Origin of the sequence: Streptomyces prunicolor NBRC 13075 (assembly GCF_000367365.1) — a bacterium.
Taxonomy (GTDB): domain Bacteria; phylum Actinomycetota; class Actinomycetes; order Streptomycetales; family Streptomycetaceae; genus Streptomyces; species Streptomyces prunicolor.
Genome location: NZ_BARF01000094.1, coordinates 1 through 56,224, shown reverse-complemented (window position 1 = coordinate 56,224; position 56,224 = coordinate 1). Strand labels below are relative to the sequence as shown.

At 70.5% G+C, this 56,224-nt stretch carries 53 protein-coding genes (1 of these 53 cut by a window edge); 24 read left to right on the top strand and 29 right to left on the bottom strand.

The annotated features are described in order from the left end of the window. Positions 1-412: the end of a LacI family DNA-binding transcriptional regulator gene (locus SPR02S_RS39895; protein ID WP_245607695.1), read on the top strand. Its footprint begins 620 nt before the window's first position; only the last 412 of its 1,032 coding nucleotides appear in the window; its start codon lies beyond the left edge, outside the window; the stop codon is at positions 410-412. 2 nt (positions 413-414) lie between these two features. Here SPR02S_RS39895 and SPR02S_RS39890 read toward each other — a convergent pair whose 3' ends face one another. Continuing rightward, entirely contained in the window at positions 415-1,584 is a 1,170-nt protein-coding gene (locus tag SPR02S_RS39890) for a glycoside hydrolase family 76 protein (RefSeq protein WP_019062628.1), read from the bottom strand. Positions 1,585-1,833: 249 nt separating this feature from the next. Here SPR02S_RS39890 and SPR02S_RS39885 point away from each other — a divergent pair, with 249 nt between their 5' ends. Continuing rightward, positions 1,834-3,447 carry a glycoside hydrolase family 27 protein gene (locus SPR02S_RS39885; protein ID WP_019062627.1) on the top strand — a complete coding sequence of 538 codons (1,614 nt, stop codon included), beginning with the start codon at positions 1,834-1,836 and terminating at the stop codon, positions 3,445-3,447. Positions 3,448-3,480: 33 nt separating this feature from the next. Beyond that, positions 3,481-4,941 carry a glycoside hydrolase family 76 protein gene (locus SPR02S_RS39880; RefSeq protein WP_019062626.1) on the top strand — a complete coding sequence of 487 codons (1,461 nt, stop codon included), beginning with the start codon at positions 3,481-3,483 and terminating at the stop codon, positions 4,939-4,941. Positions 4,942-4,952: 11 nt separating this feature from the next. On the opposite strand, the gene SPR02S_RS39875 is transcribed toward SPR02S_RS39880, so the two are convergent. Continuing rightward, positions 4,953-5,852 carry an amidohydrolase family protein gene (locus SPR02S_RS39875; protein WP_019062625.1) on the bottom strand — a complete coding sequence of 300 codons (900 nt, stop codon included), beginning with the start codon at positions 5,850-5,852 and terminating at the stop codon, positions 4,953-4,955. Between the two features lie 342 nt (positions 5,853-6,194). On the opposite strand from SPR02S_RS39875, the gene SPR02S_RS39870 reads away from it, so the two are divergent. Beyond that, the gene (locus SPR02S_RS39870) at positions 6,195-7,676 is read left to right on the top strand and encodes an MFS transporter (protein ID WP_019062624.1); all 1,482 of its coding nucleotides are present in this window, start codon (positions 6,195-6,197) and stop codon (positions 7,674-7,676) included. Between the two features lie 70 nt (positions 7,677-7,746). Here SPR02S_RS39870 and SPR02S_RS39865 read toward each other — a convergent pair whose 3' ends face one another. The 5 genes from SPR02S_RS39865 to SPR02S_RS39845 form a co-directional block, all read right to left on the bottom strand. Then, entirely contained in the window at positions 7,747-9,372 is a 1,626-nt protein-coding gene (locus tag SPR02S_RS39865; protein WP_373283398.1) for a SpoIIE family protein phosphatase, read from the bottom strand. Positions 9,373-9,589: 217 nt separating this feature from the next. Next, a complete protein-coding gene (locus SPR02S_RS39860; RefSeq protein ID WP_052347120.1) occupies positions 9,590-10,294 on the bottom strand; it encodes a class I SAM-dependent methyltransferase in 705 nt (234 codons plus the stop codon). Positions 10,295-10,472: 178 nt separating this feature from the next. After that, a complete protein-coding gene (locus SPR02S_RS39855) occupies positions 10,473-12,647 on the bottom strand; it encodes a TerD family protein (protein WP_019062621.1) in 2,175 nt (724 codons plus the stop codon). A 42-nt stretch (positions 12,648-12,689) separates the two neighbouring features. Next, positions 12,690-13,382 (bottom strand): HAD family hydrolase, encoded by a 693-nt coding sequence (locus tag SPR02S_RS39850; RefSeq protein WP_019062620.1) that lies wholly within the window; start codon positions 13,380-13,382, stop codon positions 12,690-12,692. Between the two features lie 19 nt (positions 13,383-13,401). Then, positions 13,402-13,878: an Lrp/AsnC family transcriptional regulator gene (locus tag SPR02S_RS39845; RefSeq protein WP_019062619.1), complete on the bottom strand. Its 477-nt coding sequence runs from the start codon at positions 13,876-13,878 to the stop codon at positions 13,402-13,404. Positions 13,879-14,068: 190 nt separating this feature from the next. On the opposite strand from SPR02S_RS39845, the gene SPR02S_RS39840 reads away from it, so the two are divergent. After that, positions 14,069-15,562: an FUSC family protein gene (locus tag SPR02S_RS39840; protein ID WP_026151279.1), complete on the top strand. Its 1,494-nt coding sequence runs from the start codon at positions 14,069-14,071 to the stop codon at positions 15,560-15,562. A gap of 139 nt (positions 15,563-15,701) precedes the next feature. Beyond that, on the top strand, positions 15,702-16,739 hold the full coding sequence (locus SPR02S_RS39835) for a lactonase family protein (RefSeq protein WP_019062617.1): 1,038 nt from the start codon (positions 15,702-15,704) through the stop codon (positions 16,737-16,739). A gap of 91 nt (positions 16,740-16,830) precedes the next feature. Here the strand turns inward: SPR02S_RS39835 and SPR02S_RS39830 are convergent, their stop codons facing one another. The 4 genes from SPR02S_RS39830 to SPR02S_RS39815 all read right to left on the bottom strand — a co-directional run bounded on the left by SPR02S_RS39830 (position 16,831) and on the right by SPR02S_RS39815 (position 20,832). Continuing rightward, positions 16,831-17,754, bottom strand: coding sequence for a sirohydrochlorin chelatase (locus tag SPR02S_RS39830; protein WP_078623143.1), 924 nt, complete (start codon positions 17,752-17,754; stop codon positions 16,831-16,833). A 105-nt stretch (positions 17,755-17,859) separates the two neighbouring features. Then, the gene (locus SPR02S_RS39825; RefSeq protein ID WP_019062615.1) at positions 17,860-18,888 is read right to left on the bottom strand and encodes an N-acetylglucosamine kinase; all 1,029 of its coding nucleotides are present in this window, start codon (positions 18,886-18,888) and stop codon (positions 17,860-17,862) included. Beyond that, positions 18,885-19,562, bottom strand: coding sequence for a uracil-DNA glycosylase (locus tag SPR02S_RS39820; RefSeq protein ID WP_026151277.1), 678 nt, complete (start codon positions 19,560-19,562; stop codon positions 18,885-18,887). The genes SPR02S_RS39825 and SPR02S_RS39820 overlap by 4 nt, the downstream gene beginning before the upstream one ends. A gap of 118 nt (positions 19,563-19,680) precedes the next feature. Next, positions 19,681-20,832, bottom strand: coding sequence for a WD40/YVTN/BNR-like repeat-containing protein (locus SPR02S_RS39815; RefSeq protein ID WP_078623142.1), 1,152 nt, complete (start codon positions 20,830-20,832; stop codon positions 19,681-19,683). Positions 20,833-21,046: 214 nt separating this feature from the next. Here SPR02S_RS39815 and SPR02S_RS39810 point away from each other — a divergent pair, with 214 nt between their 5' ends. Beyond that, positions 21,047-21,631: an Rv1733c family protein gene (locus SPR02S_RS39810; protein ID WP_019062612.1), complete on the top strand. Its 585-nt coding sequence runs from the start codon at positions 21,047-21,049 to the stop codon at positions 21,629-21,631. 92 nt (positions 21,632-21,723) lie between these two features. On the opposite strand, the gene SPR02S_RS39805 is transcribed toward SPR02S_RS39810, so the two are convergent. Both SPR02S_RS39805 and SPR02S_RS39800 read right to left on the bottom strand, forming a co-directional pair. Next, complete coding sequence (locus SPR02S_RS39805) at positions 21,724-23,775, bottom strand: hypothetical protein (protein WP_019062611.1); 2,052 nt, start codon at positions 23,773-23,775, stop codon at positions 21,724-21,726. An 86-nt stretch (positions 23,776-23,861) separates the two neighbouring features. Further along, positions 23,862-25,529 carry an acyl-CoA dehydrogenase family protein gene (locus SPR02S_RS39800; RefSeq protein WP_019062610.1) on the bottom strand — a complete coding sequence of 556 codons (1,668 nt, stop codon included), beginning with the start codon at positions 25,527-25,529 and terminating at the stop codon, positions 23,862-23,864. Between the two features lie 74 nt (positions 25,530-25,603). Here SPR02S_RS39800 and SPR02S_RS39795 point away from each other — a divergent pair, with 74 nt between their 5' ends. After that, on the top strand, positions 25,604-26,359 hold the full coding sequence (locus SPR02S_RS39795) for a PaaX family transcriptional regulator C-terminal domain-containing protein (protein WP_019062609.1): 756 nt from the start codon (positions 25,604-25,606) through the stop codon (positions 26,357-26,359). Between the two features lie 211 nt (positions 26,360-26,570). Here the strand turns inward: SPR02S_RS39795 and SPR02S_RS39790 are convergent, their stop codons facing one another. Continuing rightward, the gene (locus SPR02S_RS39790) at positions 26,571-27,365 is read right to left on the bottom strand and encodes a pectate lyase (protein ID WP_019062608.1); all 795 of its coding nucleotides are present in this window, start codon (positions 27,363-27,365) and stop codon (positions 26,571-26,573) included. A 32-nt stretch (positions 27,366-27,397) separates the two neighbouring features. Continuing rightward, positions 27,398-28,348, bottom strand: a complete 951-nt coding sequence (locus tag SPR02S_RS39785) for a pectate lyase family protein (RefSeq protein WP_026151276.1) — start codon at positions 28,346-28,348, stop codon at positions 27,398-27,400. A gap of 237 nt (positions 28,349-28,585) precedes the next feature. On the opposite strand from SPR02S_RS39785, the gene SPR02S_RS39780 reads away from it, so the two are divergent. Then, positions 28,586-29,911 carry an extracellular catalytic domain type 1 short-chain-length polyhydroxyalkanoate depolymerase gene (locus tag SPR02S_RS39780; RefSeq protein ID WP_019062606.1) on the top strand — a complete coding sequence of 442 codons (1,326 nt, stop codon included), beginning with the start codon at positions 28,586-28,588 and terminating at the stop codon, positions 29,909-29,911. Between the two features lie 76 nt (positions 29,912-29,987). Further along, positions 29,988-31,274, top strand: a complete 1,287-nt coding sequence (locus tag SPR02S_RS39775; protein WP_019062605.1) for an SGNH/GDSL hydrolase family protein — start codon at positions 29,988-29,990, stop codon at positions 31,272-31,274. Here the strand turns inward: SPR02S_RS39775 and SPR02S_RS39770 are convergent. After that, on the bottom strand, positions 31,271-32,626 hold the full coding sequence (locus SPR02S_RS39770; RefSeq protein WP_019062604.1) for a nucleobase:cation symporter-2 family protein: 1,356 nt from the start codon (positions 32,624-32,626) through the stop codon (positions 31,271-31,273). The genes SPR02S_RS39775 and SPR02S_RS39770 overlap by 4 nt on opposite strands. A 146-nt stretch (positions 32,627-32,772) precedes the next feature. Further along, positions 32,773-34,119 (bottom strand): FAD-dependent oxidoreductase, encoded by a 1,347-nt coding sequence (locus tag SPR02S_RS39765; RefSeq protein WP_019062603.1) that lies wholly within the window; start codon positions 34,117-34,119, stop codon positions 32,773-32,775. 227 nt (positions 34,120-34,346) lie between these two features. Here SPR02S_RS39765 and SPR02S_RS39760 point away from each other — a divergent pair, with 227 nt between their 5' ends. Further along, positions 34,347-34,814 carry a DUF6214 family protein gene (locus SPR02S_RS39760; RefSeq protein WP_019062602.1) on the top strand — a complete coding sequence of 156 codons (468 nt, stop codon included), beginning with the start codon at positions 34,347-34,349 and terminating at the stop codon, positions 34,812-34,814. A 9-nt stretch (positions 34,815-34,823) separates the two neighbouring features. Here the strand turns inward: SPR02S_RS39760 and SPR02S_RS39755 are convergent, their stop codons facing one another. Beyond that, a complete protein-coding gene (locus tag SPR02S_RS39755; RefSeq protein WP_019062601.1) occupies positions 34,824-35,549 on the bottom strand; it encodes a TetR/AcrR family transcriptional regulator in 726 nt (241 codons plus the stop codon). 262 nt (positions 35,550-35,811) lie between these two features. Between SPR02S_RS39755 and SPR02S_RS39750 the strand changes: the two genes are divergently transcribed. Then, positions 35,812-36,060 carry a DUF2630 family protein gene (locus SPR02S_RS39750; protein ID WP_019062600.1) on the top strand — a complete coding sequence of 83 codons (249 nt, stop codon included), beginning with the start codon at positions 35,812-35,814 and terminating at the stop codon, positions 36,058-36,060. Positions 36,061-36,192: 132 nt separating this feature from the next. On the opposite strand, the gene SPR02S_RS57365 is transcribed toward SPR02S_RS39750, so the two are convergent. The 6 genes from SPR02S_RS57365 to SPR02S_RS39720 all read right to left on the bottom strand — a co-directional run bounded on the left by SPR02S_RS57365 (position 36,193) and on the right by SPR02S_RS39720 (position 40,577). Next, the gene (locus SPR02S_RS57365; RefSeq protein ID WP_019062599.1) at positions 36,193-36,894 is read right to left on the bottom strand and encodes a Clp protease N-terminal domain-containing protein; all 702 of its coding nucleotides are present in this window, start codon (positions 36,892-36,894) and stop codon (positions 36,193-36,195) included. Positions 36,895-37,003: 109 nt separating this feature from the next. Next, positions 37,004-37,726: an HAD family hydrolase gene (locus SPR02S_RS39740; protein ID WP_019062598.1), complete on the bottom strand. Its 723-nt coding sequence runs from the start codon at positions 37,724-37,726 to the stop codon at positions 37,004-37,006. Between the two features lie 9 nt (positions 37,727-37,735). Continuing rightward, positions 37,736-38,260 carry a hypothetical protein gene (locus SPR02S_RS39735; RefSeq protein ID WP_019062597.1) on the bottom strand — a complete coding sequence of 175 codons (525 nt, stop codon included), beginning with the start codon at positions 38,258-38,260 and terminating at the stop codon, positions 37,736-37,738. After that, complete coding sequence (locus SPR02S_RS39730) at positions 38,248-38,901, bottom strand: phosphatase PAP2 family protein (RefSeq protein ID WP_019062596.1); 654 nt, start codon at positions 38,899-38,901, stop codon at positions 38,248-38,250. Before SPR02S_RS39730 ends, SPR02S_RS39735 begins: the two co-directional genes overlap by 13 nt. Before the next feature lie 94 nt (positions 38,902-38,995). After that, complete coding sequence (locus SPR02S_RS39725) at positions 38,996-39,931, bottom strand: M56 family metallopeptidase (RefSeq protein ID WP_019062595.1); 936 nt, start codon at positions 39,929-39,931, stop codon at positions 38,996-38,998. Between the two features lie 94 nt (positions 39,932-40,025). Further along, positions 40,026-40,577 carry a DUF5134 domain-containing protein gene (locus tag SPR02S_RS39720; RefSeq protein ID WP_019062594.1) on the bottom strand — a complete coding sequence of 184 codons (552 nt, stop codon included), beginning with the start codon at positions 40,575-40,577 and terminating at the stop codon, positions 40,026-40,028. 197 nt (positions 40,578-40,774) lie between these two features. Here SPR02S_RS39720 and SPR02S_RS39715 point away from each other — a divergent pair, with 197 nt between their 5' ends. The 3 genes from SPR02S_RS39715 (at position 40,775) to SPR02S_RS39705 (ending at position 45,805) form a co-directional block, all read left to right on the top strand. Next, a complete protein-coding gene (locus tag SPR02S_RS39715; protein WP_019062593.1) occupies positions 40,775-42,493 on the top strand; it encodes an FUSC family protein in 1,719 nt (572 codons plus the stop codon). Next, positions 42,490-43,056 (top strand): MarR family winged helix-turn-helix transcriptional regulator, encoded by a 567-nt coding sequence (locus tag SPR02S_RS39710; protein WP_026151274.1) that lies wholly within the window; start codon positions 42,490-42,492, stop codon positions 43,054-43,056. Before SPR02S_RS39715 ends, SPR02S_RS39710 begins: the two co-directional genes overlap by 4 nt. Before the next feature lie 118 nt (positions 43,057-43,174). After that, positions 43,175-45,805: a carbohydrate-binding protein gene (locus tag SPR02S_RS39705; RefSeq protein WP_019062591.1), complete on the top strand. Its 2,631-nt coding sequence runs from the start codon at positions 43,175-43,177 to the stop codon at positions 45,803-45,805. Positions 45,806-45,827: 22 nt separating this feature from the next. Here the strand turns inward: SPR02S_RS39705 and SPR02S_RS39700 are convergent, their stop codons facing one another. Together SPR02S_RS39700 and SPR02S_RS39695 are read right to left on the bottom strand one after the other, a co-directional pair. After that, entirely contained in the window at positions 45,828-46,595 is a 768-nt protein-coding gene (locus SPR02S_RS39700) for a VOC family protein (protein ID WP_019062590.1), read from the bottom strand. Positions 46,596-46,693: 98 nt separating this feature from the next. Beyond that, positions 46,694-47,086: a VOC family protein gene (locus tag SPR02S_RS39695; protein ID WP_019062589.1), complete on the bottom strand. Its 393-nt coding sequence runs from the start codon at positions 47,084-47,086 to the stop codon at positions 46,694-46,696. A 76-nt stretch (positions 47,087-47,162) separates the two neighbouring features. On the opposite strand from SPR02S_RS39695, the gene SPR02S_RS39690 reads away from it, so the two are divergent. After that, on the top strand, positions 47,163-47,702 hold the full coding sequence (locus SPR02S_RS39690; RefSeq protein ID WP_019062588.1) for a GNAT family N-acetyltransferase: 540 nt from the start codon (positions 47,163-47,165) through the stop codon (positions 47,700-47,702). Between the two features lie 21 nt (positions 47,703-47,723). Here the strand turns inward: SPR02S_RS39690 and SPR02S_RS39685 are convergent, their stop codons facing one another. After that, entirely contained in the window at positions 47,724-48,407 is a 684-nt protein-coding gene (locus tag SPR02S_RS39685) for a glycerophosphodiester phosphodiesterase (protein ID WP_026151273.1), read from the bottom strand. A 405-nt stretch (positions 48,408-48,812) separates the two neighbouring features. On the opposite strand from SPR02S_RS39685, the gene SPR02S_RS39680 reads away from it, so the two are divergent. The 5 genes from SPR02S_RS39680 to SPR02S_RS39660 all read left to right on the top strand — a co-directional run bounded on the left by SPR02S_RS39680 (position 48,813) and on the right by SPR02S_RS39660 (position 53,433). Further along, on the top strand, positions 48,813-50,210 hold the full coding sequence (locus tag SPR02S_RS39680; RefSeq protein ID WP_026151272.1) for a DUF6421 family protein: 1,398 nt from the start codon (positions 48,813-48,815) through the stop codon (positions 50,208-50,210). Between the two features lie 38 nt (positions 50,211-50,248). Further along, positions 50,249-50,995 carry an SDR family NAD(P)-dependent oxidoreductase gene (locus SPR02S_RS39675; protein ID WP_019062585.1) on the top strand — a complete coding sequence of 249 codons (747 nt, stop codon included), beginning with the start codon at positions 50,249-50,251 and terminating at the stop codon, positions 50,993-50,995. Beyond that, the gene (locus SPR02S_RS39670; RefSeq protein WP_019062584.1) at positions 50,992-52,062 is read left to right on the top strand and encodes a threonine aldolase family protein; all 1,071 of its coding nucleotides are present in this window, start codon (positions 50,992-50,994) and stop codon (positions 52,060-52,062) included. Before SPR02S_RS39675 ends, SPR02S_RS39670 begins: the two co-directional genes overlap by 4 nt. A 97-nt stretch (positions 52,063-52,159) precedes the next feature. Further along, on the top strand, positions 52,160-52,732 hold the full coding sequence (locus tag SPR02S_RS39665) for a transglutaminase domain-containing protein (protein WP_019062583.1): 573 nt from the start codon (positions 52,160-52,162) through the stop codon (positions 52,730-52,732). Positions 52,733-52,740: 8 nt separating this feature from the next. Then, complete coding sequence (locus tag SPR02S_RS39660; RefSeq protein ID WP_019062582.1) at positions 52,741-53,433, top strand: B3/B4 domain-containing protein; 693 nt, start codon at positions 52,741-52,743, stop codon at positions 53,431-53,433. 4 nt (positions 53,434-53,437) lie between these two features. On the opposite strand, the gene SPR02S_RS39655 is transcribed toward SPR02S_RS39660, so the two are convergent. After that, positions 53,438-54,166 carry a lysophospholipid acyltransferase family protein gene (locus SPR02S_RS39655; RefSeq protein ID WP_019062581.1) on the bottom strand — a complete coding sequence of 243 codons (729 nt, stop codon included), beginning with the start codon at positions 54,164-54,166 and terminating at the stop codon, positions 53,438-53,440. Between the two features lie 186 nt (positions 54,167-54,352). Then, positions 54,353-54,769 carry a DUF4395 domain-containing protein gene (locus SPR02S_RS39650; protein WP_019062580.1) on the bottom strand — a complete coding sequence of 139 codons (417 nt, stop codon included), beginning with the start codon at positions 54,767-54,769 and terminating at the stop codon, positions 54,353-54,355. A 75-nt stretch (positions 54,770-54,844) separates the two neighbouring features. Between SPR02S_RS39650 and SPR02S_RS57360 the strand changes: the two genes are divergently transcribed. The 3 genes from SPR02S_RS57360 (at position 54,845) to SPR02S_RS39640 (ending at position 55,982) form a co-directional block, all read left to right on the top strand. Next, entirely contained in the window at positions 54,845-55,258 is a 414-nt protein-coding gene (locus tag SPR02S_RS57360) for a TlpA family protein disulfide reductase (RefSeq protein ID WP_019062579.1), read from the top strand. Positions 55,259-55,341: 83 nt separating this feature from the next. After that, positions 55,342-55,422, top strand: a complete 81-nt coding sequence (locus SPR02S_RS66300) for a putative leader peptide (protein ID WP_317774577.1) — start codon at positions 55,342-55,344, stop codon at positions 55,420-55,422. 44 nt (positions 55,423-55,466) lie between these two features. Continuing rightward, positions 55,467-55,982: a flavin reductase family protein gene (locus SPR02S_RS39640; protein ID WP_019062578.1), complete on the top strand. Its 516-nt coding sequence runs from the start codon at positions 55,467-55,469 to the stop codon at positions 55,980-55,982. Positions 55,983-56,224: the final 242 nt, after the last annotated feature.

The window sequence follows — 56,224 nt, the reverse complement described above, 5'->3', positions numbered from 1 at the left end:
GCGCGGCTACCGCAAGGCGCTGCGCCGCAGCGGCATCGAGCCCGACAACAAGCTGGTCGTCACCCTGCGCCGCGGCACCACCGAGGAAGCCGAGGCCGCCACCCGCACCCTGCTCACCTCCGCGAACCCGCCCACCGCGGTCTTCTCCACCACCGGCTTCCTCACCGAGGGCGTCCTGCGCGCCTGCCGTGACCTCCAAGTCTCCATCGCCGTAGTGGGGTTCGACGACTTCAAGCTCGCCGACATGCTCCCCACCCCGGTCACCGTCGTCACCTCCGACACCGAGGAACTCGGCCGCCGGGCCGCCCACATCCTGCTGGACCGCATCGACGGCGACGACAGCCCCTCCCACCGCACCGTCCTCCCGGTGCAGCTGATCGCACGCGGCACCGGGGAGATCGGACACCCGTAACGTCAGTACAGCGTCCGCCACTTGGCGCGCGGCCAGGCGAGCGCGGCGTAGAGCTGCACGAGGGCCGCCTGCTGGATCGCCTGGGTGCCACCGGCCGAGTCGAAGTGCACGAGCCCGGTGGCGGGATCGCGCATCGTGTCCCACACCCGGTCGGCGTACTCGGCCATCGCCCGGTGGTAGGTGTCCTTCCCGGTCACCGACTCCAGGAGCAGCAGGTTCTTGAAGAAGATCGAGTTGAAGAACACCGGCTGTGTGAACAGCCGCCCCTGCGTGACGTAGTAGGCGTACGAGGCGGCGGCAACTCGCTCCGCCTGGCGCAGATAGGCGCGGTCCCGGGTGACCTCGTACAGCAGCACGGCGACGCCGACCGGTACGCCCTGGTTGTAGGACCAGACGGTCTTCTCGATCGTCCCTTGCAGGTCAAGGTGGTCCCAGTACAGGCCACTTGGGCTCTGGAGATGCGCGTTCGTCCAGTCGTAGAAGCGCTTCGCCCAGTCCAGGTGGTCGGCCTCGCCGGTGATCTGGTGCAGACGCAGGGCGAGTTGGGCGCCCGGCATGTTCGACACGGTGTTGCGGTCGTGGCTCCAGTCGGCCTGCGTCCAGAAGACCCCGCCCGGCGCGGCATGACTGCTGTCGGTGTCCCAACCGGACTTGACCAGGGCGAAGATCTCCTTCGCACGGGCCAGCGCGGCGGCGTCCCCGGTCTGCAGATACCGCTGGACCTTCGCCAGCCCCACCCACTCGTTGTCGTCGTAGAACATGTCCCCGCCCGCCCCGTACGGCGCGACCGGGTAGGAGGCGTAACCGGGCAGCTTGGTCGTCCCGCCGGCGGCGTTCCAATGGTGCTCCTGCGCCGCCGCGCGCCGGGCCAGCTCCGGCTCGAACTGCGCGTCCACGACGGTGAGATCGAGCGCGGCGATGTGCACCTGCGAGAAGGGCCATTCGTACGAGTACGGGTTGTCACCGGCCACCGCCGGAATCTGCTCGCGGACCAGCCCGGAGCCGTCGGTCGCGTCGAAGTGTCTCCTCAGTGCGGTGTACGTGGTCTTGGCGCGGGACAACGCCCGTGCGGAGCTCGGTCGTTCGGCCGCGAAAGCGGGTGTGGCGACCGTCGCCGTCAACGCGGCCAGGCCGGAACCGATCATCACGCGCCGGGAGGGACGCAGCGACATGGAGGCCTCCAAGTCATGAGTCGATGGGTGCGGGTGGGTGCGGGTGGGTTCGGGATGGGTGCCGATGATGGAAACGTTGTCATCGACTCATGAGGTCGTCAACGCATCTGACGGCACGGGTAGTTCACGCCCGGGGCATTTTGGTCCGGACCATTGACGATGCAGCTCCGCTGATGGAACCTTCACGATGGTTACGTTTCCACAGGTGAGTTCGACCGGGCCCCACACGGCGAATCAGGAGACCTCGACATGACCGTTCCGTCACCCTTCAAGAGACGTCTGAGCGCCGCCCTCACGATGGTGCTGCTGCTGGCCCTCGTCCCGGCCCTGCTGGTGCTGCGCGCCGCGCCGCCCGCGCAGGCCCTCGACAACGGGCTCGCCAGGACGCCCCCGATGGGCTGGAACGACTGGAACGCCTTCGGCTGCAACGTGACCGAGCAACTGGTCGAGCAGACCACCGACTACCTCGTCTCCTCCGGGCTGAAGGACGCCGGGTACCAGTACGTCAACATCGACGACTGCTGGATGACCTCGGCCCGCAACTCCGCCGGCCAACTCGTCCCCGATCCGGTCAAGTTCCCGAACGGCATCAGCGGCACCGCCGCCTACGTGCACGGCAAGGGCCTCAAGCTCGGCATCTACGAGAGCGCCGGCACCGCCACCTGCGCGGGCTACCCCGGCAGCCTCGGCCATGAGCAGACCGACGCCAACAGTTTCGCCGCGTGGGGCGTCGACTACCTCAAGTACGACAACTGCAACCACCAGAACGTGCCCGACCAGCAGCGCTACACCGCGATGCGCGACGCGCTCGCCAACACCGGCCGCCCGATCGTCTACAGCCTCTGCAACTGGGGCCTCGCCGACGTGTGGACCTGGGGCGCGGGCGTCGGCAACAGCTGGCGCACCACCGACGACATCAACGTCAACTTCTCGACGGTGGTGTCGATTTACAAGGCCAACGTCAAGCTCGCCGCGTACGCCAAGCCGGGCGCCTGGAACGACCCCGACATGCTGGAGGTCGGCAACGGCATGTCGTTCACCGAGGACCGCTCCCACTTCAGCCTCTGGTCGGAGATGGCCGCACCGCTGATCGCCGGCACCGACCTGCGCAAGGCCACCGCCGCCACGCTCTCCCTCTACGGCAACAAGGATGTCATCGCCGTCGACCAGGACTCCCTGGGCAAGCAGGGTACCGAGATCTCCAACTCCGGTGGCCTGCACGTCCTTTCCAAGCCCCTCGCCAACGGCGACGTCTCGGTGGTCCTCTTCAACGAGAACTCCTCCGCCGCCACCATCACCACCTCCGCGACGGCGGCCGGCCTCCCCTCGGCGTCCTCGTACAAGCTCAACAACCTCTGGTCGCACGTCGTCAGCAGCACCAGTGGCAGCATCTCGGCGAGCGTCCCGGGCCACGGCTCGGTGATGTACCGGGTCTCCGTCGGCAGCGGCACCAGCGTCGGCAGCACCCACCCGCTCATCGGTGCCTCCTCCAACCGCTGCCTCGACGCCTACAACGGCGAGACCACCCCCGGCACCAAGATAGAGATCTGGGACTGCGGCGGCGGCACCAACCAGGCCGTGACCATCACCGCGGCCGGTGAACTCCGGCTCTACGGCGGCACCCAGTGCCTGGACGCCTACAACAACCAGACCAGCAACGGCACCAAGGTCCAGCTCTACGGCTGCAACGGCGGCGCCAATCAGAGGTGGAGCGTCAACCCCAACGGCACGATCACGGGCACCCAGTCGGGCCTCTGCCTCGACGTCACCGGCGGCGACCAGCCCGCGGGCAACGCCAACGGCACGGCGCTGGAACTCTGGTCCTGCAACGGCGGCGCCAACCAGCAGTGGCGCCTGGGCTGACCGCTCGTATCCCCCCACACCCATGGAGCCGGCATGACCTCAACAGCACGACGCATCAGGAGAGTCGGGACCGGTCTGATCGCCGCCCTGGCCCTGTTCATGCCGGTGTCCACCGGTATCGCGACCGCCGCCGCCCAGGCGTCGATCTGCAACAAGTACTGCGACGCCCGCGACCCGGCCCTCTCCCCGGGTGACCGCCAGCCGGTGAGCGCGAGCATCTACTCCCGCGGCATCGCCCTGCACTTCGACGACACCGACGCGATGGGCTGGGCCTCGATCACCAACGGCAGCCCCGGCGACGAGGTCTGGCTCGACCGCTCCTTCGACGGCGGCCGCACCTGGAGTTCGGGCAGCAAGCTCGGCGACGCCACCGTCCCTGCGGGGCAAGGAGGTTGGCGCACCCTGATGTACAACGTCGACGACTGGAACGCCCTCGGCGTCGGTGCTCTGCGCGCCTGCGGCAAGGCGGGGGACCGGGCCGAGATCGCCTGTACGGCGTGGGCCCGGACGACGTGGAACGCGGGCAGCCGACCGACTGCCGCCGCCACCGCGCTGATGCAGTCGTACAACCTGGGCACCGGCCTGTTCGACACCACCGGCTGGTGGAACTCGGCCAACGCCCTGACCGCCCTGATCGACAACATCCGCGTGACCGGCATGGCCAGCTACAAGTACGCGATCGCCAACACCTACGACCGCAACCTCTCCGCCCAGGGCGGCAACTTCACCAACGACTACATCGACGACACGGGCTGGTGGGGGCTGGCCTGGGTCGACGCGTACGACCTCACCGGCGACTCCCGCTACCTCAACACCGCCCGCGCGGACGCCGATTACATGGCGCGGTACTGGGACTCCACGTGCGGCGGGGGAGTGTGGTGGAGCACGGCGAAGACCTACAAGAACGCCATCGCCAACTCCCTCTACCTGGAGTTGAACGCCGCCCTGCACAACCGCATCGCGGGCGACACGACGTATCTCGGCCGGGCCAACGCCGAGTGGTCGTGGTTCAAGGGCACCGGCATGATCAACGGTTCCCATCTGGTCAACGACGGCATCAACTTGGCGACCTGCGGCAACAACGGCGACACGACGTGGTCGTACAACCAGGGCGTGCTGCTCGGCGGTCTGTCGGAGCTGTACCGCGCGACCGGGGACTCGGCTCTCCTCACCACCGGCCGTCAGATCGGGGACGCCTCCACCACGTCGACTGCTCTCAACTCCGGTGGAATCCTGCGGGAACCGTGCGAGTCGAGCGGCTGCGGTGGCGACGGTCCGTCCTTCAAGGGCGCGTACGTCCGGGGTCTGGGCGCCTTCAACTCCCGCCTGTCCGACCGTCCTTACACCACCTACGTCAAACGCCAGGCCGACGCCGCGTACGCGAACGACCGCGACTCCCTCGACGCGTACGGGCTGCACTGGGCCGGACCGCTGGACTCCACGGACGCGGCCCGGCAGCAGAGCGCGCTCGACCTGATGAACGCGGCGAACTGACAGACCGTCACTCAGCCTTTCCCGGTGAGCAGTCGTCGCGGATTGGCGATACGAAAGGCGTAGGCCGCCGCTCCGCCCAGCCCATGGCCGGGATACCGGGGCGGCTCCGCGTACGGTCGGTCCGAGCCCTGGACCACGGCGTTCACGCCGAGGGCGCGCACGATCGCGTGGACGGCGGTCGGGCCGTAGGACGACGTCTCCACGAACACGCCCGGGTTGTCCGCCAGTTGCTGCCCGCCCCTGGCCGCCATTCGCTCGCCGTGCAGCGGGGCGAGTCCGGCCAACAGGGCGAAGCACACGCGCAGGCGTGGATGACGCGGTCGGCCGAAGGCGCGGAAGGCGTACCAGGCGGCGTGCATCTGCTGGACGTACGGCACCATCGCGGGCCACCAGGCGGGGTCCGCCGAGTCGCCCACGGCAGGCCCCGGGTGGACGAAGAGCGGGAGGTCGCGTTCTTCGAGCAGATCGAGGAGCGGTGCGCAGCGGGCGTAACCGGCCGCGTCCGCAAGGGAGTTGGCGGGGAGCTGAAGCCCGGCGAAGCCCCGGTCCAGGTCCTTGGTGGTCGCGTCCGCGTCGATGTCCCGTACGCAGGCCGCCGCCCAGCCCCCGAACGGCTCGGGCAACGCTGCCACGCCGTCGTGGTAGGCGTCGAGCAGGGGCCGCGCCTCGGCCTCGGGCAGCCACTCCACGCCGATCGGGGCGGACAACGAGACGAGGACCCGGTCGAGACCGTCGGCGGCGGCGAGTTCGGCGCGCCGGGCGAGGTCGTGGTCGGCGGGCGGTATCTCGAAGGGCGGCTCACCGTCCAGGAACAGCGTCCAGCCGTCCAGGAACGGCGGTTCGCGGCGGGCGCGCAACGCCGTCACCAGCGAGGGGGTCCACAGATGCTGGTGTACGTCGACGTTGGTCATGTCGCTTCTCCGGCCCAGGCGTTGAGTGTGCTGCGGACGTCGAGTTGGTCGAGTCGTGCTCCACGGCATCCGCGCCCTGCCGGGGACCGGTGCACACCGGAGTGGACGTTCGCGGCCACCAATGGCTTCTCCCCATGTCCTGTCATGTGTGAACCTAGCGCCTGGGCCTGTGATGATCGAGTGGTGGGGAGTAAGGGGCGGGCGTACGGTCGAATCGTGAGTATCTAGTGGACGGAGCCGTTCACTTACCTCTCGCGAGTGCGATCCGCCATGAGCAGCAGTCCTCGGCAAGCCCCCGCAGCGCAGAACACCACCCGGGAATCCGGCGGTGGTGGCAGCACGATGGCGCTGCTGGTCATCGCGTCCTGTCAGCTGATGGTGGTCCTGGACATCACCATCGTGAACATCGCGCTTCCGCACATCCAGAGTTCGTTGGGGTTCTCGACCACCAGCCTGGCCTGGGTCGTCAACGCGTACACCCTCACCTTCGGCGGTCTGCTGCTGCTCGGTGGGCGGGCCGGGGACATTCTCGGGCGGCGGCGGGTGTTCGTGTTCGGGGTGCTGCTCTTCGTACTCGCCTCCCTGCTGGGCGGGTTGTCGCAGAACTCCGGTGAACTCCTCGCCGCACGCGCCCTCCAGGGGGTCGGCGGTGCCATCGCCTCCCCGACCTCCCTCGCCCTGATCAGCACGACGTTCCGCGAAGGACCGGAACGCAACCGGGCGTTCGGGGTCTTCGCCGGTGTCTCGGCCGGCGGCGGCGCGATCGGGCTGCTGATGGGCGGGATCCTCGTCGAGTGGCTGAACTGGCGCTGGGTGCTCTTCGTCAACGTGCCCATCGGACTGCTCATCGTCCTCGCCACCCCGCGCTGGATCCGCGAGTCCGAACGCCACCCGGGCCACTTCGACATCACCGGCGCGCTGACCTCCACCGTGGGCATGGTGCTGCTGGTCTACGGCTTCATCCGGGCCGCGCAGGAGGGCTGGAGCGATGGGCTCACTCTGGCCTCGTTCGGTGCGGCCGTGGTCGTCCTCGCCCTGTTCGTCCTGGTCGAGCGACGTTCCCGGCAGCCGATCACCCCGCTGCACATGTTCCGCGACCGCAACCGCGCCGGGACCTACGGCATCATGCTCTGCCTCTCGGCCGCGATCTTCGGCATGTTCTTCTTCCTCACGCTCTTCGTGCAGGACGTGCTGGGCTTCAGCCCACTCATGGCCGGCTTCGCCTTCCTGCCGGTCAGTGCCGTCATCGCGGTCGGCGCGGGCCTGGCCTCGCGGTTCCTGCCGACCTACGGCCCCAAGCCGTTCATGGTGGTGGGCGCGATCCTCGCGGCGGGCGGTCTGTCCTGGCTGACGCTGACGGACGTCGACTCCACGTATCCGGGCAGTGTCCTCGGCCCGATGCTGGTGTTCAGCCTGGGCATGGGCATGGAGTTCGTCTCGCTGACCCTGATGGCGCTCTCCGACGTGCCTGTCCAGGAGACCGGCGCGGCCTCCGGACTCCTCAACGTCATGCAGCAGGTGGGCGGTTCGCTGGGACTGTCCATCCTGGTCACGATGTTCGGTACGGCCAGCCGCAACGAGGCGAAGGACCAGATCCCCGCGTTCCTGTCCCGGGCGACTCCGGCCGAACGCATCCGCTTCCGGCGGACCGGTCAACTCCCGGGCAACTGGGGCGATCACGTCCTCACCGCCGGGGTCTCGGCCGCGTTCGTGATGGCCGCGATCTTCACGGTCGTCGCCGCGCTGATCGCCGTCATCGTGATCCAGGTCGGCCCCTCCGACCTCGAACGCCTCAAGGGAGGCACGGGAGTTGGACCGGTCTGAGCATCAACACCCCTGGTCTGAACGCCAACGCCCGTGATCTCAACGCCAACTCCCCTGACACGGAAGGTCTTTACTGGCCCTTCGGTATCTGCTGCTCGAACCACACCACCTTCCCCGTGCTCAACCGCGTCGCCCCCCAACGCTGGGCGAGCCGGTCGACCAGGAACAGACCCCGGCCGCCCTCGTCTCCCGGCGCCGCCTGCCGCATCCGGGGCACCTGGGGCGAGTCGTCGGTCACCTCGCAGCGCAGCACGTCGGTGCGCAGCAGCCGTAGCGAGATGGGGCGCGAGGCGTACCGTACGGCGTTCGTGACGACCTCGCTGACCAGGAGTTCCGTGGTGTCCAGCAGGGCGTCCAGGCCCCAGCGGCGCAGCACCCGGCGGGTCAGCCGGCGGGCCTGGCCCGCGGTGAGGGGGTGGGGGTCGAGGTGCCAGTAGCCGACGCTGTCCGGCGGGAAGCCGTCGAAGCGGGCGGTGAGCAGCGCGATGTCGTCGTCGCGGGGGCCCGGCGCCAGCGCGGTGAGGATCCGGTCGCACAGCCGGTCCAGCGAGGAGCGGCGGTGCCGGTGCGGGGTGGACTGGAGGTGGCTGCGCAGCGCCTCGACGCCCGTCCCCACGTCCGTGTCGCGGGACTCGACCAGGCCGTCGGTGTACAGGACCAGGGTGGTGCCGGTGGGCGCGGGCATCTCCACGGACTCGAAGACGACGCCGCCGACGCCGATCGGTGCGCCCGGCGGGACCTGGAGGACCTCGGCGTGGCCGTTCGGGCGCAGCAGTACGGCGGGCGGGTGGCCGGCGTTCGCCATGAGCAGGCGGTGCGAGATCGGGTCGTAGATCGCGTACAGGCAGGTCGCGATGTGGTCGCTGCCGAGCCGCTGGGCCTGTTCGTCGAGGTGGTGGAGGACCTCGTGCGGGGGCAGGTCCAGGCCGGCGAGGGTCTGCACGATGGTGCGCAGCTGGCCCATGATCGCGGCGGAGGTCATGGAGTGGCCCATGACGTCACCGACGATCAGCGCGACCCGGCTGCCGGGCAGCGGTATCGCGTCGTACCAGTCGCCGCCGACCTGCGCGGTCTTCGAAGCGGGCAGGTAGCGGCTGGCCAGTTGGATGCCGGTCGGCTCGGGCAGCGACGACGGGAGCATCGTGCGCTGAAGGGTGTCCGCCACGGAGGCCTCGTGGCCGTACATCACCGCCTTCTGGACGCCGATGGCGGTGTGGGTGGCGAGCTGGGAGGCGACGAGCAGGTCGTCGGCGGTGAACGCGGAGCGGTCGGGGCGGCGCAGCAGGACGACGGTCCCCATGACGTGGTGGCGGCCGTGCAGCGGGGCGATGATCAGCCGGCGGCCCGGCGGCAGCGTGCCGTGCGCGCTCGCCGCGGGGCCGAGCAGTTCGGCCACCGCGGGGCCCACGTCCGATACGTCGCCGAAGGCCGGCCGCCCGGCCAGCAGCAGCTTCGCGAGCCGGCCGTCGAGCGTCGGCTGCACCCGCTCCGTCACGCTCGCGTACTCGGCGTGCGGCATCAGCAGCGCGGACCTCGCCTCCGGCGCCCGGTCGATGCTGTGCAGCTGCAGGACGACGGGCGTCGCCGACCTCTCGTCCCCGACGGGCAGCGGATCGTGCAGATGGATCACGATCGCGTCCGCGAAGGCGGGCACCGCCGCCCACCGCAGTTCCCGCAGCGTCTCGTCCAGGTCCATCCCGCGGGCGATCCGCCGGGTGGCGACATCGAGGTACTGGAGCCGGTCCAGCTGCCGCACAGGCGTCCGGCCGAGCGGTACGACGGCTGCCGGGCCGCTCGACGAGGCGCCTCGCCGGGCGGTTCCGGCGGGGCCTTCGCGGGGGCTGGGTTGCTCCGTCACACGTTTCGTCCCGTCACTGGAGCGGCCGGGCGGCCGCCGTGTCGGTGCTACGGCCTCAGTCGCGTCGTCGGCAGCAGAGGAAGACCTGTTCCTCGGGCGGGACGTCGGCGGTCGCCGGGGCGTAGGTGTAGGAGGTCTCCTTCACGATCTCGAAGCCGGCCGTGTCGAGGATCTTGTGCAGGTCTTCGAGGAGATAGCCGGAGACCCTGATCGTGTGGCCGAGGAAGGGGATCGCGAAGTCGTCCACATGGGCCTCCACCATCGACAGGGCGAACAGGCCGCCCGGCTGCAGCAGGTGGTGGATCGTGCGCAGGGCGAGCGGGATCTCCGCGCGCGGGAGCATCAGCAGGGAGAAGAACGCGGCGACGCCGTCGAAACGGCCCAGGTCGCTCGGGCCGCCCGGGCGCAGGTCGGCGAGGTCCAGCTGGTGGAACGTGGCGGTGGGGACGTATCCCTGGGCCAGCTCCACCATCCGGGCGGAGAAGTCCACGCCGACGACCTCGCAGCCCGCGTCGGCCAGCTGCCGGGTGGTCGGCACACCCGTGCCGGAGCCGAGGTCCAGCACGCGGGCGCCCGGCGCGAGGGATTCGATCAGCCACTCACCCGCGCCGACCTGGCCCTCTTTGTGCGGGAAGGCCTCGTCGTACCGGTCCCCGATGGCGTCGAAGGCCTCGGCCTGACCGGTGCGGTCGAGCCGCAGGCTGCTGTAGTCGGACCCGTCGTTCGTTGCGCTCACTGAAGTGGCCTTTCGTCCGCGCATAGAGGATTGTCCCACAAGTCCGTGAAGCGATGTTTTGGCGGAAAAAGAACGTGAGGGGCGCCCTGGGGCACCCCTCACGGAACGTCGAGGGCGAGGAAAGCGAACGGACTGGATTGAATGCCCGCAGGCAGCGGAGAAGGAAGCCCGTTCATGGCCTCGCCGCAGCCGACGCTATCAGTCAGGCGGGGATCAAGTCGCGCAGATTTTCGGAAGTCACGACCCGAGATCCCGCGGGCAGCTCGTCCGGGCGGCGCAGACCGATGTAGGTGACCGGACCACCCTCCGGGACGCCCTCGCCGTCCCACAGCGTCACCGTCGTACCCTCCCCGCTCATCAGCTCGACGAGATGCCGGACCGTGAGCTGCTCCCGCTCCACGATGCCGCGCAGCAGGTTGGCCACCGTCACCCGGTTCTCCTCCACCCGGTTCGCCGACGGACTGCCCTTGAGGTACAGGTGCAGCCACTTCGCCCGCCAGCCGCCGTCGTCCCCGCGCAGGAACACCAGCGGCAGCGCGACCCGGCCCGCACCGCGCAGCTCCGACTTCATCCGCACGGTACGCGGCTCGAACGGCCGCCCCCGCTGCTCGCCCTCACGCAGCATGAACCCGAAGAACGACTCCTCGACCTCCTCGAAGCCCTCGCCCGCGAAGATGTTGACCTGCGGCACGACGAACGCCCCGCGCACGGCACCCAGTCGCAGGTTGATGAACTCCGAGGCCCCGTCCGGCGCTTCGACGATGTCACCGGAGTGCTCGCCCTCGACCTCGGTGAGCGAGGTGTACGACAGCCACGTGTTCGTCGAGTAGTCGGCGTTCAGCATCAGCGCCGACAGATCGAAGTCGGTCCGCTGCGCCCTCTCCTTCCAGTACACGAAGAAACGCAGCAACTCGCCCTCGATCATGGAGAGGGACCCCCGCGGCAGCACCCCGAGCCCGGCCGCCGTCGCCTTCCCGCTCAACGGCAACGCCACATCGAGCACCTCCGGATCGACCAACAGCCGCTCAGGGGAAGGCAGTCGACGCCGCGTCTCGTCATCGAGCGCGCCAACCAACCGCTCCCGCTCCACCGGTCCTACGGTCGCCCGCTCGTCGTCGGTCACCCAGGCCCGGCCGCGCCGGTTCACGAAGACCCGCAACTCCCCGGTCTCCCGGGCCCTGTTGTGCAGATGCTCGCGCACCGACAGCACGACCCGGCCGGACACCTCGGGCGCGACCAGCTCCGCGGCGGCCACCACGGCGTCCCGCTCCTCCTGCGTGAGCGCCGTGCGCAGCAGCCGGTCCAGCGCGCGGAACAGCTTGCCCGGCGCGGACTTCAGCAGCTCCACCGCGCCCAACAGGTCGCCCTCCGCGAGGAGTTCCTCGATCCGGCTGTCGAACGAGGGCGCCTTCAGCTCACCCCGCGCGACCGCGAACACCTCGGCGGCGCACGGCCACCGCGGGTACTCGTGCGGGTGCAGCCGCTCACCGAGCCGCTTCCACGCCTCGCGGCGCACACCCACGTCGGCGAGCTTGGCGGGCGACGCGGCGACCACCGAGTCCAGCGCCGCGAGCAGTGCCCGCCGCACCGGACGTGACAGCGACCGGAAACGGGTCGGCTCCACCAGCGTCACATCGCCGTCCGACAGGGCACAGGCCAGCCGCAGCACATCGGTGACGGTGTCCAGCAGCAGCTCCGAACCCACGTTCAGGCGGGCCTGGTTGACGAGCGCGCGGTTCTCCCGGACCGGGATCTCCTCCGGCTGCGGACCGTCGGCACACCGCTCGGCCAGGGCCAGCAGGTCGTGCCGGTGCTCCTCGCCCAGGGGTGTGGTGCTGCCGGCCAACGCCAGGTACAGCGTGGTGAGTTCGTCGGCGAGCTCGCCGCCCGCGTGCAGTACCGTGAGCCGGTCACCCGCCGCCGCGATCAACTCGTCCTGTGCGGCCAGCAGTTCGGCGTACGTGTGCTGGTACCTGCCGTAGGTCGGCAGGCTGAGGAGGTTCACCACGCCGTTCCGCAGCTGCTTGAGCGTCGAGGCCGGGGTTTTCTTGTCCTGGATCGCCTCGGCGACACACGACATCCAGAAGTCCACGGTGTCGGGCACGTTGGCCGGGAAGTCGAAGAAGTAGGCGTTGTGCTGCACGTGATCGCCGACCAGCTCGCGGACGGTCCCCAGCGTGCGAACGGCGATGCCGACGACTGTCTCCTCGGACAGCCCCGACAGCCGTTCCAGCAGGTCCGCGGAGAGCTTGAAGCCCACGGAGAGCAGCACGGCGTCGAACTGCCGCGCAGCGGTGGCGCCTTCACCCACGGGAGTCGTGGGGAGGGGGACGCGGAATGTGTGCCGGATGACCAGCGGTTCGAGTCGGTCGATCATTCCTGCATGCTCCCAGAACCGAACAAGCGGGCGCATTCGCGTTTACGACCCCGGGCGCCCGACCAGCCAGTCGTACGCCCTCTGCGCACTGAACTCCGCTTGCCCGCCCCGGAGTAGCAGCCCCGCCGTGGCGAACTCGGGGGCGTCGGCCTGCGCGGCCACGTACGGGATCGCGATGCAACGCATCCCGGCCGCGTGCGCCGCCGCCGCGCCGGGAGCCGCGTCCTCCAGGACCACGCAGTCGGCCGGAGCCGCCCCCAGCCGGCGCGCGGCCTCCAGGAAGACGTCCGGCGCGGGCTTGCCGTGGGCCACCTCGTCCGCCGAGACCACGGTCCGCAGCGACGCGTCGAGCCCGGTGCCCGTCAGGATCGCGTCGATGGCCTCCGGCGACGAACCCGACGCCACCGCCATCGGCACCCCCTCGGCCGCGAGCAGCTCCACGAACTTCCGCATCTCCGGGTACACACGCGTGGCGGCCCGGGCCAGCGCCAGATAACGGCGGTTGGTCTCCGCGAGCAGCTCCTCCACCGGCGCCTTCAGGCCGTGGCGCTCCTTCAGGAGGACGAGGGTCTCCTGGGTGCTGATGCCGACGAAACGCTCGTGCTGCGCCCAGGTGAAGTCCGGGACGCCGTGCTCGGCGAGGGTCTGCCGGGTGGCTTCGTAGTAGTTCGGCTCGCTGTCCACGAGTGTTCCGTCGAGATCGAGGATGACCGAGAGGTCGCCGAGGTTGCTCATGGGTTCAGGATGCCAAGGGTCACTGCCCGGCCGCGCGGCCGATCGACTCCACCAGCGGCAGCAGGCGGTGCGGGACGCGCTCGCGCAACACCATCTCGGTCCGGGTGCGGACCACTCCCGGCAGGCTGATCAGCTGCTGGATCACGTCCTCCAGGTGACCGTTGTCCCGTGCCACGACCCGGGTGAGCAGATCCCCGCCGCCCGTGATCGAGAACGCCTCCACGATCTCCGGTACGGCGGCCAGCGCGTCCCCGACCTCGTCGAGATGCCCCTGGGTGACCTCGATGTGCACGAACGCGAGCACCGGGTGCCCGAGCGCGGCGGGGGAGAGGGAGGGGCCCGTACCGGTGATCACCCGGTCCCGCTCCAGCCGGTCGAGCCGCGCCTGGAGCGTGCCGCGCGCGACGCCGAGCAGCCGGGCGTACTCGCGCACGCTGGTACGCGGCTGCTCCAGAAGCAGCCTGAGGATGCGGGTGTCGAGTTCGTCCACGCTCATGGCAGAAAACTGTACCAATGGCCCTACCCTCGGCGACTGCGCCAATGGCACACCTGATCGCGAGCCACTTGAGCCACTCGCCTCAATGATGCTCTCATGGGCATGTCGATGGCGCTGCGGACCTCCGCGGCGCCTTTTTCATGCCGGTGTTCGGCCGGTGTCCAGGGGCGATCGCAGGGGGCGGGAAGCAGTGCTGAAAAGGGTGTTCGTGGCTCCGGACCCGGGGCGCGCGCGGCTGCGGTTCGCCACTCGGGCCGTCCTCGGTATCGGCCTCGCGGTCGTCGTCTGCAGCCTGACCGGACAGTCCCTCGCGGGCGCCGTCACCGGCGGTCTCGCCGCGCTGCTCGCCCTGTTCACGGTGACGGACCCCACGGTGCGCGGGCAGACCGTCACCACCGCCTTGCTGCCCTGCGTGGGCCTGCCGGTGCTCGCCGCCGCGGCCGAACTGCACGACCACCCCGTCGCCCGCGACCTCACCTTCCTCGCCGTGGTCGGCGCCGGCGTCTACGCCCGCCGCTGGGGACCGCGCGGCCACAGCCTCGGCGTCTTCGCGTTCATGACCTTCTTCGTGGCGCAGTTCCTGCACGCGACCACCGACCAACTGCCCGCGTTGTACGCGGCAGTTGGCCTCTCCGTCCTCACCGCGGCGACGGTCCGCTTCGGCCTCTGGTGCTACGAACGCCGACTGCCCCCGACCGCCGTACCCGCACCGACTGCCGCTGGCGGCCTGGCCCGGGTGACCACGAGGCAGGCCGTCCAGGCGACCGCCGGTGCCGGATTCGCCCTCGTGGTGGGCCAGTTGGTGTCCGGGCAGCGCTGGTACTGGGCCGTCGGCGCCACCTGGTGGATCTTCGTGAACACCGCCTCGCGCGGCGAGACCGTGGTCCGCGGCTTCCGCCGCGTCCTCGGCACGGTCCTCGGCATCGCTCTGGGCCTGCTCGTCGCCGTCCCGGTCCAGGGCGCCCCCGTGCCCACCGCGCTCCTGGTCGCCGCCTGCGTCTTCGTGATCTTCTACTCGGCCGCCGTCTCCTACACCTGGATGATGCTCGCGGTGACCATGCTGGCCGAGCTGCTCTACGGCCTCCTCGGCGTCCTGAACCCCGGCCTGCTGGCGCTGCGGTTCGCGGAGACCGGCGTCGGCGCGCTCGGTGCCGTGCTGGCCGTCCTCCTCGTGCTCCCGGTGACCACCCACACCACCACCGACGCCTGGATCCAGCGCGCCCTGCGCTGCGTCCACACCTGCACCGCCGAGGCCGCCGCCCGCCTCGCCGGTTCCGCGACGGCCGACCCCGCCGGACGCGTCGCCGAACTGGAGCAACTCCTGGGCCGGGTACGGTTGTCCGTCGCCCCCCTCGTGCACCCGCTGAACCCGATGCTCGGCCGCAAGCGCCGCGCCCGCCGCGTGCTCGCCCTGCTTGACGACTGCGCCCGCGAGATCCGCGGTCTCGTGACGGTGGCCGCCGACCCCGAGGCCTCCCACGATGCCCGCCTCGCCGCCGCTTGTTGGCGCGTGGAGACCGCGGTCGAGGCGCTCACCGACGGCGACGCGTCACACCTCACGGCCACGTCCGCCCGGCCACCCGCCGAGCCCGCGCTGGCCCACCTCCACGGCCTGGAACGCGCCCTCGCCGACCTCGCCGAACCCCTGCGCGCACGGTCCGGTTCGCGGCTCGTCGGAGCGTGAGCGGGTACGGGTGCGAGACGTGAGCCGGTACGGGAGCGAGACCCGTACGGCCGTGCAGCAAGCTCCGGGATTTGGTCTAGACCGGTCATGATCGGCTGCTACCGTCACCCCGGACGGCACTGACCGAGAGGGGACAGCGGTGGCAGACGGCGACAGGCGGGGACGGCGGGCCTTCATCGGGTCGTTCACGGCAGCGGGCGGCCCGGGTGTCGTCACGGCGGCCGTGGACGCGGACAGCGGCGCGCTGACCGTCCTGAGCAGCGTCGACGGCGTCCCCGACCCCTCGTATCTCGCCCTGGCTCCCGACGGGGGCACGCTCTACGCCGTCAGCGAGACGGCCGAGGGTGCGGTGGCCGCGTACCGCGTGAACGGCGACAAGCTGGAGCCGCTCGGTACGCCGGTGCGCGTCGGCGGCGCGGGACCGACCCACCTGAGCCTGTTCGCGGGGCACGTCCTCACCGCCGACTACGGCTCCGGCAGCGTCACCGCCGTACCGGTCCGCCCGGACGGCACCCTGGCGAACCGCCCCTCCGGACAGCTCCGGCACACCGGCTCCGGCCCGCACGAACAGCGCCAGCAGGGTCCGCACGCCCACCAGATCCAGCCCGACCCGAGCGGCCGTTGGGCGGTCAGCGTCGACCTCGGCACCGACTCCGTGCGGGTGTGCACGCTGGCGGACGGCCGCCCCGTACTGCACCGCGAGATCGCGCTACGGCCCGGCTCGGGCCCCCGCCACCTGGCCTTCCACCCGGACGGCAGCCACGCCTACGTCCTCAACGAACTCACCCCGACCGTCACCGTCTGCCGCTGGGACGCCGAGAGCGGCTCGCTGAAGCCGCTGACCGAGGTGGCGGTCCTGCCCGGTCCGCCGGACGGCGACGCCGCCTACCCCTCCGGCATCGTGACCTCGCCGGACGGCCGCTTCGTCTGGACGGCGACCCGCGGCGAGGACGTGCTCTCCGTGCTCGCCGTCGAGGGCGACGGGCTGCGGCTGGTCGGCACGGTCCCCTGCGAGGGCCACTGGCCGCGCGCGCTCACCGAGGCCGGAGGCCACCTGTACGTCGCGAACGAGCGCTCCGGCGATGTGACTTGGTTCACCGTCGACCCCGCGACGGGTATCCCGCGCCGCAGCGGCTCGATCAAGGTGACCGCCGCGTCCTGCGTGATCTTCGACTGACCCGGCTGTCGTCTCCGCAGCATGCCGAAGGGCCCGCTCCCGCGTGAGGAGGGGCCCTTTCGGCGCTACGGCGTTACACGTGCCGGTTGGGTCAGCGAACCGGTGCGCCCTGTGCCTGTGGCTGGGCGATACCCAGCGCCGTCGTGTACTTGGCGAGCGCGAGCTTGCCGATCGCCGGGTACGGGCCGAGCGCCTCGGCGGCGGCACAGCCGGCCTCGGCGGCGGCACCCTGGAGCAGACCCGGGTCGATCTCCGGGCCGATAAGGTACGGCGCCAGCGCCAGCTGCTGCGAGCCCGAGCCGCGCAGCTGCTCCGCGATGGCCGCGATCGAACCCTCCTGGTCCAGAGCCGCCGCCATCACCGGCACGGCGAGACGCGCGGCGAGCAGCATGCCGGTGATCCCGGCCGCCTGCACGGCCTCCTCGCCGCCCACGGACGCGAGGATGATGCCGTCCGCGGCGGTCGCCACGGTGAACAGCCGGGCGCGGTCGGCACGGGCCAGACCCGCCTCGGACAGCCGCACGTGCAGCGCCTCGGCGAGCAACGGATGCGGGCCGAGCACATCGGTCAGGTCGGCCGCGACACGGCTGTCCATGACGGCCTGGCGGACCTGACGCAGCAGCGCGCTGTCCGGACCGGCGAGCAGCGGAACGACGACGGCCACCGGCCCGTCGGGCTCCTTGACGTCGGCACCGGCGGCCCTGGCCTGCTCGAAGCGGGCGGTGCGCTCTTCAGCGGCGTGCGCGAGCACGGACGTCAGCGTGGGGAACTCGGAGTCGTCCCCGTCGAGATAACCGATGCGGCCGTCGAGACCGGGCAGCTCGGAGCGCGCGATGCTCACGACCTCCTCGGCGAGGCTGCGCGTGGCGGCGCTGGGCGTGCCCGGCACGGCCAGAACCAGCGCGGGCGCGCCCTCGGGAGCCGCCAGCTGCTCGGGTCGGCGGTGCCGCCCGGGCTGGCGAGGTCGCGGCATTCGTACTGGCAGGCCGGACGCGGGCCCAGTGGGGGAGCTCATGGCGAGGCATGTTACTGGCTTCTGGGGCTCCCCTGTTCGGGGAGGGTGCAGGTGAGCGGTATCCGTCCTGTTTTGTCTGATGAGTTACGTACGGATCAGAAGCGATCACCTTGTCCCTTTGGGATCGCCACGGAGTCCCGTTGGGCTCACCACGGAGAGCATCACGCCGTCACACGGCAGCGCGAGCGCACCCGCGGCAAGATCACGCGCGATCCGCACGGCACCGTCCAACGGATCACCCGCCGCCGGAACCACCCGCGCATGCGGCAGCCGTTTCGCCAACTCCTCGTGCAGCGGTACGAGGAGAGGCTCGCCCATCTGGAACAGGCCACCGGTGAGCGCGACTTGGGGCTCGCCGCCGGCCGGGCAGACCGCGACGGCGGACTCGGCCATGTGCCGGGCGGCGGCGCGCAGGATGCCGGCCGCCACCGGGTCGTCCGCGGCGCACTCGGCGACACGGGGCGCGAAAGCGGCGAGTACGGCGGGCCGGTCCGACCGCGGATACACCTGGCCAGGCAAGCCCGCCATCGCCCCGAACTGCTCCTCGGCACAGCTCAACAGCGCCCCGGAACCACCGTCCCGCCCGTCGTACGCCCGCAGCGCCGCCTCCAGCCCGGCCCGCCCGATCCAGGCCCCGCCACCGCAGTCGCCGAGGAGATGCCCCCAACCGTCGGCTCTTCGCCACCTGGTGAGATCGGTGCCGATCGTGATCAGCCCGGTACCGGCGGCGACCACGGCACCGGGTCGCGCCCCGAGGGCACCCACATAGGCGGTGACGGCATCAGCGGCGAGCGCGACGGTCCGCACCCCGAACTCCCGGGCCAGCGCCCCCGGCAACTCGGCCCGCAACCCGTCCCCGAGGGTGGCGAGCCCGGCGGCTCCGATCACCGCCGTACCCAACTCACCCACTGTGGCCTTTTCGGCCAACACCCGCACCATGGGCGCCAGTTGCTCCATGAAATGTCCGGGATCGATGCCACGTGCACCGGTCCGAACGGGTTCCCCGGACGAGAGCGGAGCCGAGGTCCGGCTGCCACCGACCTCGCCCACGACGACACGGAGCCCGGAGCCTCCCGAGTCCACGGCGAGGAATCTGCCCACGTCATCCGGTGAACCGTCCCCCGGAACCGTCACGGCAGACGCCAGTCCACCGGTTGTCCTCCCTGCCGGACCAGCAGGTCGTTGGCGCGGCTGAAGGGGCGGGAGCCGAAGAAGCCGCGGTCGGCCGACATCGGGGACGGGTGCGAGGACTCCACCGAGGGCAGGTCGCCGAGGAGGGGCCGGAGGTTACGGGCGTCGCGGCCCCACAGGATCGACACCAGCGGCTTGCCGCGCCCCGCCAGCGCCCGTATCGCCTGCTCGGTGACCTCTTCCCAGCCCTTGCCGCGATGCGCGGCCGGACTGCGCGGGGCCGTGGTGAGCGCCCTGTTGAGCAGCAGCACCCCCTGCTGGCTCCACGGGGTCAGATCGCCGTTGGACGGCTGGGGCAGCCCCAGGTCCGTGTTCAGCTCCCGGTAGATGTTGAGCAGGCTCGGCGGCAGCGGACGTACCTCCGGAGCCACCGAGAACGACAGCCCCACCGCGTGCCCCGGCGTCGGATACGGATCCTGTCCGACGATCAGGACGCGGACGTCGTCGAAGGACTGCTGGAAGGCGCGGAGGACATTCGGTCCGGCCGGTAGATAGGTGCGCCCGGCGGCGATCTCCGCGCGCAGGAAGTCCCCCATCCCGGCGACGCGTCCGGCCACGGGTTCCAGGGCTTTCGCCCAGCCCGGTTCGACAATCTCATGCAACGGTCGTGGTGCCACGGGCGTCACCCTACTGCCGTACAGGGCCCGGCGATCAACCGGTGCTCGAAGCCCGACCGAGAACGACCGAACCGTGGACGCGTGTGAACGAAGCCTCGCCGCAACGGAGTTCGCGCCCTCACCCGACGACCGCCGCCCGCACGCACAGCACATCCGGGAGATGCGACGCCAACTGCCGCCAGCTGTCCCCGTCGTCGTCCGACGCGAACACCTCGCCGTTGCGATTGCCGAAGTACACGCCCGCCGGGTCCGCGTCGTCCGTGCACATCGCGTCGCGCAACACCGTGCCGTAGTGATCCTCCGACGGCAGCCCCGCCGACAACGGCTCCCAATTCAGGCCGGCGTCCGCCGTACGGAAGACCCGGCACCGGTGCTCGGCGGGCACCCGGTCCGCGTCGGCGTTGATCGGGAAGACGTAGGCCGTGTCGCCGCGGTGAGGGTGGGCCGCCACCGCGAAGCCGAACGTGGACGGCAGGCCCGCGCCGATGTCCGTCCAGTGCGCGCCCGCGTCGTCGCTTCGGTACACACCCCAGTGGTTCTGCAGATACAGCCGGTCCGGGGTCGCCGCGTCCTGCGCGATCTTGTGCACGCACTGGCCGAACTCCGGGTTCGGATCCGGCAGGAACACCGCGGAGACACCGGAGTTGGACGGCTCCCAGCTCTCGCCCCCGTCGCCCGTGCGGAACACCCCGGCCGTCGAGACGGCGACCGTCACGGCCTGCGGGTCGCGCTCGTCGGTCAGGACCGTGTGCAGGCCTTCTCCGCCGCCGCCCGGAACCCACCGTGAACGCGTGGGGTGCTCCCAGAGGGGGCGGACGAGTTCGAAGCTCTCGCCGCGGTCCTCGGAGCGGAACAGCGCGGCCGGCTCCGTGCCCGCGTACACCACGTCGGGCTCGGCTGCCGCCGGGTGCAGCTGCCAGACCCGCTCCAGCGAAGCCCCCGTGTCCTTCGGGAACTTGACCGCGGGCCGCGCCGGCTCGGCCCAGGTGCGGCCCAGGTCGTCGGAGTGGAACACGGACGGACCCCAGTGAGAGCTGTCACCACCCGCCAGCAGTCTCGGTGTGGGGCCTCTGGTGTCGACAGCGACCGAATACAGCGCCTGCGCGTTGAAGTACGGACTCTCGTCGAACTCCCAGATCCCACCCCGCTTACGCCCGATGAACAGGCCTTTTCGCGTGCCCACCGCGAGCAGTACCTCCGTCATGCCGGTCACCTCCGCTGCGTTTTTGGCGACTTTGCCCCCATCACCAGCCAGTCTGCACCCCACCACTGACAGTCACCCCCGGAACCGGCATCACCGCAGGTCAGGGAGGTGCTACTGACGTCAGGGGCAGTTCTGCGGGGGCCTCCCGCGAAGCGCCTGCGAAAGGCCCGGCAGCCATGGGAACGTCGAGTCGGGGTATTCGTCGTGAGCATCGAGGAGACGTCTCCCGTATGGGAGGGCGGTTCGGCATGTCAGTGCGTTCATGAGGAGGATGCCTTCGATGGCGTTCCGAGGTCCGAAGGTGTGGCTGTGGCGGTGGCGGCGGAATCCGCTGAAGCGCCGTGCCGATGCGGTGGAATCGTGGATCGTGCTCGGCGCCTGGCTGATCACCGTCCTCGCCGGGGTGCTCGCCGGTCTGACGGCGACCCAGTCCGTCGAGAACGAGCTGGCCCAGGAACGCGTCGACTGGAAACCCGTGGTGGCCCTCGTGGTCCAGGACGCGCCGGGCTCCGCCCCGGCGAACTCCAGCAGGACGAGCGGCGAACCGGTCTGGGCGAAGGTCCGCTGGACGGCCGTTGACGGTTCCTCGCACACCGGCCAGGTACGCGTCCCCTCCGGCAGCGCGATAGGCACTCCGGTGACCGTATGGACCGACCCGCGGGGCCACCTGGTCACCAAGCCCGCCACCGCCTCACAGGCCCAGCTGCGGGCCGTACTGATCGGCACCCTCCTGGGCGTGGGCGCGGCGGCCGTCCCCTTCGTCAGCGCCCGAGCCCTGCGCATCCGGCTGGAACGCCGGCGCATGGACCAGTGGGACGAGGAGTGGGCACGCTTCGGCCCCCTGTGGGGGCGCAAGACGGGCTGAGCGCCCGGCACGGCGTCACGAGCGCCCCTGGTACGCGGATCGCATGCGCACAGGGGCCCTCGTCATGCCCGTCGTACCGGACGCGCCCCGACTCACCCCACCCGCACCTCCCGGCACACCTCCAGCAACCGCTCGTCCTCCAGAACGTCCTGGCTCCCGTGCCCGCCCGACCGCACCAAATGCCGTCGTGGCGCGGCGAGTTCCGCATCCACCAGGTCATACAGCGGCTCCCCGGCCGCACCCATGTCGACCAGACACGCGGCAATGACGCCCCGCACACCCGGATGCTCCACCCACGCCGAACGCAGCACCGGAAGCACCCCCTCCGCCTCCCCGGTGACCCGCCACAGCGCACACGCGCCCGCCGTCCGCTCCCACACGCACTCCGTCTCGACCAGTCGCGACAACCCGGGCACCGCAACCCGCGCGGACGCGCCGAGCCGAGCCAATACCTCCGCGGCAGCCCGACGCCGCACCGCGTCCCGCCCCGCCAACTCCCGTATCAACACCGGCAGTACGGCCGACGCATCCCCCTCCACCGACCACAACGCACCCGCCGCCACCCCCGCGCACTCGGACTCCAACAGCCCCCGCAGCACCGGCACGACCCCCTCCGCACCACCCCCGAACACATCGAGCGCCCGCACCGCCGACTCCACCACCCGGGGCCTCGACCGCACCCCGTCCGCCATCCCGCGCAACAACCGCAACACCTCGGGCACCGCCTCCCGATCGGCGAGCGCGGTCAGCGCCGACAGCAGCGGTACGGCACGGTCGTACGTCTCGGGGGAGTCGAGGGGCACCCGGCCTAGCAGGTGGCGTAGCGCCGGGGCAAGTGGTGCGGCGGAGTGGCCGAGATGGACGATCACGCGCCCCAGATCGACGGGGACGACCGGCTGTGCGAGCACTTGGGCCAGCACCGGTGTCGCCCGTGGATCGCCGCTGCGGGCAAGGGCCTTGAGCGGACCGCCCAGGGTCGGCGCCCGGCGTTCCCAACGCTGCACCCACAGGTCGGGGCGTGCGATCACCAGCGTGTTGAGGTGGTCGGCGGCAGGCGCGGCCAGGTGGAAGAGATCGCCCAGGACCGACACCGCCGCGTCGCGCAACCGGTCCGACACCGCCGTACCGAGCAACGGCCGTGCCCCCGCGTACAGTTGCTTCCCGATCAGTTCGACCGGCGCCGCGTAGTCGGCCCGCCACTCGCGGAACAACCCTGCCGACATCCACACCCCGTTGCACCGGTCGGCCGCGTCCGGGCTGGTCAACTGCCCTTCCAGCAGGGCGATCCGGTCGCTCACGCGCCCGCCGAGCGCGGTGTGCAGCGTGCGCAGCAGCAGCGCGCCCTCCTCGTCCGAGGGCCGCAGTCGCCGTAACCGTCCCGCGAGCGTGTCCGGGTCCGGACCGTCGGGATCGTCCCGGGTCAAGCGGCCCGAACGGCGCTGCTCGGACCGCTCCCCGAGCAGCTCGACGACGGTCGGTACCAGGTCGGCGGGGAGCAGATCGGGTGCGCAGCCCGCGAGTTGGCCGAGCGCGGCGAGCCGTAGACCGGGGTCGTACGGCGGAGTGCCGAGCATCAGCAGGATGTCCAGCGCCTCGGGGGCGTGGGCCGGATGCTGCCTTACGAACAGTCCCACGCTCTCGGTGAGGGCGAGCAGGACCCGATCGTCGCGCTCCACCGTGATCCGCTGCCGCAACAGGCCCAGCACGCGCGCGGGTTGGGCGAGGAATCGGACGAGCGCTTCGGCCGCCGCCCGGCGTACGTCGGTGTCCCGGTCCCCGAGGAGCACGGCGAAGACCTCGGCGCCTGCGCGGACGGCTGCGTCCGCCGCCCCGGACCCGTCACCCGCTTCCGCGGTCTCCTCCGGTGCGTGTCCGCGTCCGATGCCGACCAGAAGTTCCACCAATCCGCCCCGGTCCGCGACCTCTTCGCAGGCGGCGAGCGCGAACAGAAACGGAACGCAGGCGAGCGTCGAGTCGTACACGATCCCCTGGTGGTGCACCGCGCCGTACATCCCGTCGAGCGCGCCCGCCCGCTCGACGGGGTCCGTGGAGGCCAGTCCCCAGAGCAGTCCGGGCACGTCCTCGGCACTGCCGTACGCATGGCGCAGTGAGGCCCAGTCGACCTCGTCGATCCCCGTGAACACGTTGTCCTCCCCAGGCGCAGTGCCAACTGATCGCGAGTCTGCACCACTCCACTGACAACGAAGCGGAATCGGGTGGTGACCGAGGGTCAGTCTTCTTCGGGCAGCGCGCGGGCCAGGATCGTGTCGAGGTCGGCCGAGTCGGGGAGGGTGCCGAAGGCGTGCCCCCAGTCGCCGCCCAGCCGGCTCGCGCAGAAGGCGTCGGCGACCGCGGCGGGGGCGTGCCGAACCAGGAGGGAGGCCTGGAGGGCGAGGGCCATCTGCTCCACCAGGCGGCGGGCGCCGGTCTCGGTAGCCGTGCTCAACCCGGTCTTCAACCGGCTCACGGCCGTGTCCAGGCGGGCGTCCGCGCCCTGCGCCAGTGCGAGTTCGGCGAACAGCGCCTCCGCCGGGCCGGGGTCCCGGCTCAACGCCCGTAGTACGTCAAGGGCGTTGACGTTCCCCGAGCCCTCCCAGATGGAGAGGAGGGGCGCCTCGCGGTAGTGGCGGGGCATGCCCGAGTCCTCGACGTAGCCGTTGCCGCCGAGGCACTCCAGGGCCTCCGCCGTGAAGGCCGGGCCGCGCTTGGTGACCCAGTACTTGCCGACGGCGGTGGCGATCCGGCGGAACGCCGACTCGGCGCCGTCCCCGCGCACCGCGCGGTCGGCCGCACCCGCGAGCCGTAGCGTGAGCGTCGTGGCGGCCTCCGACTCCAGCGCCAGATCGGCCAACACGTTGCGCATCAGCGGCTGTTCGAGCAGCCGCGCGCCGAACGCGGACCGGTGCCGCACATGGTGACCCGCCTCGACGAGCGTCTTGCGCATGAGAGTTGCCGACATCATCACGCAGTCCAGGCGGGTGCAGTTGACCATCTCGATGATGGTCTTGACGCCGCGCCCCTCGGGCCCGACCAGCCAGGCGACGGTCCCGTCGAACTCGGGTTCCGAGGACGCGTTGGAACGGTTGCCCAGCTTGTCCTTCAGCCGCTGGATACGGAACGTGTTCCGGCTGCCGTCGGGCAACACCCGCGGCACCAGGAAGCATGACAGTCCGTCAGGCGCCTGTGCCAGCACGAGGAACACGTCGCACATCGGCGCCGACGTGAACCACTTGTGGCCGCGCAGTGTGTACACACCGGGTTCGGCGGTGGGGGCGGCTGTTGTGGTGTTGGTGCGGACGTCGGAGCCGCCCTGCTTCTCCGTCATTCCCATCCCGGCCAACAGCCCGCGCTTCTCGGTGGGCACACGCAGGACCGGGTCGTACACCCGACTCGTCAGCAACGGCTCGTAGACGGCGGCCAGTTCGGGCTGGGCGCGCAGGGCCGGGACGGCGGCGTACGTCATCGACGTCGGGCAGCCGTGCCCGGCATCGGTGTGTCCCCACACCAACCCCCGTGCGGTACGGGCCACATGGGCGCCGGGACGCTCGTCCGCCCAGGGCGCTCCGGCCAGCCCCTCGGCCACGGCGACGCCCATCAGCCGGTGCCAGGACGGGTGGAACTCGACCTCGTCGATCCGGTTGCCGTAGCGGTCGTGCGTACGCAGCTCCGGCTCGTGCCGGTTGGCCTGCTCACCCCACTCCTGCGCCTCCGCGCTGCCCGCCGCCCGACCGAGCCGCCGCACGTCCTCCTCGGCCCAGCCGGCACCCTCCCGGCGCAGCCCCTCCAGCAGGGCCGCGTCCTCGGAGGTGTCGTACGGGGTCAGGGGCGGGGGCTGGTTGGTGACGTCGTGCGTGGCGTTCCGCGGCAGCGGCGGTATGTGCGCGAGTGTCTGGGCCATACGGTCAGTGTTGCACTATTTATGCGACTGCATCAATGATGTAACACGAGAACCGCCACGTAGAGTGCGAGGCCATGCGGATGAACGTGTCAGAAGGGCCCGGCGAGGTGGACCTGCGCCCGCTGTCCGCGCGGTCGGTCGTCCTCAGCCTGCTGCTGGGCACGCATCCGCCCGAGCTGCCGGTGCGGGATCTGCTCCGTGCCGTCGAACCCCTGGGCGTCGCCGGCTCCACCCTGCGGGCCGCGCTCAGCCGGATGGTGGCCGCCGGCGATCTGCGCACCACGGACGCGGTCTACCGGCTCAGTGACCGCCTGCTGGAACGCCAGCGCCGCCAGGACGCCGCCGTACACCCCGAGACCCGCCCCTGGGACGGGGACTGGGAGATGACCGTCGTCACCGCGACCGGCCGCGGCCCCGCCGAACGAGCCGACCTGCGCGGCAAGTTGACCGCCCTCCGGCTCGCGGAACTCCGCGAGGGAGTCTGGCTCCGCCCGGCCAATCTGCTACGGCCCCGACCGGACGAACTCGGCGCGGTGGCCCGGCACTTCACCACCCGCCCCGAGGAGCCCGCCCGCGAACTGGCCATGAATCTATGGCCACTTGACGCCTGGGCGAAGACGGCCGAGGCCCTGCTCGCCCAGATCACCGCCACCGCGGACCGCCCGGCCGACCGCTTCACCGTACTGGCCGCCGCCGTACGCCACTTGCTCGCCGACCCGGTCCTGCCCCCCGAACTCCTGCCCACCGACTGGCCGGGCCCCGCCCTGCGCACCGAATACACCCGTCATCGGCGGGAGTTGATCGCGGCCGTGCTGGGGAATCCGGCCTGAGCGGTGTCCCGTGATCGATTGCGCGGCGATGGCGCGGTCGCGGGTGGGTGCTTGACCTGCGGTTCAGTTGCCGCTCAACCGCCAGCCACTGACATGGTCCGGTCCGGGATGGGCGTGGGCGTCGCCCGGCCGTGGGACCGGTCTTCGCCGGAGCGGCCGTGCGAAGCGTCGTGCGGGGACGCTTCGTACGGCCGCCGTCACCGGGTCGGGCTCACTTGTACGTGATGTCCGAGGACGCGTACTTGCAGTAAGTCCCGTCCGCGCCCGTGCCGTTGGTCGTCGGTTCCGCGCCCGTGTTGTTCCCGATGTACTTCTGGCAGGGGATCATCTTCTTGCTGGTGTCCCCGACGATCGTGATCGCCTTCAGGGTCGCGCTGTCGCCGTAGTTGGTGTTGATACCGACGATCCGGCTGCCCTTGTAGGTCGCCTCGATGGTGTTGAGGTTGATCGTGCGCTTGTACTGCGTCTTGCAGTTGCCGCACGAGCGGACGAACGTACCGAAGGTCTGCGCCGCGAAGTTGGAGACGTTGAGCGTCCCGGCGCCGTTGAACTGGAACACCTTGTCGCTGGCCTCCTTCGCGCCACCGCCGGAGACGGTGTACACGTTGGACGACGAGGAGCCGAGGAAGGTCGCCGCGTCCTCGCCGACGTCCTCCCACCAGACGTTCTGCAGCGTGCAACTGCCCAGGCAGTGGATGCCGTCGGCGGCGGGCGAGCCGATGATGACGTTCTTGACGACGGCACCGGCGGCGAGCTCCAGGATGGGGCCCTGGTCCTCGTCCTGGCTGCCCGTGCCCAGGTCACCGCTGCCGTACAGGCGCAGCATCCCGTAGTCCTTGGTGCCGGAGACCGAGATCGTCGAGGTCACCGCCTGACTGCCGCTAGCGGTGGGCCAGGTCGCGGCACTGGCCGGCGAGAGCGTGCCGGATGCCATGATCATGCCAACGGAGAGGCCGAAGGCGGCCAGTCCGCCGGTCAGTACGCGTGGTCGTACGGAAGAAGTCATGTCCCGATTCCTTCTCCGAGGTGGGGGAGTGGTCAGAGCTTTCCGGTGCCCGCGCCGGACGTCACCGAGGCGACGACGGTCGAGGCGGGCTCGGCGGTGTAGCTGTACGGCGGGCTGGTGAACGTGCCGACCCGCGAGATCTCGGTGGCGGCTCCACCGAGGTCGTTGCCGCTGAGGTTGGCGTAACCGTCCACGTCGCTGTCCCGGTTCGTCGTGACGGCGACCTCCGTGTCCCGGAAGACGTTGTTCTGGACGAACATCTGGGCGCCCATGCGCGAGTGCACGGCGGTCTCGGCGCCGACGACGTAGTTGTCGTAGAAGTGCCCGGTGCCGAAACGCAGGCTGGGGATGCGGGAGTTGACCTGGTCGAACCAGTTGTGGTGGTACGTCACCCGCAGATGCCCGGTGTCCTCGCTCGCGTTGTTGTCGCTGTGGCCGACGAGCGAGCCCTTGTAGTGGTTCTTGAAGGTGTTCCAGGAGACGGTGACGTAGTCGGAGGCGTGGCTGATGTCGAGCAGGCCGTCGTAGTAGTCCTTGCCGTGGTCGAGGTCGGACGAGAAGGCGTTGTGGTCGATCCACACCTTCGTCGACGCCTGCACCGTGATGCCGTCGGCCGGCGCGACCGGCTTGCTGATGTTGAGGTTGCGGACGACGACGTTCGTCACCTTCTTCAGGCGCAGCCCGCCACCGGTGAACCCGGACGCCGAACCGACGCCCAGGACCGTCGTGTTGGACCCGATGTCGACCTGACCGCTCAGCGAGATCAGGCCGTTGACCTTGACCACCTTCGAACTGCTGCCGGTGACAGCCGACTTGAAGGCGTCCAGCGTCGACACCGTGACCGCCGCGGCGCTACCGCCACCGGTCGTCCCGGCACCGAAACCGACCGGCGAGGAGTCGGCCGCCGACGCGGACTGGGGGAGCGCGAGCGCAGCCGCTACGGCGAGAGCGGTCGCCGCCAGAGCTGATCTTCGAGTACGCATGCGGGTGCGTCCCTTCGAGGGGATGGAGTGATCGTGTACGTGAACGATGTGCACCATGAAGGATCGCGCGGTCACACTTCTGAACGGAACGTAGAGTGCAAGCGCTTTCTAGTCAACGCTTGTGCAGAAACTATTCGAAGCGTGGGAGCGCTTCCATGGCACCCATGTCCATGTCACGATGCCGATTGTTCTCCCCGAAAGATGCCGCACGAGCCGCGATCAGGAAGGGACGATGACGTGCGCCCCACAGCCGCCGACACCCTCAAGTCATCGAGAAAACCGCCGCGTTCGGTACTCGTCGCCCTCTTCGGAGCACTGGTGCCCTTACTCGCGGCCCTGACCCTCATGGCACCCCCGGCCGCCGCCCGCACCGAGGCCGTCCCCACCGCCACCCTCACCGAGGTCACCGGCTTCGGCACCAACCCCAGCAACCTGCAGATGTACGTGTACGTCCCGGCCGCCGTCACCGCGCACCCGGCGATCGTCGTGGCCGTGCACTACTGCGGGGGATCGGGCCCGGCGATGTACTCCGGCACCGAATACGCCTCGCTGGCCGACCAGTTGGGCTTCATCGTCGTCTACCCGTCGGTCACCCGCGCCAGCAAGTGCTTCGACGTCTCCTCGCCCCAGGCCCTGCACCGCGACGGCGGCAGCGACCCGGTCGGCATCAAGTCCATGGTCGACTGGGTGACCGCGACCTACACCGCCGACACCTCCCGCGTCTTCGCCCTGGGCATCTCCTCCGGCGCGATGATGACGAACGTCCTGCTCGGCGACTACCCCGACGTGTTCGCGGCGGGCGCCGCCTTCGCCGGCGTACCGTTCGGCTGCTTCGCCACCACCGACGGCTCCGAGTGGAACACGGCCTGCGCGAACGGCACGGTCGTCCAAACCCCGCAGCAATGGGGCGACTTGGTCCGGGGCGCCGACCCCGGCTACACCGGCCCCCGCCCCCGCATGCAGCTGTGGCACGGCACCGCGGACGACATCCTGCGCTACCCCAACTTCGGCGAGGAGACCAAACAGTGGACGAACGTGCTGGGCGTCAGCCAGACCCCGGCCGCCACCGACTCCCCGGCGACCGGCTGGACCCGCACCCGCTACGGCGCCACCGGTGACCGGGCCCCCGTCGAGGCGATCAGCCTCCAGGGCGCCACCCACAACCTGTACACCTACGGCACGGGCGCCCGCGTCCTCACCTTCTTCGGCCTGAGCGGCGACGGCACCACGCCCCCTCCCTCGACCGGCCCCTGCAAGGTGACCGTCACGACCAGCGCCTGGAACACCGGCCTCACCGCCTCCGTGACCCTCACCAACACCGGCACCAGCACGGTCAACGGCTGGCAGCTCGGCTTCACCCTGCCCACCGGCCAGACCATCACCAACGGCTGGGGCGCCACCTACACACCGGCCTCCGGCACGGTGACGGCCACCAACGCGTCGTACGACGGCACGATCGCCCCCAACGCGAGCGTGACCATCGGCTACCAGGCGAACCACACCGGCAACAGCGCGGCGCCGACGGCCTACACGCTCAACGGGACGGCCTGCACGGTCGGTTGACCCCGTCCAGGGTGCGCGTCCGTCACCTCCGGCGCGCACCCTCGCCCTCAACTCCCCGCCGAGGAAGGCCGGTTCTGTGCAGCCAACGAGACGGACGGCGATCGTCGCCACCACAACCACAGCGCTGTCGGCCCTTGTCGCCACCAACCCCGTACGCGCCAACGGGAGTTCGGTGCCTGCTGTCGCGCACTGGGTGACCACCTGGACGGCGATGCCTCAACTCACCGAGCCCGGCAACCTCCCACCCGCACCCTTCACCGGAACCAAGTCGGTCCTGGCCGACACCACCCTGCGCCAGACGCTCCGTATCACCACCGGCGGCCGGAAGCTGCGCCTGCGCTTCTCCAACGCCTACGGCGACACCCCGCTCCCGCTCACCGCCGTGACACTGGCCCTCCCGCAGGACGGCAGGGCGGGAGCGAGCGCGATCGTGCCCGGCAGCAGTAGATCGGTCACCTTCGCCGGACGCAGATCGGCGACCGTCCCCGTCGGCGCCCAACTGGTCTCCGACCCACTGGACTTGGACCTGCGCCCCGCGTCCGTCCTCACCGTGACGACCTACCTGGCGACGGGCCAGCCCTCGCTCGCGCTCACCTCGCACCCTGGCTCGCGCACGACGTCGTACCTCCGCACCGGCGACCACACCGAGGACCAGGACCTGCTGCCCGGGGCGACCCCGGTCGACCACTGGTATCTGCTGAGCGACGTGGAGGTCCTGGCCCCGTGCGCCACCACGGCCGTAGCGATCCTGGGCGACTCGCTCACCGACGGCCGGGGCTCCACGACCAACGCCAACAACCGCTGGCCGGACCAGCTCTACGACCGGCTCCGCGCCCACCCCGACACCGCCGCCGTGGCGATCCTGAACCAGGCCGCCGGCGGGAACCGCGTCCTCAACGACGGCCTCGGCCCCAACGTCCTCGCCCGCCTCGACCGCGATGTCCTCTCCCGCAGCGGAGTCACCCGCCTCATCGTCTTCGAGGGCGTCAACGACATCGGCACCGCGGACGCGACCTCCGCCGCCCAACACCGGGTCACGGAAGACCTGTTGGACGCCTACGGCCAGATCGTCGTCCGCGCCCACGCCCAGGGCATCCGCGTCTACGGCGCGACCCTGCTCCCCTTCGGCGGCAACACCTACGACGACCCGGCGGGCGAACGCGAGTCCTCCCGCCAGGTGGTCAACTCCTGGATCTGCACGGCCGGTTGCTTCGACGCGGTCCTCGACTTCGACCGCGCCGTACGCGATCCCGCCGACCCGCGCCGCTTGCTCCCGGCCCTCCAGGTCGGGGACTGGCTGCATCTCAATCCGGCGGGGTACGGGGTGTTGGCCGCGACGGTCCCCGCCGGACTGCTGCGCTAGGCGGCCGGCTCTTGCACGGCGGCGGACGGGGCGGTCACGGGTGAACTCCCCTTCGCCGGAAGGTGGTTGAAGAGCAGGTTCAGCACGATCGCCGTCAGGCAGCCCGCGCTGATGCCGCTGTTCATCACCGTCTGGAACCAGTCGGGGAACTGCGCGTAGATCGTCGGCACCCCGACCGGGAGCACGCCCACGGCCACCGAGACGGCGACGACGGTGAGGTTGTGGTTGTCCTTGAAGTCGACCTGGGTCAGGGTGCGCAGACCGCTCGCGGCGACCGTGCCGAACATGACCAGGCCCGCGCCGCCGAGCACCGGCGCCGGAATCGCCGCGACGACCGCGCCGAGCTTGGGCAGCAGGCCGAGGACGACGAGGATGCCGCCGGCGACGGCTACGACCCAGCGGCTGCGGACCCGGGTCATGCCGACGAGGCCGACGTTCTGGGCGTACGCCGTGTACGGGAAGGTGTTGAAGATGCCGCCGAGGACGGTGGAGAGGCCGTCGGCGCGCAGTCCGTCGGCGAGCGAGCGCGGCTCTATCTTGCGGTCGGTCATCTCGCCCACCGCGATCAGGTCACCGGTCGTCTCGGTCATCGTCACCAGCGCCACCACCAGCATGGACACGATCGCCGAGGCGTGGAAGGTGGGCGTACCAAAATGGAAAGGCGTGCTGATGCCGACCCAGTCGGCGTCCCCGACCCCGCTGAAGTCCGTGAACCCGAACACCACCGCGGCCACGAGCCCCGCGGCCATGCCGATCAGTACCGCGATCCGGCTGAGGAAAGCCGGTGCGAACCGCTGCACCCCGATGACGACCGCGAGGACGAACGCGGCGAGAGCGATGTTCTTGGGCTCACCGAAACCCTTGGCGCCCTGCCCGCCGGCCGCCCAGTTGCCCGCCACCGGCAGCAGCGACAGGCCGATGATCAGGATCACCGTGCCGGTGACCAGCGGCGGGAAGAAGCGCAGCAACCTGCCGAAGACGGGGGCCAGCAGCGCGATCGCGAGCCCCGCGATGATCACGGACCCGTAGATTGCGGGCAGTCCGCCACCCGTCGTACCGATCAGCACCATCGGCGACACCGCGGCGAACGTACAGCCCTGCATGATCGGCAGCCGCACGCCGAACCGCCAGAAACCTATGCACTGGATGAGCGTGGCTATCCCGCACACCAGCAGGTCCGCGGTGATCAGATACGCCAGATCGGCGGCCGACAGCTTCATCGCCCCGCCCACGATCAGCGGCACCGCGACCGCGCCCGCGTACATCGCGAGCACGTGCTGGAGCCCGAAGGCGGCCAGTTGTCGTACGGGTGGGACCTCGTCGACGGGATGCACGGGTGTGGTCGTGGCCATGGGCACTCCTGAGCGGCGGAGAGGGAGAAAGGGGGAGGGAACATGCGAACAGAACGAGACCGTAGGCGCCTTGAACAGTTTGTTGATTTCTGGGTTGTTGCCGCTGTGTGTCATGCCCAGCTGGTATGGGTGCGCCCCGCACGCCGTTATGTGTGTGCCCCACGTACCGCCGCCAGCAGGGCGTCCCAGTCAGGCAGTTTGACCACACCACCCCGCCCGAGCGAGGCCCCCAACTCCGCCTCGGCCCGCTCGATGGCCTCCCAACCGTCCCACTCGACCGGTTCGACACCCTCCGCACGCAGCACGGCGAGCGGATCTTCGGACAGCTCCTTCGCTACGAGCGTGGAGGCGTCCGCGAGCAGGGACGTCACCGTCTCCTTGGCGTCCGGGCGGTTGGTGCCGATGACACCGGTCGGGCCCCGCTTGATCCAGCCGGCCACGTACTCGCCGGGCACGGTCCGTCCTTCGCGTACGACCCGGCCCGCCAGGTGCGGCACGGTGCCGTGCGCGGCGTCGAACGGCAGCCCGTCCAGCGGCACCCCGCGATAGCCCACCGAGCGCAGCACCAACTGCGCCTCGATCTCCTTGAATTGACCCGTACCGACCACTCCGCCCTGTCCGTCCGGCGCGGTGCGCTCGAAGCGGACCGCGCCCACGTGCCCCGCGTCGGCGAGGAGTTCGACGGGGCGGAGGAAGAAGCGGAGGTGGATACGGCGTGCGGTGTCACGGGTGGGCGGGTGCGCCCAGGCGCGGAGCGCCTCCACGTTGCGGCGTTGGCCCGCGGGCAGGGCGGGGAGGTCGAGGCAGCCCGGGTCGAGCGCCAACTCGGCCGGATCCACGGTCACTTCGGTGTCCGGGAGGCCGCCCAGTTCGCGCAACTCCTTGGTGGTGAAGCGGGCCTGCGAGGGGCCGCGCCGCCCGACCATGTGGATGTCCGTCACCCCGCTCGCGGCCAGCGCGGTGAGCGCCGCCTGCGGGATGTCGGTGCGGCTCAGCTCGGCCGTACCGCGCGCCAGTATCCGCGTGACGTCCACGGCGACATTGCCCACGCCGATGACGACGGCCGCACGCGCGCCGAGCACGAAGCCGTCGGCGGTGGAGTCCGGGTGGGCGCTGTACCAGGAGACGAACTCGGTCGCCGACCAGCTGCCCGGCAACTCCTCGCCGGGAATCCCCAGGTGGCGGTCGGTGGCGGCGCCCACGCAGTACACGACGGCGTCGTACAGCTCCCGCAGCCGCGCGGCCGGCAGTCCGCCGGGGCCCACGAGCACCCCGCCGAGGAACCGCACCCGCCCGTGCTCCAGGACCGCGCGCAGATTGTTCTGCAGCGACTTGATCTTCTCGTGGTCCGGTGCCACGCCGTAGCGCACCAGACCGTACGGGCACGGCAGTCGGTCCAGGACGTCGACCAGTACCCCGGGCTCCAACTGGACCAGACTCTGGGCGGTGTAGACCCCGCTCGGCCCGGAGCCGACGACGGCGACACGCAGCACGGCGGAACTCCTCACCCGTCAGGCACGCAGGAGAACGCTGATTCGCCAGACCACTGACACCTCCAGGATCGCACCACCGGTGCTCCGCTGACAGGGTGCCGAACGCATCCGTACGCGTCGGGGGCGCGCGTGTCCGTTCGTATGGAATGTGATCATGCGGTTACGTTGCGTATGTGCTAGAAGCATCCTTTGTTAATCTTTCCGATCGCTCCCCGGCGGACGGTGCGGTGTCCGTGTGGCCCGCGTGGGAAGTTCAGGAGCACGACGGTGCCACCTCGTGGTTCCACGTCCGGCTGGCCTTCCCCGACGGTGCCCGGGTCGACGCGCTCGCCGTGGTGTCCGAGCAACAGCTCTCCGTGGAAGACGTACGGGCCCAACCCGCCCTGTCCCTCGACGACTTGACGGTGCTGGCCGACTGGATCGAGGGTCCGCTCTTCGAGGCGTGCGGGCTGGAGTCGCCGGAGACGGGGGAGGATGCGGAGTCGGGCGGGGCGCGCCGGGCGCGGCCGGCCTGGCCGCGTGGCATCGAGGGGCGGTGGCAGATCGCGCAGGAGTACCGCGCCGCGCAGGAGGAGGGCGTCGATCCCGTCCTCGCGGTGATGTGCGCGACCGGGCACAGTCGGCGCCGGTCCCTTCGGCTCATCTCGCAGGCGCGGGACGCGGGGTTTCTGACGCCTCGTCATGCCCGGCGCTGAGCAAGGCCGTTACGCGTCGGAGGGCTCGGTCGGGCGGTCGTCGGCCGGGCGTTGGGGTGTGGGCAGGGGGGCGGGCGTGGACCTGTCGTCCGTCGCGAAGAACCGCGACAGGTCCGTGTCGACCGCTCCGACCCGCGCTCCGGCCTCCGGCGGGATCCCCAACTCCCAGTCGAGCCCGTACCGTTCGAACAACTCCGTGCGCAGCACCGGGATCGCCATCGGCACCCCGGGTACGAGCGCCGCGTAGACCGCGCCCATGAGCAGTGCGCGCAGCATGGGGTAGTCGGAGGGGACGTTCCCCGATCCGTACCGCGCGATGGTGTCGCCGAGGAGTTGGGACAGGCGCCGCTGCTCCGGGCACGAGACGAAGCCCTCGCCCTGGAGGAGTCCCGCCATGTGCTGGCGCATCAGCACGGGCCGGTCGTGTGCGAGGCCCAGGATCGCGTCGATGGCCCGCGCCATCCGCTCCCGCCCGTCGTCGGTCCGGGGCTCGCGCTCCAGGGCCTCCTCCAGCGTGCGATGCATCAGCCGGTGCACGGCGGACTGGACGAGCTGGCGTTTTCCGGGGAAGTAGTACGACACCAGTCCGCGCGCCGAACCGGCCCGGTCCGCGATGTCGCCCAAGGTCGTGGCCTCGTAACCGCGCTCACCGACCAGTTCCACGGCCGCGTGCAGGAGCCGTTCCCGGGAACGCCTGCGCAACTCTTCATTGACCGAGGCGCTGCGCGGGGACATGCTGTAACTCCTGCGTTGACTGGCTATCAGCCAACTATACTCAGGGCATCCGGGTCTCCCGTCGAGGGGGCCTGGCGCATGCTGCCGTCCGTCTGGGGCGACACGGGGGATCGTCTCAGGCGGGCGGCTCCTTTTCCGCCCAATGGTTTCCCTGGGCGACTTTTGACCCGGCGCCCGGCGCCGCCTTCTCGCACATCTGTCGCACGGCACGTGAACCGTCCCTAGAGTGGGCACGGGTGTCGAGCCGAGGAGGCGCACGGGCATGGAGCAGGACCAGCAGATTTTCGCGCGGATCAACGAGATGGTCGACGACGAGCGCAAGCTCCGGGAGGCCGTCGCGTCCGGCGCGATCGACAGCGCGACGGAACATCAGAGGCTCGGGCAACTGGAACGCGAACTCGACCAGTGCTGGGACCTGTTGCGCCAGCGTCGCGCCAAGGCGGAGTTCGGGGAGAACCCGGACGAGGCGCGGGTGCGGCCGGAGTCCGAGGTGGAGGGCTATCAGAGCTGAGTCGGGTGAGTTGACGTGCGTCGGCGTGCGTTGACGGGTGGGGAGGTCGCGTCGGCCAGGTCCGGCACGGCCGCCGGTCGTTTCGTTCTGCCGCGTCGCTGCTGAACGACTTAACGGCTGATCGCTTCGTCGCTACTTGCCGCGCCCGGCAAGCCTGTTGGCGATCTCGGCCTCGACCGTCTCCTGCAGCTCGTCCGGCGTGAAGCCGAGGTTGCGCAGGATCCGTGCGGCCGGACTCTCCTCGACGCGGATCAGGCCCAGCAGCGTGTGTTCCGTGCCGACCCAGTCGTGGCCGAGGTCGGCCGCCGCGCGGCGGGCCTGCTCGATGGCCTCCTTGCTCTCCGGCCGGAACGCGATGTGACCCCGCAGCGCCTTCTCGCCGGCCGGCGGCAGCGCTTCCTCGATCGCGTCGCGGACGCGCTGCTCCGACTCGGTCTTCGCCACCAGCACCTCGTATGCCAGGCCCTTCGGTTCGCCGAGCAGGCCGAGCAGGAGGTGTTCGGTGCCGATGGAGTCGTGCTTGTGCGTGCGCGCGGCTTCCTGCGCTAGCACGATGCTGTGCCGGTTGAGGTTGGTGTACCGCTCGAACGGGCCGGGTGCGTGGCGTTGTTGGGCGGCCTGCTTGGACACCCCGATGGCGTCGCCGATCTCGGTCCATGACGCGCCGACCTGCTTGGCCTTGCTCACGTAGTGGTCGATGAGCTGGTCACCGAGGTCGGACAGGGTCTGGGCACGCAGTCGCGCTTCGCTGATGCGGGTCAGTTCGTTGGCTCCGGGGAGCTCCTCGTCGAGGCGGGCGATCAGGTCGGCGAGGCTGATGTCGAGTGGGCTCATGCGTCAACTTTAAATTGACGATCCCCAATCGTCAATCTGTAATTGACGGTTGGCCCAAGGATGCTCCCGCCACCTGTTCCGAGAGGGCGCTTCCGTTGCGCTGACCGGGTCAGCTCCGAGGCTCGCCCTGTCCCCGCTGTCCCCGCCCGGCCAGCTCAAGGACCGGTCGCAGAGCGTCCGGCCGCTCCGTCACCGGCCGGTGGTCCACGAAGTGCACCCCGCATCCCAGAGCCGTCGCCCCGCCGTCCGCCCGCAGGTCGTCACCGACCATCAGCACGTCCTTCGGATCGACGCCGAGGGCCTCGCAGGCGACGCTGAACAGCCGTGGGTCCGGCTTCTGGATGCCGTGTTCGTACGACAGGACGTACGCGTCCACGTACGGGTCGAGTCCGTGCGCGCGGAACACCGGCCGCAGATCCCAGCCGATGTTGCTGACCACACCCACGCCGATCCCGCGCTCGTGCAGGGTCCGCAACACGTCCTCCGTGTCCGGGTACGGCGTCCACGCGGCCGGGGTCATGTGCCGGTCGTACAGCGCGTCGTGCAACGCCGGCTCGGGGAGCGGGACTTGACGTGAGACGCCGGTGTACGCGGCCCGGTGCAGCGCGGAACTCTCGTCCCGGATCGCCCACATCTCGGCGAACTCCTCGGGCAGTTGCTCCGGTTGTGCCCCACCCGGCATCGCCCCCGCCGACTCCAGCGCCCGCGCCGCCTCGACCAACTCCGGTTCGGGCAGCGCGATCCCGGTCTCACGCAACACGGCACGCAGCCAGGACTCGGTGGACTCGATGCGGAAGAGGGTTCCGGAGAAGTCGAAGAGGACGGCATTCATGCGGTGATCCTACGCAGCCACATTCCAGTCGGCGGGAAGGTCGCTTCCGCAGAACACGCAGACGAAATCGCCCTCGCGCACGATGTTGATCTCCCGGCATGTTTCACAGCGCCGGAACACCACGGCGTGCGTGAAACCCGGGGGACGGTCAATACCGGCCAGGTCGAGTGCGCGTGCCACCGCAGACCACGAGTCGAGGTGCGGGCAGTAGCCGGTGGACTGGTTGCTGACCTCCCGGACGACCCAGAGCCCGGCCGCCTGCTCGAATCCCATCTCGCCCGCACCCAGCACATCGGCGCCCCCGGCACACGCCACATGCTCACTCCGGCGGGGTGCCAGCCGCAGCAGTCCGTCCAGATCGACGACGAAGGTGAAGGGTTCGGCCGGCTCGGCCTGCTCTCGTCCGCCCAGCCAGGCGTTCAGATCCCCGGCCGACCGTACGACCCGGCCCTCCGCACCCGGCCGCACGGCAGTCAGCAACTCCGCCGGACCGACATACCGATGCCGCCGCCCGCCCGCGCTCACACCCGCCACCGTTCGTACGCCCCGACGGCCACCGCCACCACGAGCGCCCCCAGGAGCCACCCGCCCAGCACATCCGACGGCCAGTGCACGCCCAGCCACACACGGGTGAGCCCCACACCCGCCACGGAGATCACGGCCAGAGCCATGGCCGTACGCCACACAGCGCGTCCGGCGCCGTGGTCGTGGAGCAGCCACAGCAGCAGGCCGCAGACCACCGTGGCGGTCATGGCGTGTCCGGAGGGGAAGGCGGCGTAATGGGCCGAGTCGACGGGGTCGGGCCACACCGGGCGGGGGCGGTTGACCAGTGCCTTGAGTGCCTGTTGCAACAGTGTGCCCAGCGCACATGTGGCCGCCAGCCATAGGGCCGTCCACCATGCCGAACGGCGCCACACCAGCCAGGCCATGGCCGCCGCGCACACAAGGCGCAGGGTCAGTGGGTCCCAGACCCAGTCCGTCAGGATGCGGAAGGTGTGGGTCAGTCCGTGGTCCTCGACCGCCCAGCGGTGGGTGGTCCGGGCGATCCGTTCGTCTGCGTCGATCAGCGGGTGCCACTCTGCCGCGACCAGGGTGAGGAGCAGCGCGGAGCACAGGGCGAGGGTGATGGTGGTCTGTCGGAGCGTCGGGCGGGGTGGGTGGGGCGGGTAGTGCATGGAACGATCCTCGCCGACTCGTGGTGCGCGGAGCCAACTCCGCTCCGGGGCGGCATCCTCCGTGACTCCTCCCCGGTCCTCCCTCGGCCCCTCCTCAGCCGAGTGCCCGCAACCCCGGTACGAATGCCACCAGCACCGGAACCACCGGCACCAGCGCCGCCGTCGCGGTCAGGCCCAGCCGGCGCATCGCCGTGAGCCGGTCCGGGGGAGTGAGCAACCGGTTCACCCGCTGCGGAACATGGGCGTGCGGGGTGGGGCACGGCCCGAACACCCCACGGTCCTCGTTGAGTTCGACCAGAGCGAGCGCGGTCGTGAGCCGGCCGAAGCGCCGGGAGGCCATGTCGTCGGCGGAGAGTTCGACCAGCCGGTGCATCTCGTCCCGGAACGCGGCGAACACCGGCACCTGCGGAAACCCGTTCGCGAGCGCGCCCGAGCAGTGCAGCAGCCAGTCGTGCCGGGCCTGTGCGTGCCCCTGCTCGTGCGCCAGCAGCGAGTCCAGTTGCCGCCCCTTGAGGCGCCTCAACGCGGCCGTGGTGATGACCAGTTGAGGCGCGGCGCCGGACATCCACCACGCGTCCGGCCGTCCCCCCTCCAGGATGACCAGCGGCTCGGCACCGGGCTCCTCGCCGGGCAACACCGGGGCGCGCACCAGGAGTTCGGCCCTCCGCAGCCGACGCCGTGCCCGGGCCCGTACGACTTCGCGGACCAGCATCGCCGCGGTCCACGCCCCGCCGCACGCGAGGGTCACCGCGGTGGTGGCGGCCCAAGGCCCGTTCGCCACAAGGGGATAGGCGTCCACGACCGCGTGCGGGGCGTTGGCGAACACATGGCCGCGCACCGCCTGCCACGCGGCGGCGGCGCTGAGCGTCATCGACAGGGCGCAGCACAGGAGTACGGCGGCGACCACGCACTGCCACACCCACAGCGCGAGCACCGGCTCATGGTCCGGCCAGTCGGCCCGGGCGAGCAGCCGTGGGGCGACAACGGCGGCCAAGGCGCCGAGCAGCAACAGTGCTGCGGGGACCATCATGGGAGCACCCTATGAGCGCCGCGGTGATCAGGGGTACGGCTTGTCACGGCAAAGTGACGCAGACCACGATTTCGTACCGCCGCGCCGGCTCTGCCTAGAGCGTCAGCAACATCGCGACCATGCCGATCCCCATCGACAACCGGCAGGCCCGCGCCAACTCCGGCCGATCGCCCCAGCCGACGCTCGCGCCACCGCCCACCGATCCGGTGACGGGCACCAGCCGGATTCCCGACAGCAGTACGTATCCCACGAAGTAGAGGAGCAACGCGCCCGTCACGAGCGGGACTCCGGAGTCGCCGTGTTCGTGGTGGTGCGCGGGCGAGGCGGCCATCGCGAGCGCCATGTAGACCATGGCCGCGGTGCCCAGCAGGTGGTGCACGTGGTGCGGGCTCCTGCGCGCCGACCACAGGGCGCGCAGCGCCGCCGCGCCGAACACCGCCGCGTAGCCGGGCCACGCCCACGCCGGTGGGGTGAACACCGCCGCCGGTACGGCCATCGCGGCCATGCCGAAGCCCATCAGCGCCTCGCCGCCCGCGGCCCGGCGCTGTTCCTCGACGGGGCTGCGCATCCGCAGCAGGCAGTAGGCCCCGGTCGCCGCGCACAGCGCGACCAGGAGCCAGCCGGACGAAGCCGGTCCACCATGCACGCGCGTCCCCCGTTCCGCCCCGGATATCGCTGTCCGTCGATGTTCGGTCACAGGATGCCCGTGCCGCACGGGGCGCAATCGAGCGCAACGGTGTACACGGGGAGCACTTGGCGGCGCGCGGCAGGTCGGTGGCGCCTCGGTGGGGGCTTGTCCGGCGAAAATAGTTCACGAGTAAAACACCTGCTAAACTTGTTTCCATGAGCAGTGCGACCCCCGTCCCCACCCCGCGCCTCCGGCGCCTCCCGCTCACCGGCGTGCTGCGCCTCGGCCGGCCCTCGGACATCTGGTTCAAGCCCGCGCTCAGCGTGGTCGCCTCGGTCGCCCCGCCCAACCTGACCCTGCTGGCCCTCGGCCGCCTCGACCTGGCGATGTACACGATGGCCGGCTCCTTGTGCGCGCTCTACGCCCACAACAAGCCGTACGCCGCCCGGGCCCGCGCCCTGCTCTGGGTGGTGCTCGGGATGATCGCCGGTCTCGCCGTCGCGCTGGTCACGGCCTCGCTCACCACGAACGCCCTCGTCCTGGTCACGGTCGGCGCCGCCCTGGCCGCCGTACAGAAGGGCCTGTGCGACGCGACCCGGATCGGCCCGCCCGGCAACGTGGTCCTCACCTTCATCAGCTCCGCCTCGCTCTTCGCACCGCAGACACTCGGCCAGGTCCCCGCCCACCTCGCGCTGGCCACCGCCGCGGGCGCCTGGGCCTGGCTCGTCGGCATGGCCCCCGTCCTCGTCCGCCCCTACGGCCCCGAGCGCCGCGCCACCGCCCAGGCCCTGAACGCCGTGGCCACGTACGCCGCCGCACACGGCACCGAAAAGAGCCCTGCACGCGCGCGTGCCGACGACGACCATCCACGCGCGCGTGCCGCCGCCGCAGCCGCCGTGCACGCCGCCTGGCAGTCCCTCCTCGCCACCGGCACCCGTACCGCGCCCCGACGCGCCCTCGAACGCCTCCTCGTCCGTGCCGAGGTCGCGCTCGCCGCGCCCGGGGACGCCGACCCGGAGCGGCTGCGGGCCTGGGCCCGCGAACTGCGTGGCAGGGCACCGGTCCCGCAGACCGAGGCCCCGGCAGGCGCCGTAGAAGACGAACTCCTCGGTGTGGACGCCGAACTGGCCGCCCCCGCGCGCCCGTTGTGGACCAGGCTCGGTCCGCTCACCCCCCTCGTGCTGCGTACGGCGCTCGGCTGCGCGCTCGCCGGATACGTGTCCCTCGCCCTCGGTGTCGGCCGCCCCTACTGGGCCCTCGTCACCGCCGCCTCGCTCTACCAGGCCAACATCACCCTCACCTGGGGCCGGGGAGTGCAGCGGGTCGTCGGGAATCTCGCCGGGGTGCTCGTGTTCGCCGCGGTGGCCCCGCTCGCCCATGCCCACCCGGCGGCGCTCGTGCTGTGCTGCCTCGCCCTCAACTTCGGCGCCGAGGCGCTGATCGCCCGCAACTACTGGCTCGGCAGCGTCTGTGTGACCCCGATGGCGCTGCTCATCACGGAGTTCGCCCGGACACAGCACTCCGGTGAGCTGATCACCGAGCGGATCGTCGACACTCTCGTCGGCGCCCTGGTGGGCCTCGTCGCCGCGGCCGTCGTCACCAACCGGCGTGCGACCGACCGTATCGAGGAGGCGCTGACCGGGGTGGAACGGGCCCGTGAGCGGGCCGCGCGCCTGCTGGCGGAACCGACTCCCGCGCGCGGGACCCTGGATTCCGCGCACCGCGCGCTCGCCGCCGCGCTGGTCGAACTGCGCGCCACCGCCGACGCCGCGTCCGGCGAGTGGTGGCAGCGCGCCCTGCCGCAGGAGCGGGTCGTGCTCGCCGAACAGTCCGGACACCGTACGCTCGCCGCGACGGTACGACGCCGGGAGTCGCACTCCTGGCCGACCGGGGATCGGCGCACGGGCAGGACGACGGAGGGCGTACGGGGATGACGGCAACCAATGGACGGCCGGTGGACGGCGCGGCCCGCCCCACCGCTCCGGGAGCGGCCCGGCACGACACCGTCGCCGCCGTCGTCGGGCAGTGGCAGGCCGTGCACCCCGACCTCGACACGGGCCCGATGGAGATCATCGGCCGGATCAACCGGTGCGCCGCCCTGCTCCAGCAGGCCGAGGACGCGCCGCTGCGCCGGGCCGGGCTCAGCCGCCCCGAGTTCGACCTGCTCGGCGCGCTCCGCCGCACCGGGCACGAGCTGACGCCGAGTGAGCTGACCCGGGAGACCTTCTCCTCGGGCGCCGCCGTCACCAAGCGCCTCAAGCTGCTGACCGAACGCGGCCTTGTCGAGCGCCGCGGCGACACCCGTGACCGCCGCGTCGCCCACGTCCGCCTCACGGACGCCGGCCGCGACCTCGTCGACGCGATCCTGCCCGAGCAGCTTGCCTACGAGACGACCGTGCTCGCCGGCCTGGGCACCCCCGGACAGGGCGAACTCGCCTCCCTGCTCGGCGAGTTGCTGGTCCAGCTGGAAGGCCGGCTGGGCATGCTGCGCGTCTGAGCCGCCGTACCCGGGCGCCGACGGACCGTTGACGCGAGTCGCGTGATCTCCCTACGTTCGATCAAGCCGGTTCGGGACGCCGACTGACGTACGAAATGTCGAACAAGGAATTGATGCCGTGGCAGCCGCAGCCTCCACCCCCGAGATCCTCACTGTCGACCTCGGCACCGACACGGGCCCCTTCCACGGAGGCGCGAGCGGCACGCTCTACGGCCTGTACGGCGACGGCGTCCCCAGCCGCAACGCCGTCGAGGGCATGTACGTCCGCACGGTCTCCACGAAGGCCCAGGACGGCACCCAGCACCCGGGCGCCGACGCCCTGGAGATCCTCCGCCCCTTCGTCGAGGCGGGCGGCAAGGACGTCTACGTCTACATGACCGACATCTACCGCGGCTTCCCCTACGAATGGCCCGGCGACACCGGAGCCGAGCGCCTCGCCGACTTCACGGCCCGCGTCCGTCGCCAGGTGGAGCAGGTGCTGACGCTCGGCGCGTACAAGTCCCATGTCGTGTACGTCCCGTTCAACGAGCCCGAGGGCAACATGTTCGGCACGGAGGAGTGGAGCTACGACCAGGTCTCCTGGCGCACCGACCCGGCCCACTACTTCGCCGCCTGGCGGGACCTCTGCCGCCTCATCAGGGAACTCGACCCCGGCGCCCGCATCGCCGGCCCCAGCACCTGCCTCCTGTACGACGAGATCAGGGGCTTCCTGGAGTTCGCCGAGGCCGAGGACGTACTGCCCGACGTCATCACCTGGCACGAGCTGTCCTCGCCCGACGAGATCCGCACGAGTGTCGCCAAGTACCGTGCACTGGAGCGGGAGTTGGGCATCGGGCCGCTCCCCGTCAACCTCAACGAGTACGCCCACAACTACCACTTGTCCGTCCCGGGCCAGATGATCCAGTGGATCGCCGCGATCGAGGAGTCCAAGGTCGACGCCGACATGGCGTACTGGAACATCGACGGCAACCTCAACGACTCGGTCGTGGAGGCCAACAAGGGCAACGGCCAGTGGTGGCTGTTCAACGCCTACGGACAGTTCACGGGCAACACCGTCCGGGTCACCGCGCCCCACCCCAACGTCCAGTACACGCTCCAGGGCGTCGCTGCGCTCGATCGCGCCAAGCGGCAGGCACGGCTGCTGCTCGGCGGCACCGGCGGATCGGCGGACGTCGTGTTCGAGCACGCCGACCCCGAAGTCTTCGGTACGACCGTCCACGCGCGGCTCCTGGAGATCCCCTGGACGGGCCAAGTCGGCGTCTCCGCGCAGCCGTTGCGGCTCGCCGATCACGAACTCCCCGTCGTGGACGGCAAAGTGACGCTGCGTCTGACCGGCCTGGAGGCGATGTCGGCGTACCAGGTGATCCTGTCCCCGGGTGGCAACGGGGCGGTGGCGCCGGCGCCTTCGGTCGGCTGGCGGCGCTCGTACCAGGCGGAGGAAGCGGCCTACATCGGTGACGGCCACTCCCTGAACGGGCCCGAGGGGTCCCCGTCCGACGTCGACAAGTTCGCCGGCTCGACCGGCTACCACGTGGGCGGACTCCGTACCGGCTCCGACGGTGTGCTGGTCTTCTCCGTGGACGTCCCGTGCGACGGGACGTACGACGTGAGTGTCTTCGCCAACTCCTACAACCTGGCCGACGCGGTGCGCGAGCAGGGCCCCACCAACGTCTTCCTCCGCGTCGACGGCGGGCACCCGCAGGAACTCCGGCTGCCGCTCGGCTACAAGTGGGCGGTGTGGGGCCACACCGACACACAGGTCGAGCTGACCGCCGGCGCGCACGCGATCACCCTCGCCGCGCAGGACCATGACCTCGGCGTCACGAGGGGCGACGCGGTGATCGACCGACTCGACCTCGCCCTGCGCGACGACCAGGTGGCTGCGCCCGCGCTGTACGACGCGGAGTTCGCGGCGCTGGGTGGTGACGCTCGCGTGGACTACGGGCAGCGCGGAGCGTCCGGTCCCGGTGCCGTCGTACTGCCACGTGGTGGCACCGCCACCTTCTGGGTGCACGCGGCGGACGACGGGGAGGCGGCTGTGACCGTCGATCGAATCGGCCCTGGGGAGGGCGAGTTGACGATCAACGGGGAGAACGTGGGGATGGTTGGCGGCGAGAACGAGGGGATGGTCGATGGAAGCGACATGAGTATTGTTGAACGATCCTCCGTTCCCCTGTTCCTCATGGCAGGCGTCAACAAGATCACCGTCACCGGCACCTCGGACCAGCTCGTCCTGGACCGCCTCCAGGTAGGCGCCTCACGCGGCCTCCTCCCCACCTCGACGCACCCGGCCGAGGAAGGCGCCACGACCGGCACCGCCCGGGTCACCGGCGCGTACACGTTCGCCACGGGCGGCAAGGCGGTCGAAGGCATCGGCGCCGGCCCCGCGAACACGCTCACACTCACCGTGGAGGCGGAGCGGGCCGGCCGTCACGTGCTCACGATCCGCTACTCCAACGGCGAGCAGGCACCCGCCACCCACTACAACCCGGACCCGGTCTGCCGTCACGCGGACATCGCGGTCAACGGGGCCGCCCCGCAGCGCGTCCTGTTCCCCACCACCTTCCACTTCAACAACTTCCACGACCTCTCCGTCCCCGTCCCCGTCACCCTCGACCAGGGCGCCAACACCGTCACCTTCACCGCCGACGAACTCCCGGACCACGACGGCCACTCCAGGAACCAGTACGGTCAACGCTCCGCGTACGCACCGGTGATCGACACGGTGACGGTGACGCGACTGGCCTGAGGGCGGGACGCGGGTGGGTGGCTCAGTGGTCCTCGTCACCCGCCGCATACACCCCGAACATCGCCCCCTGCGGATCCCGCAGCACCGCGATCCGCCGCACGTCGCCGATGGACGTCGGCTCCATCAGGACCGTGCCGCCCGCCTCCGTAGCCGACGCGGCGGTGGCGTCGACGTCGGCCACGGCGAAGTACGGCAGCCAGTGCGGAGGCACCTCCGGTGGGAACTTCGCGTCCATCGTCATCATGCCGCCGAAGTCGGCGCCGTCGATGCCCCATTGCGGGTAGTGCTCCGAGGGGCGGACGGTCCAGCCGAACACCGTCGTGTAGAAGCTCTCCGCCCGCTCCGGCGCCCGCGTCAGCAACTCCACCCAGCCCAGCGCGCCGGGCGCGTTGAACAGCCCGGCGCCGGGGAAGGTGCGGGCCTGCCAGGTCTGGAACGCGGCGCCGCCCGGGTCGAGGCCGACCGTGAAGCGCCCGATGTCGAACACGTCGATCGGCTCCATCAGCAGGGTTCCGCCCGCCGCGCGCACCTTCTCCGCCGTCGCGTCGGCGTCCGCCACCGCGAACGACACGTTCCACGCCACCGGCTGCGACTCCTGGAACAGCGGCGTCAGCGCGGCGACCGCCGCGTCCCCGATGTGCGCGACCGTGTAACCGCCCGCCTCCGGCCGCGGATCGGTCTCCGGACGCCAGCCGAACACGTCCGAGTAGAACCGCTTGGCCGCCTCCAGATCACTGGTCCCGAGCTCGGTCCAGCAGGGCCCGCCGGTCACCGGCCTGTCGAGCTTCATGGCGTTCCTTCCGCAGAAAGCTCCCCTCCCAGCACGCTAAGCCCGGGCCGCGACCCCGGCCATCGGGGCAGGGAAAGGGCGCCCTGGCCGCCGTAGGCCTACATCCCTGGGCGGTACCGCAGCGGATGATCCGCCGGTACCTCCACGACCACGATCCGCGTCCCGTCCGGATCCGAGAGCCACATCTCCACCAGCCCCCAGGGCTCCCTCACCGGCGGCCGCACGATCTCGACGCCCTTCGCCCGCAGCTCCTCGTGCGCGGCGCCCGCGTCCGCGACCTGCAACCACAGCTGTACGGCGGGGGAGGGCGGGGTGTCCGAGCGGCCGGAGACCTCCAGGAAGCCGCCGCCGAGGAAGTAGACGGTTCCGCGTTCCGGACCTGTGCCGAACTCGCGGTAGACGGGCAGGCCCAGTTGCTCGCCGTAGAAGGCGCGGGAGCGGTCGGGATCGGTGGGGCGCAGCAGGATGCGGCTGCTCAGTACGTGCACCATGCGGCCGGAGCCTAGCCGCCGGGGCCGCGTTACCCTCGTCTCTGCCTGAGCCGCGCCCTGATCGGAGTTGTGCACCATGGACACCGCCGCCACCGGACTGACCTTCCGCGACGCCACCGACGCCGATGCGGATGCCCTCGTCGTGCTGATCGAGTCGGCCTACCGGGGTGACGACAGCCGGGCCGGCTGGACCACCGAGGCGGACATCCTCGAAGGGCAGCGGACCGATCCCGAGGGCGTGCTGGCGGTCATCAAGTCGCCCGACAGCCGACTGCTCGTCGTGGAGCGCGAGGGCCAGGTGGTTGCCTGTTGCCAGCTCGAACACCGGGGCGCGCACGCCTACTTCGGGATGTTCGCCGTCAGCCCGCAGCTCCAGGGCGGCGGCCTCGGCAAGGTCATCATCGCCGAGGCGGAGCGCACGGCCCGGGAGACCTGGGGTGTGCGGGAGATGCACATGACCGTGATCTCCGTACGGAACGACCTCATCGCCTGGTACGAGCGCCGCGGCTATCGCCGTACGGGCCGGATGACCCCGTTCCCGTACGGCGACGAGCGGTTCGGTATTCCGCAGCGCGACGACCTGCAGTTCGAGCTGCTGGTCAAGGAACTCGCGTAATTCTTACGGCCGTTCGGTCCGCTATGCCGTGAAGCGGCCCGTGCGTTTGATCTCCGGGTAGTCGGTGGTCGCGCCGTCCAGCCCCAGGGCGCGTACGAGCCGCAGCTGGTCTTGTGTGTTCACCACCCAGCCGATGATCTTCAGGTCCGCCTTGCGGGCCGCCTCGACGACCTCCAGGGTCAGCCGGCGGATGTTGAGGCAGACCGTCTCGGCACCGGCCTCGGTGGCGCGTTCCACCACGTCGGGGCCGAAGCGGCCGGCGATCAGCGCGGTGCGTACACCGGGCACCAGGCGGGCGATCTCGGCGATGGCCTCGTCGTGGAACGAGGACACCTCGACCCGCTCGACCAGGTTCCGCCGGTGCATGACCTCGGCCAGCGCCCGTGCCGCCGCAAGGTCCTTGATCTCGGCCTGGATCGGCGACTTGACCGCGTCCAGTACCTCTTCGAAGACGGGCACGCGCTCGCCGCGTCCCGCGTCCAGGGTGCGCAGCTCGCCGAGGGTCCGCTCGGCGATCGGCCCGGTCCCGTCGGTCGTACGGTCCACGTCGGCGTCGTGCATGACGACGAGGGCACCGTCCTTGCTCAGATGCAGATCGAGTTCGATGACATCGAGGCCGCCCTGCTCGGCGGCGACGAAGGAACGGAGAGTGTTCTCGGGTTCGAGACCCATGACTCCGCGGTGACCGATGGTAAGGAAGTTCAAGGTTCAACTCGCTTCCGTCGCGGCGGCTCGGCACGCGCGCGCGGGCGCGGCCGGACACCGGCGTCCACGCGGCAGAGCCGCAGCCTAACGGCCGGGCCCGGCGATGTACCCGCGCGTACACGGGGGATTGGCGGTGACGGACGGGGTGCACCTGGAGCGTACGGCCCGATGCCGTCACCCGGCCGTGGGCGAGTCCGGTGGTCATTGACCGAAACCGACCCCAGGAAGCCCGGGGGCGCCCACCTACCCCGTCACGGCGGAAGTAATCGCCTTCTTTGTGTCAGGCAGGAAAAAAGGCGGTGACGGACAGGAGGTGCAGGATAATTTACGGAGGTCCGCCTTGCTAGGGGAAACCATGAACGCATACGGTGTCCATACGCGAGGTTCTCCCGTGGAGGATGGGACATGACGGAAATTCTTGTGCAGGTGGGTTCTGAGGAGCGGCTTCCTCTCATGACCAGGGTGGTGGAGCATCCGGCATGGCCCGTGCTCAAGGATGCCGTGGAGCGGATCCGGCCATGGCAGTCCAAGGACGGGTCGATCGACTTCGCGGCCGAGTCCGCCCCGGGCCGCGCGGAGGCCGAGTCCGCCGTACGCCGCGTGACGGGCGCCGTCGAGGAGCTCTCCCCGCTGCTCCCGCACGACGCCGCGTACCACGCAGCGCTCGTCAGGGATCTGGAGCAGTGGGCGGCCGACGGCTTCCAGGTGCCCGACTTCCTCGACTCGCTGCTGGCCTTCCAGCCCGCCGCGAACCGCCGGGACGGACTCCAGCACCTGGTCGTCTTCCCGATGTACACACAGAACGGCAACCCGGACCGCAACCTCGAAGCGGTCGTCCTGCGCATGGTCTGGCCCGACTGGCTGGCCGAGCTGGAGGCGACCCGCTACGACAACCCGCTGTTCTGCGGCATCACCTTCGAGGACTTCACGTCCGGCTACGACACCAACTCGGCCGTCCTCTTCCCGGAGACCATCGCCGTACGGCAGGCGCCGGAACGGTTCTCCTGGGGCGGCATCTTCTGCGACCGCGAGGCCGCCCGCTTCCGCCGGGTGACCGAGGCCGCCGTAGACATCCTGGGCATGCGACTGCCCGAGGATGTCGCCACGATGGTCGACGACCAGAAGCGCTGCGAAGAGGCCTTCGTCCTGTGGGACATGGTCCACGACCGCACCCACAGCCACGGCGACCTGCCCTTCGACCCGTTCATGATCAAGCAGCGCCAGCCGTTCTGGATGTACGGCCTCGAAGAGCTGCGCTGCGACCTCACCGCCTTCAAGGAGGCCGTCAGGCTGGAGGCCGACGGCGTCCCGCAGGCCCGTGACGTGCAGTACGCGGTCCTCTGCGACCGCATGTTCCGCTTCCCGGTCACCGGCGAGCGCGTCCGCAACTACGACGGACTCGGCGGCCAGCTGCTCTTCGCCTACCTGCACAAGCACGACGTCGTCCGCTGGACCGACAACAAGCTGCACATCGACTGGCAGCGCGCCCCCGAGGTCACCAACCAGCTGTGCGCCGAGATCGAGGACCTCTACCGCGCGGGCATCGACCGCCCCAAGCTCGTCCACTGGTTCAAGGCCTACGAGCTGGTCGCGACCTATCTCGCCCCGCACCCGGGTTCGCGCTGGGCCAAGGGCCCGGACGCCCTCGACCTGAGCCAGCCGCCGCGGAAACTCGTGGATGACGTGCTTCCGGACGAGTTTCCGCTGAGCATGTTCTATGAGGCACTCTCCAAGAAGCTCAAGAACGTGATCGCCTCGACCAAGGGCATCACCGCGGAGAGCGCCGAGCGGATCGCCGCGTGAGCGACCGCAGCACCGAAGTGGCTCAGGAGGCGAGGACCATGGGGAACGGGGCGCTCAACGGCGCGGTGATCGCGGTGGCCGGAGCGGGCGGGCCCGCGGGCCGGGCCGTGCTGCTGCGGCTGGCCGAGGCCGGCGCGACCGTCGTCGGCGCGGACGCGCATCCCGAACGCCTGGCGGAGGCCGTGGACGCGGCCCGCTACGCGCACGGCGGCGCGACCGTCGTAGGAGACACCGTCGACCTGCTCGACCTGCAGGCCACCCGCGACTGGGCCGAGCACATCGAGAAGGACTTCGGCCGTGTCGACGGCCTGGTCCACCTCGTCGGCGGCTGGCGCGGCAGCGCGTCCTTCACCGACACCGACCTCGCCGACTGGGACCTGCTGGAGAAACTCCTCATCCGCACCGTCCAGCACACCTCCCTGGCCTTCTACGACGGCCTGGAGCGCAGCGACCGCGGCCGCTATCTGCTGATCAGCGCGGCGGGCGCCAGCAAACCCACCGCGGGCAACGCCGCGTACTCCGCCTCGAAGGCCGCCGCCGAGGCCTGGACCCTCGCCATGGCCGACGGTTACCGCAAGGCCGGCGGCGAGGACGGACCCACCTCCGCCGCCGCCGTCATGGTGGTGAAGGCGCTGGTGCACGACGCCATGCGCGCCGAACGCCCGAACGCGAAGTTCGCGGGCTTCACCGACGTCAAGGACCTCGCCGAGGCAATCGCCGGCGTCTGGGACAAGCCCGCCACCGAAGTGAACGGAAACCGTCTGTGGCTGACCGAGAAGCCGTGAACCCTCCGAAGACCGACGCCCGTCGCCACCACGACCCGGAGATCCGCGGCTTCGCCAGCGACAACTACGCCGGCGCCCACCCCGAGGTGCTCGCCGCCCTCGCCCTCGCCAACGGCGGCCACCAGGTCGCCTACGGCGAGGACGACTACACGGAGAACCTCCAGGGCATCATCCGCAGCCACTTCGGCGCCACGGCGGAGGCCTTCCCGGTCTTCAACGGCACCGGCGCGAACGTCGTCGCCCTCCAGGCGGTCACCGACCGCTGGGGCGCGGTGATCTGCGCCGAGAGCGCGCACATCAACGTCGACGAGGGCGGCGCCCCCGAACGCATGGGCGGCCTGAAACTCCTCACGGTGCCCACCCCCGACGGCAAGCTCACACCCGAACTGATCGACAAGCAGGCCTACGGCTGGGACGACGAGCACCGCGCGATGCCGCAGGTCGTGTCGATCACCCAGAGCACCGAACTCGGCACCCTCTACACGCCCGACGAGATCCGCGCGATCTGCGACCACGCCCACGCGCACGGCATGAAGGTCCACCTCGACGGCTCCCGGATAGCCAACGCGGCGGCCTCACTTGACGTCCCGATGCGGACGTTCACCAACGCGGTCGGCGTCGACATCCTCTCCCTGGGCGGGACGAAGAACGGTGCGATCTTCGGCGAGGCGGTCGTCGTCATCAACCAGGACGCGGTCAGCCACATGAAGCACCTGCGCAAGCTGTCCATGCAGCTCGCCTCCAAGATGCGCTTCGTTTCAGTGCAGTTGGAGGCCCTGTTCGCCAAGGACCTGTGGCTGCGCAACGCCCGCCACGCCAACGAGATGGCCCAGCGCCTCGCCGAGGGCGTCCGCGCGGTGCACGGCGTGGAGCTCCTCCACCCGGTGCAGGCCAACGGCGTCTTCGCCCGCCTCCCGCACGACGTGAGCGAACGCCTTCAGAAGCGCTTCCGCTTCTACTTCTGGGACGAGGCCGCCGGAGACGTCCGCTGGATGTGCGGCTTCGACACGACCGAGGACGACGTGGACGCGTTCGTGGCGGCGCTCAAGGAGGAGATGGCCCGCTAGGCCTCCCGGCTCGGAGTCGGGTTGTGTTGTGCATAGGTATGCGGCCACCTGAAAAGTCATTGACTCGCGGGTGATCGCTTTCCTATGCTCTGCAGCCATGGAGCTGATCCAGAACACCTCTGACCTGTCCGCGTACTTGGCTGCCGACGAGGCCATTGACCATGAGCATCCCCTCGTACGGGAGACAGCCGCGCGGCTGGCCAGAAGTGCCGCCGACTCGTATGGCTATGCACGGCTGGCGTTCGAGTTCGTGCGGGACGAGATTCCCCACTCGCAGGACTCCGGTGATCCGCGCGTCACCTGGCGGGCCTCCGACGTCCTGGAGCAGGGCACCGGTATCTGCTATGCCAAGGCGCACGCGCTGGCCGCGCTGCTGCGGGCCGAGGACATTCCTACGGCTCTCTGCTACCAGAAGTTCGACGTGGTGCACGGGCTGGTCGCCGTGCGCTTCAACGGAGCCTGGCATCGGCAGGATCCGCGCGGCAACAAGCCGGGCGTGGACGCGCAGTTCTCGCTCGACGGGGAGTGGCTGGCCTTCGTGCCCGATCTGGAGTTCAATGAGTTGGACTATCCGGTCCTGTACGCTGAACCGCACCCGGTCGTACTGAGCGCCCTCAAGGCCGCCCCCGACCGGGCGCACCTGTGGCAGACGCTCCCGACCGCACTCTGAGGCAGACCATGACCCTCACCCTGACCGTGTCCGACGAAGTCCGCGCCCTCGCCCCCGGGTTCACCCACGTGGCGATCGAGGCGACCGGACTGGTCAATGGGCCGAGCACCGACGCGAGTTCGGCGCTCCTCGACGACGCGGCCCGCCGTCTCGCCGTACGACTGGACGGGCGAGCACCGCACGAGGACCCGCACATGGTGGCCTGGCGTGAGGTGTACACGGCGTTCGGGTCGAAGCCGTCGCGGACCCGTAACTCGGCGGAGGCGCTGGCCAAGAGGGCGCTTTCCGACGGTGGGTTGCCCCGGATCAATGTGCTGGTCGATCTCTACAACGTCGTCAGCGTGGCCCACTTGATCCCTGTGGGCGGTGAGGACACCGACCGTATTCAGGGTGCGATGACCCTTCAACGGGCCGCTGGGGACGAGGAGTTCGTGACGGTCGCGGGCGGTGAGGAGGTCGTCGAGCATCCCGACGCGGGCGAGGTGGTGTGGCGGGACGCTGTTGGTGTCACGTGCCGTCGGTGGAACTGGCGGCAGGGGCCGCGCACCAGGCTCACGGAGGAAACCACCGCCGCCGTCTTCCTGTTGGAGAGTCTGGCGCCGATGCCGGTTGCCGACGTCGAGGCCGCCGGTGCCGAACTCGCCGAGCTGCTGGAGAAGTTCAGCCCCGGGGCGCGGATCACCGTCCACGCCCCGGCGTGACGATTCAGCGAGCCTCGGCCGCCTTGACCTCTTCCGGGGTCGGTGCGGTGCCGCCGAGATGGGCCGGCATCCACCAGGTGTCGTCCGGGCCGTTCGGTCGTACCGGATAAGCGCGTTGGGCGGCTTCGAGGAGTTCCTGGATGCGCTCGCGCAGACGGCGGGTGATCGCGCCCGCGTACTGGTCCTGCGGGGCCTCCACCGGCTCGCCGACCCGGATGGTGATCGGGGTGTGGCTGCGCTTGAAGTTCTTCGGGTGGCCCTTGGTCCACAGGCGCTGGGTACCCCACAGCGCCATCGGGATCAGCGGGACGCCGGCCTCCTGGGCCATGCGCGCGGCACCCGACTTGAAGCTCTTCAGGGTGAAGGACTGGGAGATCGTCGCCTCGGGGAAGACGCCGACGATCTCGCCCGACCGCAGCGACTCCAGTGCGTGCTGATAGGCCGTCTCGCCCTGCTTGCGGTCCACCGGGATGTGCTTCATGCCGCGCATCAGCGGGCCCGAGATCTTGTGCCGGAACACCGACTCCTTCGCCATGAAGCGCACCAGGCGCTTCTGCGGCAGGGCGGACAGACCGTCGAAGATGAAGTCCAGGTAGCTGATGTGGTTGCTGACCAGCACGGCGCCGCCCGAGCGCGGAATGTTCTCCGACCCCTTGCAGTCGATCTTGAGGTCCCAGGCCTTGAACAGCGTTTGGGCGAGACCGATGACGGGGCGGTAGACAAGCTCAGCCATGGACGGGGTGGACCCTTCTCTCTGCCTGGAAGGGGTTCTCCGGGCGGGAAAGTTACGCAGCCGTAGGTTTACGGCATTGCGCAGATCGTGCCCCAAGAACGAACGACTGGCCAGTCCTCGTGCCGCAGAACGGCGAGATCCTCGTCACGTCCATCGCTTGATCCACCTCGGGCTTTTAAGTTTCCTTTACTGTGCGCGAACTGTCACTCGACGCACTAGCAGGTACATCTCGCAGCCCAGGCAGTAACCGAACGCGGCATTGAGGAACGCGGCGGCGAGCGCGGCCCCGGTCGCGGCGAGTCCCAGCCATTCGGGACCCAGGCCGAAACCGACCAGTCCGACCCCCGCGAAGACCAGCCCGACCGCCTGCGCGAACCGCGGCGGCTCCGGTGACTCGAACTCGGTCGGCGGCCCGATCCGGGGCCGTACCGCCTTCCGGAAGAGCCAGCCGTACGGCGAACGGCCCACGCCGCCCGCCGCGCCCAGCGCGAACGCCAGGGTCTGCCAGGCCAGCAGCCAGAAGCTGCCGGTGATCAGCACGACCGCCAGCACTACGGTCGTCAGGGCCGCCCCGAAGCGCGGTCCTCTTACGTCGATGTCCATGAATCAAGGATTCCGCAACGGAAAGGATTAGGGGTGCCGGGAATCTTTGCAGTCTCGTGAACGCTGGAGAATTCGATGACCGGAGTTGTGGTGTGCGTGGTGGTGCTCGCGGCGGCGAGCGCCTACGGAGTGCTGCATCGGCGGCGGAGCGGGAGAGTACGCGTGCGTGGGCGCGACGGCGGAAAACGGCTCGGCGTCGCCGAGTTGGGCGACGACCTCGGCGAGAAGGCCACCCTGGTGCAGTTCTCCAGCGCCTTCTGCGCGCCCTGCCGGGCCACCCGCCGGGTACTGGGGGAGGTGGCCGGCATGGTCCCCGGCGTGAGCCACATCGAGATCGACGCCGAGGACCATCTGGACCTCGTACGGGAACTCGACATCCTGAAGACCCCCACCGTGCTGGTTCTCGACGCCGACGGGCGGGTCGTACGGCGTGCCACCGGCCTCCCCCGCAAGGCGGACGTCATCGCGGCTCTGGGTGAGGCGGTCTGACGGTTGTGACGACGACGGTGAGCCATCTCCCATATGCCGGAACGTACTTGACTGTGCGCACCACCTATCGTCAACCTGACCGTATGCCTTCGGAACTCCTTCTCTACGGGCGGGTGCACGTCGACCTCGCCCGCACCGCGAGCGCGCGCTGTCCGGGCTGTTGAGCAGCCACGGACCCCGCTCGTCCCCCCGGCAGAAGGACACGTCCATGACGGCCACGCCCGACCTCGGCACCCGCACTCCTCAGCACGCCTCTCCCGACCTGCTGCGTTCCGTCTTCCGGCAGCACGCGGCCGGTGTGGCGGTGATCACCGCGCGCGGTGAGAATGGCCCGGTCGGCTTCACCGCCACCTCGCTCAGCTCCGTCTCCGCGCAGCCCCCGATGCTGTCCTTCGGGATCAGCACCGGCGCCTCCAGTTGGCCCGCGATATCCGGGGCCGACCATGTCGGCGTGCACGTACTGGGCGAGCACCAGGAGGAGTTGGCCGCCACCTTCGCCCGCAGCGGCGCCGACCGGTTCGGGGCGCCGACCGCCTGGCGCGAGGGTCCCGAGGGCGTGCCGATCCTCGACGGAGTGCTCGCCTGGCTGGTGTGCCGGGTCGTCGCGCGCGTGCCCGCGGGGGATCACCGCATAGTGCTGGCCGAGGTCGTCCTGGGCGACCACGCGGGCACCGGCCGCCCGCTCCTCTACCACCAGGGGCGCTTCAACGGGCTGCGTGACTGAGGCCACTCCGGGTGGGTGACGGGCCACCCTGCGGAAGCGTCGAGTTCCGATTACGCTGCGTTGCACAGGTCACAGTTCAAAGCGCTTGCTTAGCGGGCACCCCTTGGGGGAGCGTAGGAGTGCGTACTGGCGAGTAATATTTCGCTCGGAGCACCGGTCGCCCCCACCGGGAACGGCCGTTCAGGGCGCCTATGCTGCCTGGAAGTAGGCAGCCGAAAATGACGATGCAGTAGGAGAGCCGG

Coding starts and splice junctions, on each gene's coding strand:
- SPR02S_RS39855 (WP_019062621.1), bottom strand. CDS start 12,647: ATGATCGACCGACTCGAACCGCTGGTCATCCGGCACACATTCCGCGTC.
- SPR02S_RS39755 (WP_019062601.1), bottom strand. CDS start 35,549: ATGTCCCCGCGCAGCGCCTCGGTCAATGAAGAGTTGCGCAGGCGTTCC.
- SPR02S_RS39880 (WP_019062626.1), top strand. CDS start 3,481: ATGACCTCAACAGCACGACGCATCAGGAGAGTCGGGACCGGTCTGATC.
- SPR02S_RS39750 (WP_019062600.1), top strand. CDS start 35,812: ATGGAGCAGGACCAGCAGATTTTCGCGCGGATCAACGAGATGGTCGAC.
- SPR02S_RS39715 (WP_019062593.1), top strand. CDS start 40,775: ATGAGCAGTGCGACCCCCGTCCCCACCCCGCGCCTCCGGCGCCTCCCG.
- SPR02S_RS39700 (WP_019062590.1), bottom strand. CDS start 46,595: ATGAAGCTCGACAGGCCGGTGACCGGCGGGCCCTGCTGGACCGAGCTC.
- SPR02S_RS39730 (WP_019062596.1), bottom strand. CDS start 38,901: ATGCACTACCCGCCCCACCCACCCCGCCCGACGCTCCGACAGACCACC.
- SPR02S_RS39680 (WP_026151272.1), top strand. CDS start 48,813: ATGACGGAAATTCTTGTGCAGGTGGGTTCTGAGGAGCGGCTTCCTCTC.
- SPR02S_RS39890 (WP_019062628.1), bottom strand. CDS start 1,584: ATGTCGCTGCGTCCCTCCCGGCGCGTGATGATCGGTTCCGGCCTGGCC.
- SPR02S_RS39845 (WP_019062619.1), bottom strand. CDS start 13,878: ATGAGCGTGGACGAACTCGACACCCGCATCCTCAGGCTGCTTCTGGAG.
- SPR02S_RS39725 (WP_019062595.1), bottom strand. CDS start 39,931: ATGATGGTCCCCGCAGCACTGTTGCTGCTCGGCGCCTTGGCCGCCGTT.
- SPR02S_RS39640 (WP_019062578.1), top strand. CDS start 55,467: ATGACGGCCACGCCCGACCTCGGCACCCGCACTCCTCAGCACGCCTCT.
- SPR02S_RS39660 (WP_019062582.1), top strand. CDS start 52,741: ATGACCCTCACCCTGACCGTGTCCGACGAAGTCCGCGCCCTCGCCCCC.
- SPR02S_RS39875 (WP_019062625.1), bottom strand. CDS start 5,852: ATGACCAACGTCGACGTACACCAGCATCTGTGGACCCCCTCGCTGGTG.
- SPR02S_RS39655 (WP_019062581.1), bottom strand. CDS start 54,166: ATGGCTGAGCTTGTCTACCGCCCCGTCATCGGTCTCGCCCAAACGCTG.
- SPR02S_RS39830 (WP_078623143.1), bottom strand. CDS start 17,754: ATGAGCTCCCCCACTGGGCCCGCGTCCGGCCTGCCAGTACGAATGCCG.
- SPR02S_RS39800 (WP_019062610.1), bottom strand. CDS start 25,529: ATGGCCCAGACACTCGCGCACATACCGCCGCTGCCGCGGAACGCCACG.
- SPR02S_RS39690 (WP_019062588.1), top strand. CDS start 47,163: ATGGACACCGCCGCCACCGGACTGACCTTCCGCGACGCCACCGACGCC.
- SPR02S_RS39740 (WP_019062598.1), bottom strand. CDS start 37,726: ATGAATGCCGTCCTCTTCGACTTCTCCGGAACCCTCTTCCGCATCGAG.
- SPR02S_RS39770 (WP_019062604.1), bottom strand. CDS start 32,626: ATGGCCACGACCACACCCGTGCATCCCGTCGACGAGGTCCCACCCGTA.
- SPR02S_RS39665 (WP_019062583.1), top strand. CDS start 52,160: ATGGAGCTGATCCAGAACACCTCTGACCTGTCCGCGTACTTGGCTGCC.
- SPR02S_RS39870 (WP_019062624.1), top strand. CDS start 6,195: ATGGCGCTGCTGGTCATCGCGTCCTGTCAGCTGATGGTGGTCCTGGAC.
- SPR02S_RS39810 (WP_019062612.1), top strand. CDS start 21,047: ATGGCGTTCCGAGGTCCGAAGGTGTGGCTGTGGCGGTGGCGGCGGAAT.
- SPR02S_RS39650 (WP_019062580.1), bottom strand. CDS start 54,769: ATGGACATCGACGTAAGAGGACCGCGCTTCGGGGCGGCCCTGACGACC.
- SPR02S_RS39865 (WP_373283398.1), bottom strand. CDS start 9,372: ATGGACCTGGACGAGACGCTGCGGGAACTGCGGTGGGCGGCGGTGCCC.
- SPR02S_RS39850 (WP_019062620.1), bottom strand. CDS start 13,382: ATGAGCAACCTCGGCGACCTCTCGGTCATCCTCGATCTCGACGGAACA.
- SPR02S_RS66300 (WP_317774577.1), top strand. CDS start 55,342: ATGCCTTCGGAACTCCTTCTCTACGGGCGGGTGCACGTCGACCTCGCC.
- SPR02S_RS39790 (WP_019062608.1), bottom strand. CDS start 27,365: ATGACTTCTTCCGTACGACCACGCGTACTGACCGGCGGACTGGCCGCC.
- SPR02S_RS57360 (WP_019062579.1), top strand. CDS start 54,845: ATGACCGGAGTTGTGGTGTGCGTGGTGGTGCTCGCGGCGGCGAGCGCC.
- SPR02S_RS39785 (WP_026151276.1), bottom strand. CDS start 28,348: ATGCGTACTCGAAGATCAGCTCTGGCGGCGACCGCTCTCGCCGTAGCG.
- SPR02S_RS39695 (WP_019062589.1), bottom strand. CDS start 47,086: ATGGTGCACGTACTGAGCAGCCGCATCCTGCTGCGCCCCACCGATCCC.
- SPR02S_RS39675 (WP_019062585.1), top strand. CDS start 50,249: ATGGGGAACGGGGCGCTCAACGGCGCGGTGATCGCGGTGGCCGGAGCG.
- SPR02S_RS57365 (WP_019062599.1), bottom strand. CDS start 36,894: ATGAGCCCACTCGACATCAGCCTCGCCGACCTGATCGCCCGCCTCGAC.
- SPR02S_RS39710 (WP_026151274.1), top strand. CDS start 42,490: ATGACGGCAACCAATGGACGGCCGGTGGACGGCGCGGCCCGCCCCACC.
- SPR02S_RS39860 (WP_052347120.1), bottom strand. CDS start 10,294: ATGCGCGGACGAAAGGCCACTTCAGTGAGCGCAACGAACGACGGGTCC.
- SPR02S_RS39795 (WP_019062609.1), top strand. CDS start 25,604: ATGCGGATGAACGTGTCAGAAGGGCCCGGCGAGGTGGACCTGCGCCCG.
- SPR02S_RS39885 (WP_019062627.1), top strand. CDS start 1,834: ATGACCGTTCCGTCACCCTTCAAGAGACGTCTGAGCGCCGCCCTCACG.